This window comes from Paraliomyxa miuraensis, assembly GCF_026337845.1.
In the GTDB taxonomy this organism is placed as follows: domain Bacteria; phylum Myxococcota_A; class Polyangia; order Nannocystales; family Nannocystaceae; genus Paraliomyxa; species Paraliomyxa miuraensis.
Map to the genome: position 1 here is coordinate 1 of NZ_JAOVZF010000138.1, position 57,671 is coordinate 57,671.

A 57,671-nucleotide genomic window follows, 5' to 3' on the forward strand; every position below is an offset into this window, starting at 1 on the left:
CAGCGCCTCAAGGGCCTGGGTTACGAGGTCGAGCTCCGCCCGGCCGCTTGACCGAGCCTCCGACATCCGGTTTCTTGCTAGCCCGGCGGGATGTAGTTGTCGCAGGCGACGTCGATGATGCCCACCGCCTCGTCGAAGATCGGCCCGTAGTCGGGCAGGCAGATCTCCGCCATGAAGCCGTTGTCGCCGAACATGGTGGTGAAGTCGGCGATCCCGTTGGCGGGATCGAAGGTGTTGCAGGCGCTGCCCGGCACGTTGATGAGCGACACCACCACGATGTTCTCGGGGATGTCCAGCTTGGCTGCGACGATGTCGTCGTACCAGGTCATCGAGGTGCCTACGGAGTTGATGTCGGACTCGTCGGTGATGATCACGATCACCAGCAGGGCGTCGTCGCGAATAAAGCCCTCGTTGCACTGGCCGACGCCGCCCTGGACCCGGGTGACCGCCTCGACGGCCGCCTGCATGGGGCGCTCGGAGGCCGAGCCCGAGGTGCCGATCTGCGCGGCACAGCTGAACTCCACGACCAAGTCGTCCATGTCGGTCATGAAGTTGTAGCCCTCGGCATAGGGGCCACACGCCTGGTTGCTGGAGTTGGAGCCGCCGGTCTGCACCACCAGCGACGAGAGCTGCTGGCAGCCCGCGATGTTGTACGTATAGGTGTCGGTGGTGACCACGCCGACCTGGATCGTCTCGACGTTCTCGAGCGTGGCCTGGATGCCGTTGATGAAGGCCGGGAAGTTGGCCACGAGGTTGGCCTGCTCGTCGCCCATGCTGCCCGAGTTGTCGATGACGAACAGGAAGTCGACCTTGCCGCACTCCTCTTCGATCGGCATGAAGTCGGGCAAGCCGCCGTAGTCGAACTTGGGGGGGTCCACGCCGTCGTCGTCCGCGGTGGTCGAGTCGCCCTCGCCGGTCGAGGTCATCATCGGAGGCGGACCGCTGGTGGTCGTCTCGGGCTCACCGGTCGTCGTCGTGGTCGTGGTGGTGGGCATCGTGGTGGCAGGCGGAATGCCCGTCGTCGTGGAATCCTCGGCCCCCATGGGATCGAGCGGCTCTCCGCAGCCGAGGACGAGAGGACAGAGCGCGAGCGCGAGGATTGGCAACCGAGACGCGTGGTGCATGGCGAGTCGACCTTGTAGCTCAGCAATACCGAACGGCAGCAGTATTGGCGAACTCTACCGCAAGTCGAGCACCGATGGTTGGTTGCCGAGCGGCTGGTCGAGTGCAGGCGGGAGCCCCGGCACGGTGGTAGACGCAGGGGGAGGCCTTGGTAGAGCCAAGATCTCGGTGGAATCGCGTCTAGTGCGCAAGCCTCGACGCCGCTTCGGGGTGGTTGCCACGAGTGCGAAGCACCGCCTGCCAGTGCCGCCCGCGCCTGGTTTGCGTGCAGGCCGCCCTCGGAGCGACGAGCGTCATCGGGTGTGAGCCCGGTCGCGTGCCCACGAGCCCGCCGCTACCCGCTCCGCGCTAGGCTCCGCCCGATGTCTCGCGAGATCCGGGCCCCCCGGGGGCAGCAGCTCTCCTGCAAGGGGTGGCCGCAAGAGGCCGCCCTGCGCATGCTGATGAACAACCTCGACCCCGATGTGGCCGAGCGCCCCCAGGACCTGGTGGTCTACGGCGGTACCGGCAAGGCGGCGCGGTCCTGGCAGGACTTCGACACCATCGTGGCGTCGCTCCGCGATCTCGAGGCCGACGAGACCTTGCTGGTCCAGAGCGGCCGAGCGCAGGGAATCTTCAAGACCCACGAGGACGCTCCGCGGGTGCTGCTGGCCAACAGCCTGCTGGTCCCCAAGTGGGCGACCTGGGACGAGTTCAACCGGCTCGAGGCGCTGGGGCTGACCATGTTCGGCCAGATGACCGCGGGGAGCTGGATCTACATCGGTACCCAGGGAATCTTGCAGGGTACCTACGAGACCTTTGCCGCGTGCGCGCGCGAGCACTTTGGCGGCGACCTGCGCGGGCGCCTCGTGGTCACGGGGGGCTTGGGGGGCATGGGGGGAGCCCAGCCGCTGGCCGCGACCATGAACGGGGGCGCCATCCTCTGCGTCGAGGTCGACCCGCACCGGATCCGGCGGAGGCTGGAGACCGGGTACCTGATGCGCTCGACCGAGAGCCTCGACGAGGCGCTGCGGCTGCTCGACGAGGCGCGGAGCAAGGGCGAGGCACTCTCGGTGGGTCTCGTGGGCAACTGCGCGCAGGTGCTGCCCGAGCTGGTCCGGCGCGGGGTGATCCCAGACGTGGTGACGGATCAGACCAGTGCCCACGACGAGCTCAATGGGTACGTACCCGACGGCATGACGCTGGAGGAGGCGCTGCGGCTGCGGGTCGACGACCCCGGGCAGTACGTGCGGCGCAGCGTCGAGGCCATGGGCCGGCACGTGGCCGCGATGCGGGCGATGCAGGATCGAGGGGCGATCGCGTTCGACTACGGCAACAACATCCGCGCCCAGGCGGTGACGGCCGGCGTGGAGGATGCGTTCGAGATCAAGGGCTTCATCCCGCTCTACATCCGCCCGCTGTTCTGCGAGGGGCAAGGGCCCTTTCGCTGGGCTGCGCTGTCCGGGGATCCCGAGGACATCCGCAAGACCGACGATGCGATCCTCGAGCTGTTCCCCGAGAAGGCGGCGCTGCGGCGGTGGATCGAGCTGGCACGCGAGCAGGTGGAGTTCCAGGGGCTGCCGTGCCGGATCTGCTGGCTGGGCTACGGCGAGCGTCACTTGGCGGGGCTGCGCTTCAACGAGATGGTGAAGCGGGGAGAGCTGAAGGCCCCGATCGTGATCGGCCGCGACCACCTCGACTGCGGCAGCGTGGCTTCACCCAATCGGGAGACCGAGGGCATGAAGGACGGCTCGGATGCGATCGCGGACTGGCCGGTACTCAACGCGTTGCTCAACACGGCGGCCGGAGCCACGTGGGTCTCGGTGCACCACGGAGGCGGCGTGGGCATTGGGTATGCGCTGCACGCCGGAATGGTGGTGGTGGCCGACGGCAGCGACGGCGCGGAGCGGCGGCTGCGGCGGGTGCTGACCACCGATCCGGGCATGGGCGTGGTGCGGCACGTGGATGCCGGCTACGGGCAAGCCCAGGCGTTTGCCGAGCAGCACGGGGTGCGGGTGCCGGGGCGGACGACGCTGCGGGGCGAGTGAGAGGGGCGCTCGAGTTCCCGTTTGCTGGGCTCGGCGCGAGTCGCCCATCAAGGGGTCATGGTTCGGGCGCGCGGAAGATCTCGTCGACGGATCCCGCCGTGAGCGCCCGTCGAAACCAACGCTCGAGCTGCTGCGGATCGGCCGTGGAGAGAACGCGCTCGCGCAACGCGGTGGAAGGGCGGAGGGCTCGACTCTCGAGCACGTCGAGCAAGGCACGCGCTCGCGCCTCCACGAAGCCCTGCGTACGGCCGTCCGCGAAACCCTGCGTACGGCCGTCCACGAAGCCTTGCGTACGGCCGTCCACGAAGCCTTGCGTACGGCCGTCCACGAAGCCTTGCGTACGGCCGTCCTGAAACCACTGGTTGTTGATCATCTCGAGCATCTCTCGGCTCCTTGGGCTGATGGTGTCGCGAATCGCCTGGAAGATGGACGATTCGATTCCATACGCAGCTACGATATAGGACCAAATCGTCTTCGCGTCATCTGAGTCATTGGGGTCCGGTAAGTCATCGAACAGTCGAGCGAGCTCCTCGACGCGTTGCTCGATGCGGGCCTGGGGATTGGCGTAGGCGTGGAGCAGCACGCGGGCAAGCTCGACGAACGCCCTCGTGGGTTGGCTCGCATCTGGATCGTCGAGGACCGATCCACTGAGATCATCGACCAGCAGCCGGAGCTCGAGCGGAGGTCCGAAGACGGCAAGTGCCTCGGAAGGTAGGTCGAGGATCTCGGAGAAACGGGTGGGGGTCGAGCGTGCCCGGTGCTGCAGCAAGACGATCGGCACGATCAGCGGCAGTCGCTTGACCGACCTTGGCGCTTCATCGAGGTGCTCCCGCCAGATGTCGACGAGGTACACCAGCTCGCGCCAGGGCATCAGGGCCTCGGGCTCGGACTGATGCTCGAGGGCGAGGTAGATCCCGATGCGGCGCCCGGTTCCGCGAAGTGCCACCGAGAACAGACGATCGGAGTATCGCGTGCCAAGCTCCGGATCGACGTGAGCGGATGGCTCGAGGCGCAACGTCGTGAGGTCGAGGAGCTCGAGGCAGGGCGTGGGCAGGAGGCGACGTAGCAAGATGGCCACCGTCTCCTTGCGAGAGAACACACGGCGAGCGAACGCGTCGTGATGATTTCGCGGGGCTCTACAGCTACGCATCCCCACTGCCCATGCGATTTCGATACCGGGAGGCCGGTCGAAGGATCACGAACACTTGGCGTGTCGATGCGCCGAACGTGGCCCGCCCGTTGGCCGGGTCTTGGCCAATGGGTTGGCCATGTTGGCCCAAAGATGACGAATTCGGGGGTCCATCGAAGGATGCTCACGAGTTCGTTGCCCCTTGCTACAACCCCACCCATGCCCAAGCGCACCCTGCTCCACCGCGCCCGCACCGTCGTCACCTTGCAGGGTCCTGCGGGCCCGCGTGCCGGCAAGGCGATGGACGAGCTGGCGATCGTCGAGGACGGGAGCGTGGCCATCGACGACCACGGGCGCATCGCGTGGGTGGGACCGAGCGACGCGGTTCCCACTGCGCATCGCGAGGACGCCGAGGTGTTCGATTGCCGCGGGCGTACGATCACCCCGGCCTTGGTCGATCCGCACACCCATGCGGTGTGGGCCGGCAATCGGCTCGACGAGCTCGAGCTGCGCCTGGGTGGAGCCGACTACGAGGAGATCTTCGCCAAGGGCGGAGGCATCCTCTCGAGCGTGCGTCAGACCCGAGGCGCCGCCGAGGACGACCTCTACGCCCAGAGCCTGGCTCGCCTGCGACGCATGCGGGCGGCGGGCACGACCACGTTCGAGATCAAGAGCGGCTATGGCCTCGATCTACCCACCGAGCTTCGCCAGCTCCGCGTGGCGAGGCGGCTGCGGGCCGCAGGCTTTCGCGTCAAGACCACGTGCCTGGCCGCGCACGCGATTCCACAGGAGGCCCGCGAGGCACCGGGCGGTCGCGAGGCGTTCGTCGAGCACGTGTGCGAGGAGATCCTGCCCGCGGTGGTCGCCCAGCGCCTGGCCGACTACGCCGACGTGTTCTGCGATCGCGGCGCGTTCACCCCCGAGGAGTCGCGCCGCGTGCTGCTGCGGGCCAAGGGCCTCGGGCTGGGCCTGCGGGTGCACGCCAACGAGCTCGGGAGCACGGGCGGCGCCAAGCTGGCGGCCGAGCTTGGCGCGTCCTCGGCCGATCACCTGCTCTACCTCGACGATGACGAGCGCCGAGCCCTGCGCGAGGCCGGGGTGGTGGCCACGCTGCTCCCCGGCACCTCGCTCGTGCTCGGCAAGCCCTACGCCGATGGCCGCGCGCTGATGGCCGCGGGCGTGGCCGTGGCCGTGGCCACCGACTGCAATCCAGGCAGCTGTGCGCTCGAGAACCTGGCCATGGTGCTGGGCCTTGCGTGCTACGGCAACCGCCTGTCTCCGGCGCAAGCGCTCTGTGCCACCACCCACAACGCGGCCGCCTCGCTCGGGCTCGACCACGAGGTGGGCTCGATCACCCCGGGCAAGAGCGCGGATCTGTTGGTGCTCGACACCGAGGACTACCGTGATCTCGTCTACCACGCCGGCTCGCCATTGGTCGGCGCGGTGTGGCAGACGGGCGAGCTGGTGGCGTGAGCGCCTTCGGCGACGCGGCTTCGGAGTCGGAGCTCACCCCGCGGGCGGGCAGGTCACCGTGCCCAGCGCCTTGCCGGTCATGTCCGAGTACGTATAGGGGTGATCGAGCCCATTGTAGAAATCGATCACCACCCCCGTGTCGGGATCGATCTTGAACGCCACCCCGCCCTCGGGGGTGGGGTCCTCGTCGTCGAGCCAGGTCACCACCCACAGGTCGCTCATCGCGTCGAAGCCCACGCCCTTGACGGTCTCGTTGGTCACGAACACGTGATCGGTGGCGAGCGTGACGAGGTCCACCGAGTACACGCCCCCGCCGGCGGAGACGTACATGCGATCGTCGGGGCCCTCGGCCAGGCCGCTGCCGCCCCAAAAGCCCTGGATCACGTCCCAGGTGGCGGTGTCGGGGTGGAAGCGGGCTGCGCCCGAGCCCAGCGTGCTCGAGATCCACGGGTTGCCGTCGTGATCGACGGTGATGCCATAGCTCGACACCCCCTGGGGAATCGGCCAGGTATCGACGCCCAGGTCGTCCTTGCGCACGCGCACCAGCACGCCGGGAGAGAACGTCCCCAGGCCCACGAAGTAGAGGTTGCCCGCCGCATCGACCGCGCCGCCGTAGGCACCGAACTGTGCGCCGCTGAACACCTCGGCCGGGATGTCGACCTGCTCGACGATCGCCCCCACGTCGCCGTCGACGAGGGTGGCGGTCACGCCCCCCGGCCCGCCCAGACCGGGGAAGAGGCCCGCCACGGTGCTCGACACCGTCCACACCTGTGCGTCGCTGGCGTCGCAGTCGTTGGGCCCGGCCGTGCCGCCGGTCCACGCCACCGGGCGCTGGTTGCTGGTGGGGAAGGGCAGGTACCAGGCCCGGCACTCCTCCATGTCCCACGACAGCACGTCGGTCGGCCCGGTGGAGGTCTGGATGCCCGGCATGCCGTTGCTCTCCACGCAATCGGAGACCTCGGCGTAGAACTTGACCAGGCCACCGAAGCGATTGGCCACCGCCACGTCGCCCGCCAGGTTCACCGAGGTTCGCGAGGGGTCGCCGCTGCCATCGGGGCGCGTGATGTAGCGTCCCTCCTCGACCATGGTCTCGGTGTTGATCTTCGAGACGGTCCCGGCGGGCGAGTTGGCCACCCAGATGTACGAGAGCTCGCAGCCGCAGCCACCTCCACCGCCGCCCGGCGGGCCCACGTCGAGCTTGGTGCCGTCGTCGCTGCTGGTCCCGTCGGCAGCCTCGGTGGTGCCGCTGCTGGTCATCACCGCGGTGCCCGCGGTGTCGTCGGCCGAGGCCTCGGCCGCACCCGTACTGGGCACCGGGCTGGTGCCCGAGTTCCACACGTCGCCATCGTCGCCGGCCCCGTTGCACGCGACCAGCAAGAGCGACCCGACCAGGCTCCATCGCACGTCCTTCACCATTTTGCCAATCCGCTCCGCCTGGGCACCCTAGCATGGCGGCCCGGCGACCGATCGCCGGTTTGCTCACGATCCCCGGGTGATCGACGATGGGGCGTGTCCCTGCGTGGCTCGTGGTCGCGGCAACTGGCGCTCCTGCTCGGCGGAGGGCTCGGGCTCGGGTGCCCGCACGATGATCGCGAGGCCGTGCCGCACCCGGTGGCCATGGCCTTCGCCGCGGGACCCGTGGCCACCGTAATCCACGAAGCGCGCATGGCCTGCCTCACCCAACCAGCATGGGACGAGGACGGTGGGGCCGTCACCTGCGAGCCCTCCGGCGCAGCGCGGCTCGGCGAGGAGCTCTGGGTCGCCAACGACAAGCCTCTGCCGGGTCGTTCGCCGATGATGATGCTGAGCGTCGAGCTCGACGACTCCACCGGCGGGGGCCTCGGACCCACGCCGCTCTTCCCGACGCACTTCGCGAGCGAGCCAGCCTGGCTCGTGCCGCGCAAGCTCGAGGGCCTCACCGCGCGGCTCGACGGGCAGGGCCTATTGGCGATCACGGCCTTCGACCGCGTCGACGCCCGCTCGGGGGCACTCGACCCCTACGACATGCTGCTGTCGTGGGTCCCCGGGGAAGTGCCCGAGATCGTGGAGCCCAGCACGCGCGATGGCGTGACCAGCTCGGTGGGGCTGCGCGACCAGATCCGCCGGGCCCTCGCGACCACGGAGGCTCCACTCGGACCCCCGCACGTCAAGATCGAGGGCCTGGCCCTGCTCCCCGACGGCCGCTTGCTCCTGGGCGTGCGCGAGGAGGGTGAGCACTGGCACTCCCCGCACTACGTGGTGAAGATCCTGGAGACGCGCTGGTCGCCGGAGCACCCGCAGCGGCTCGGGGCTCCGATCGAGCTGCGCTGGTCGTGGACGCCGGCCGAGCCCGACCCGGCGCGGCCGCTGGGGCTCTCCGGGCTCGAGTGGGATCCAGAGCGCGAGCGCCTGTTGCTGCTGACGAGCGTGGAGGTGGGCGAGCGGCCCGAGGATCTCGACGCCTACGCATGGGTCCTGCCGCTGCCCGACTACGAAGCCGGGCGACCCCCCACCCCGATACGAGCGGCCGACGGCTCTCGACTTCGCTTCGCGCACAAGGCCGAGGCCATCGTCCCCCTGGGCGACGGGCAGGTGTTGGTGATCCACGACGACGACCGCGTGCTCACGGGCGCCCCCCAGCCGCGAGCGCTCCACGAAGCCGCGCTCACCGTGCTGCGGCTCGACGGCTGATATCCTGCCGAGTGGATCGTCCATGGCGGACAACGACAGGCTCGACGCCCTCCGGCAGACCGCGGACGACGACGAGCCGAACGAAGCGCTCTGCAGCGCGTCGGACGAGACCCTCGCCGATGGAGATCCCCGCGCGCGCGAGTCGCCCGACGACGTGGTTCCCGAGCGCATCGGCCGCTATGTGGTGATCCGTCGACTCGGCGCCGGAACCATGGGCATGGTCTACGAGGCCCATGACGAGCTGGTCGATCGTCGCGTCGCGCTCAAGCTGCTCGGACGCCGCCAGGGCCGCAACCAGCGGCTCCGTCTGGTGCGCGAGGGTCAAGCGCTGGCCCAGCTCAGCCATCCCAACGTGGTCAACGTGTTCGAGGTGGGGACCGTGGACGAGCACGCCTACCTGGTGATGGAGCTGGTCGAGGGCCAGAGCCTCGACCATTGGCTCCGGGAGGAACCCCGCAGCGTGCCTCGGATCCTCGACGCGTTCGTGCAGGCCGGCCGAGGCCTGGCCGCGGCCCACGAGGCCGGGTTCGTGCACCGCGACTTCAAGCCGAGCAACGTCCTCGTGGGTACCGACGGCCGGATGCGCGTGCTCGACTTCGGCCTGGCGCGAGCCAGCGCCGAGCTGCTCTCGGGCGAGCAAACGGCCGCTCCGACTTCGGCTACCGGTGAGGTGCTGTCCCGTGTGTGGGCCCACGACCTGACCCATGCGGGCGCGATGATGGGCACACCTGCCTTCATGTCGCCCGAACAGCTGGGAACCGAGCCGGTCACGGCCAAGAGCGATCAATTTGGCTTCTGCGTCGCGCTCTACGCGGCGCTCTACCACCAGCACCCGTTCGTGGACGAGCTACGGATGGAAGAGCTGGTGCACAACATCCTGTTCGGTCGGGCCCGTCAGCCACCCGAGCGCCCCGACGTTCCGGCCCGGGTGCGCGCGGCCGTGCTGCGTGGGCTGGCCACCGATCCAGCGGCGCGGTGGCCCTCGATGGACGCATTGCTGAGAGAGCTGCGGGACACCGGGCCACCGATGCGGTGGCGACGATGGATCGCCGTGAGCACGGCCGCCGGTCTGGCGCTCATGGCCAGCGCATGGGTGCTGCTCGAACCGTCGAGGCAGGAGCCGTCGCTCGCATGCTCGGGCGCGGAGGCCAAGCTGGCCGAGGTCTGGGGGCCGTCGCAGCGCACGGTCGTGCAACAGGCGTTCGCGGCCACGGGGCGGAGCTACGCCGCCCAGACGTGGGAGCGCGTGGAGCCGGCTCTGGATGACCATGCGGCGCGCTGGGCCGCGGCCTTCGCCACGGCGTGCGAGGCGGGACACGAGGACGCACAGTTGCTCGACCAACGCATGGCGTGCCTCGATCGCTTGCACGGTGCACTGGGAACACAGGTGGAGATCTTCTCCCGGGCCGACGCAGGAGTGGTCGAGCAAGCGGTGGAGGCGGTCACCGAACTGCGGCCGGCCGAGGCGTGCCTCGAGACGGACCTCGACCCTGCGCTGATCAGGCCGTCCAGATTCGCGGAGCGACGGCTCGCCTCCCGGTACGACGCGCTCGTACGAGTCGTCGAGCGCATCGATGCGCTCGTACGATCGGGCCGCTACGACGATGCGCTGGCCGAGGCGGAACGAGCCGTCGATGCCGCGCGAGCGCTGGATCATGCGCCACTGCTGGCTCGCGCGCTGATCTCCCTGGGGAAGATCCAGGAGGAACGCGGTGCCTCGGAGCTGGCCCAGCAGCTGATGGAGCAGGCGTACTTCCTGGCGCAGGAGAGCGGCTCCCACGAGCTGGCCCAGGGAGCGGCCATTCGCCTGATGAAGATCGTGGGTGTCGATCGACAGAACCATGACGGAGGCCTGGACTGGGCCAGGCACGCCGAAGCCGAGCTCGGACCGGACACGACCCCCGCGATCCGCAACGCCTATCACAACAGCCTGGGCCTGGTCTTGCTGGAGCGTGGGAAGTACGAGGAGGCGCTGGGCGAACTCGAGCGCGCGCTCGCGGCGCTCGAGCCCGAGGTCGACGCACACGAGCTTCGGAGCGCCAACACGCTCGGCAACATCGGCATCGCCCTGCGCAAGCTGGACCGGATCGACGAATCCATCGAGGTCCAGGAGCGTGGGCTGGCGAAGGTCGAGAGTGCCCTGGGCTCGAGCCACCCGTACGTGGCGCAAGCGCTTCGCAACCTCTCGACCGCGCTCTACTTCCAAGGCCCCCACCGAGACCGAGCGATCGCCATGGCGCAACGCTCGCTGGCCATCCTGGAGGCTGCGTTCGGGCCCGAGCACGTGTCCCTCAGCAATGGCCTCTCCAATCTCTCGGTCATGCTGGCGGAGAGCGACCGTCTGGGGGAGGCCGAGGTGGCCGCACGACGAGCCCTGGAAATCCTCGAGCAGCTCGACGTCCAGCCGCTCAATCGATGCCGTGCGCTCATCAACCTCGCCTACGTCGAGCAACGAGCCGACGAGCTCGAGCACGCGGCGCAGCACTTGACCAGGGCGGTGCACGAGCTCGAGGTGCTCGACCTCGGCACGCATCCCGAGACGACGAAGGCGCTCATCGACCTCGGAGACCTGCTCCGACGGCTGGAGCGCTTCGAGGAGAGCGACGCGAGCCTGCGGAAGGCGCTCTCCACCCTGCACGCCCTGCCCGACGCACCCGCAGCACGGATCGTCCGAGTACACGAGCTACTGGCCGAGGTGGCGCTCGCGCAAGGGCGCCCCGACGAAGCGAGCAACCACGCGCTGCGAGCGCTGGAGAGCCTGCCCGAGGGCCAAGGCCAGACCTTCCGTACCGCCTCGCTGCGCTTCGTGCTCGCGCGAGCGCAGTGGACCAAGGGCCGCCGGGCCCGCAACCATGCCCTGGCCAACGCGCGCGAGGCGGCTCGCCTGGCGGCCACGCTGGGCGACGCCGACCACGAGCGAGAGCTCCGCGAACGGATCCTGGCCTGGCGCGCGGGCCGAGAGCCCACCACCGCTCGCGGACCCACCCGGGGAACGACCGCCCCGTAGCACCCGCTCGTGCCTTCGGCCCGAGCAGGCACCCTTCCGGTGGGTGACCCATGCGATGCTCTCGTGGCTGCGGCGATGTCCGAGCCCTCCCATCCCGACGCGCCCACCATCCATGGGTTCACGCTCGACCGGGCCTGGGACGTGGAGCCCTCGGCCGCGATGCCCCGTGCGATCGGACCCTACGTCCCGCTCGAGCGCCTCGGCGAGGGGGGTATGGGTGTGGTCTACCGTGCCCACGATCCGCGCCTCGATCGCGCAGTGGCGCTCAAGCTGCTGCGAGCCGACGTGAGCCGATCGCCGACCGAGCGCGGCCGCCAGCGCATGATCCGAGAGGCGCGGGCGATGGCCAACGTGGTGCATCCCAACGTGGTCGAGGTGTTCGACGTGGGCGAGGTGGACTCACAGGTGTTCGTGGCCATGGAGCTGGTGGAGGGCCGCACCCTCGCCCGCTGGCTCCGCGAGCAGTCGCGCACCACCGCGGAGATCCTCGGCGTGTTCGTGCAAGCGGGCCGGGGCCTGCGAGCCGCGCACGACAAGGGCCTGGTCCACCGCGACTTCAAGCCCGACAACGTGCTGGTGGGCAACGACGGTCGCGTACGCGTGACCGACTTCGGGCTCGCGCGCGCAGTGGAGGGCCAGGGCCAGGGGCCGCACGCCGAGTCGCTCGATCCCCACGGAACCGGGCCCAGCGACGCAGGGCACGGACCGTCGCCGCACACCCTCGACGGCGAGCCCCAGCTCGTCACCCAAGACGATGACCTGGGACCGATCACCCGCACCGGGATCGTGCTGGGCACGCCGGCCTACATGGCGCTCGAGCAACACATGGGCGGCAGCACGGATGCGCGCACCGATCAGTTTGCGTTCTGCGTGGCGTTGTTCGAGGCGCTGGCCGGTCACCGGCCGTTCTCGGGCACGACCAGCGTGGAGCTGGGTCGGGCCAAGCATGCGATGCGGATCCGAGAGCTGCCCTCGCGCAAGGGACTGCGCCCCGCGGTACGCCGGGCGATCCTCCGGGGACTGCAGGCCGATCCGAGCGAACGCTGGCCCAGCATGGCCGCGTTGCTGGGCCAGCTCGATCCGCCCGCTCGCGTACCGCAGTGGGCGTGGTTGGGGCTGGCCAGCGCGGTCGTGCTCGCCGGAGGTCTCGCGGTGGTGGAGCGCTCGGGAGGCACGGGCGATCGGTGCCAGAGCGGCGAGGCCCGGCTCGCGCGCCTGTGGAGCACCGAGCGCCAGGACGCGCTGGCCCGGGCCTTCTCCGCCACCGGGCGAAGCTACGCCGAGGACACCTGGCGTCGTACGCACACGAAGATCGACGACTACGCGGAGGAATGGAGGGCGACCCATCGGACGCTCTGCGAGGATCACCGCCCCCCCGACGAGGGGGCCGATGGACGCATGGCGTGCCTCGATCGTCGGCTCGCTCGCCTCGAGGGCCTGATCGCCACCCTCGAGGAGGCCGACCCGACGCTGGTCGATCGAGCGGTCTCCCTGGCCTCGTCGCTGCGCTCGCCTCTGGCGTGCCTCGACCCGGCCACGGCCGCGGGCGACGAACCAACACCGCCCAGCCCCGAGCTCGCCGCGGCATGGGAGCGCCAGGAGCAAGCGGTGGTTCGAGTCGATCTGTTGCTGGAGGTGGGCCGCGAGCGTAGGGCACTCGAGCAGGCCCGCGCGGTGATGGCCGAAGCCGACGCCGCCGACTGGCCGCCGCTGCGCGCGGTGGCACTGCGGGCCCTGGGCACCGCGCTCGAGTCGACCGACGAGCTCGAGGAGGCCGAGCGCATACTGACGGAGGGCTATTGGTTGGCCCACGAGCACGAGCTCGATGCGCTCGCGGCCCAGATCGCCGCCCAGCTCGTGTGGCTGGCGGGCTCGCGGCAGCTCGACGAGGCCAAGGCCCTGCAGTGGGCTCGGCACTCGCGAACCAGCATCGAGCGACGCGGGGGCGAGCCCTTCGCCGAGGCGGCGATCGAGACCGCCCTGGGTGCGATGTACCTGGGCCTCGGCCGACCGGAGCCCGCGCAGGAGTCCTATCGCCGCGCGCTGGCGCTGTTTCGCGAGCACATGAGCGACGCGCAGCCCTCGATCGCGCTGGCGCTGTCGAACCTCGGGGCCGCGCTGGCGGCCGCGGGCGACTACGAGGGCTCGCTCGAGCACCAGCGCGCCGCGCTCGAGCTCTGGACGCGGGCGCTGGGCGAGGAGCATCCTTCCCGGGCCGACGCGATCGACAACATCGCGCTCGCCGAGGCGCGGCTGGGTCGCTTCGAACAAGCGATCGTGTGGCAGGAGCAAGCGCTCGCCCTGCGCCGGCGGACGTTCGATCCCGACGATCTGCGGATCGCGACCTCGCTCAACAATCTCGGGGCCTTCGAAGAAGCGCGGGGCGACCACGCGAAGGCCGAGGCCCACCACCGCGAGGCGCTGACGCTCTACCAGGCTGCGCTGGACGAGCACGACGTTCGAGTCATCGCCGCGCTGGTCAACCTGGGCCTGGTGGTGCTGCGAAGGGGCCAGCACGAGGACGCGCGCGCCCTGGCCCAGCGAGCGGTCGCGCTGCTCGACTCCCATGCGCCCGAGCACCCGTACCTGGGGCATGCCCTGGTGCTGCTGGGGTCGGCGTCTCGCCGTGCCGGCGACCCGGGCGCCGCCGCGGCCGCCAGCGAGCGGGCGCTGGCTCTGTGCGAGGGCCACGCAGTGGCGGTCGAGCCCAACGTATGCCTCGAGGCCACGTACGAGCTGGCCCGTGCGCTGTGGCCCGGCGACCGCGCGCTGGCGCTCGCCCAACGGCTCCGAGACCAGGTCCGCGACGCGGTCGGGCTGGAGCCCGCGCTCGAGCAGGAGCTCTCGCAGTGGCTCGCCGAGGTCGCCCCGGCCCCACCCTGAGCGTATGCTGTCGACACCATGCACGCCCACTGCGAGCGGTGTCAGGCGGACGTCGAGGCGACCCACCGCAACCCCAAGGCACGCAAGCTCGTGAGGCTCTACCCGCTGCTCATCGTCCCGTTCATCCCCGCGCTGCCGATCATCGCGTCGGACTTCGCAGTGATGCTGCCCTTGCTCATGATCTACATGCTCGGCGCGGGCCCGGTGATCGGGATCTTGCGCGAGCCGCCGCTGTGCAACGAGTGCGGAGCGATGACGCGACCGCTGAGGCCGGCGCGGTCATGAGTACGATGCGCTCGTGCTCACCCACCTTGCAGATACCCCACCCATAGCCGGGTCACCTCCGTCTCGAACACGTCGGGCTCGATGCCCTCGTCATCCTCCACGTAGCGATGCACCAGCGCATCGGTCCCCTGCGTGACCACGCGACCGGCCACCGTCACATCGGGTACCCGCACCTCGGGGTGTGCCCGCAGCCACGCCACGATCGGCTCGCGCATGCGGCCCTCGGCCTCGAGCAGCCGACGCTGCACCGCGGGCATCCCCATCGCCCATCCCACCAGCGTCCGGTGGAGCCCCGGCCGGTCCGCATGCAGCTCGAGCATCAGCGCCACCAAGCGCCGCACGCCTTGGTCGAGCGGCGTGCTCTGGGGAGGATGCGCCCGCAGCTCTCGCTGCAGCCGCGCCACCGCGTCGGCCACGTGCCGGTCGACCAGCGACTCGAGGATCGCGTCCTTGTTGGGGAAGTACTCGTAGAGCGATCCGATCGAGACCCCGGCCAGCCGCGCGATGGCGTTGGTGGTGGCGCTGCCGCGCTCGAAGATCCGAGCCGCCGCCTCGAGGATGGCGGCGACCGTCTGCTGCGATCGCGCCTGAACGGGCTTGCGACGGCGCGTGGGGGACTTTTGGGCGTCGGCCACGGGAGCGGGAATCCGAGTCGTCGGGTCGGGCGGTCGCGGTCACGCTTCAGACCATGAGCACCGACATCTCATCGAGCGTAGCACTCGGCGCCCTGGCCCTGTACGCCGTCGTCGCCTTCGTCGGCCGCAGCGTCCTCCAGTGGCATCGCACCGGATCCACCGGCTGGCGTGGCCTGCATGGCCGGCCCGGTAGCGCATCGTGGTGGGCGGGCGTGCTGGTGGCGATCGGCGGTCTCGGCCTCGTGATCGCCCCGGTGGGCGCGCTGCTGCTGCCCGCTGCTCCTGTTGGTCACGTGCGCATGGGCCTGGGCGGCATGCTGTTCCTCATCGGGTTCGCGATCACCGTGATCGCCCAGCTCGCGATGGGTGATGCATGGAGAATCGGAGTTCGAGACGGCGAGCGCACCGAGCTGCGTACCCACGGTCCGTTCGCGTGGTGCCGCAACCCGATCTTCACGGGCATGTTGGTCGCCGCGCTCGGCCTCGTCGCCTGGATTCCTCTGGCCGCGCCCGCCTGGCTCGCGCTGTGGCTCGGCCTAGAGCTGCAGGTGCGCGTAGTGGAGGAACCGCACCTGTCGAAGATCCACGGCTCGCGCTACCTCGCCTACGCGACCCGCACGGGTCGGTTCCTCCCCTGGCTGGGCCAAGGCCTTGGTCCCATCCACTGAACGTTCGACGCCCTCTGCGAATTTCTTTTCCGTTTCCTGCAACGCGAGCCGTCGGTGGTCGAGATCATCATCGTGGTCGCAACCTCGTCCCTCTCCCACCCCGCTCTCCCCGTCCCCCACCCCGCCCCGTTCCTCACGCCCATCTGCCCCCTCGCCCCCACCGATCCCGCCCCGCGCCTCCGCCTCGGCGACTACGAGCTGCTCGAGCGCGTGGGCCGGGGCGGAATGGCCGAGGTCTGGATGGCCCGCCGCGTCGTGTTTCCCGGCGGTCTCAAGGCCTGCGCCCTCAAGATCATCCACGGGCGCATCGCCGCTCAGCCTCGCTACCGTCGCATGTTCCTGCAGGAGGCCCGGCTCGCGCTCAAGCTCCGCCACGCCAACCTCGTGTCCGTGTTCGACGTGGGCGAGGCCGAAGGACGCTTGTTCATGGCGCTCGAGTGGGTCGACGGCGTGCACCTGCGCGACTTCGCCCAGGCGGTGTGCGATCGCGAAGGAGGCCTGAGCGTGCCGCTGGTGTGTCACCTGGTCAGCGAGCTGCTCCAGGGCCTGCGCCACGCCCACTCCCTGCGCGTGGGCGGGCGCTCGCTCGGGGTCGTCCACCGCGACATCGCCCCGCACAACGTGCTGGTGAGCGCCGCCGGCGAGCTCAAGCTCGCCGACTTCGGCATCGCCCGCGTGCAAGGCGAGCTCAGCTCCGGCATGCACATCAAGGGCCGCGCCCGCTACATGGCCCCCGAGCAGCTCCACGGCGAGCCCACGCAGGGATCCGATCTCTTCGCGGTGGGGGCCATCCTGCACGAGCTGCTCGACGGCCGCCGGTTTCGCGACGATCTCGAGCGTAGCTCCGACTGGCACCGCGTGGTCTCCGAGGCGCAGCTGCCCCCGCTGTCTCGCCGCGACGTACCCGCGCCGCTCGAGGCCCTGCGCGTGGGCCTGCTCCAGCCCGATCCCAGGCGTCGCATCGCCAGCGCCGACGAAGCACTGGCATGGCTGTTGCGCTGCCCACCGTGGAGGCCGGGCGCCACCGCCCTGCGCGGGCTCTACGAGCGCTGCGTCGGCACCGTGCGCCGCACGGGCCTCACCGATCCCGAGCTCGTGCGCGCGGCCGTGGCCCCGTGGGCCGGCGTCGTCTCACCGCCCGCCGCCGTCGCCCCATGGAATGGTTTGATCCCGCCGCCCGCCGCCCTACCCCTCGCATTGCCGTCCGCGGCCACCCCTGCCCCGTCGGGCCCGATCGCCCTTGCTTCCAGCCCGCCCATCGCCTTCGCAACCGCCCCTTCGGGGCCCGTTCCGGCCGCGTGCCACCGCCCCAACCCGACGGCCACGCTTCGCCTTCGCAGCCACGCTCCATCATGGACGCCCACGCCGTCACCCTCCCACGGGACCGAGCCCATGGGCCCGGACCTGCATGCGGTGGATGCGGCGGTCGTGCACCGGCGCTGCGGACCGCCGGCCCGTCGGGGGCGTGCCACGCGACCGGCCCGGGGCCTGCGCTGGCTCGGTCACGGCTTGTGGCTACTGGCCGGTCTGTTGGCGTTGACCGCGGTCTTCCTGGCCTTCGGGCTGCCGCCCCGACGCGGGCCAGCCTGCATTCAGGAGCCCCCAGCGCCCGCGCCTGGCCGCGCCTGGCTGCGTCTGCGCGGCGATGGCCAGCCGCACGGTCAGGTGAGGATCGACATGCAGACCCTGAGCGTGGCCGCCCGCGGGGAGTGCTGGGTCTCCCCCGGAGTCCACGAGCTGGCGTGGCGGGGCTCGCCCGAGGAACCGTGGCATCACGTTGGATCGCACACGCTCGTTTCCGCCAAGGAGCACCTGGTCCGGGTGGGACACGACGGATTGGCGATTACCGCGTACGATCCCTGACTCGAGCGCATGTCCAACCCGGCCGACCCGAATCGCTCCACGCGGATGTACCGCGCGGTCACTCCCCTGAGCGAGGAAGACATCCACCCCGGCGCCATCATCGGCGATGGCCGCTTCAAGATCTTCGGCATCATCGGCCGCGGCAAGATGGCGTCGGTGTTCCGCGCCCGCGACCTGCGACGCAACACCGACATCGCCCTCAAGGTCCTCGCACGCACGCTCGTGGGGCAGCACGAACCCGAGCGACGCTTCGACAACGAGGTACGCCTCGCCGGGCGTCTTCAGGGGCACCGCAACGTCGTGGCGCCGATCGAGTCGGGCCGCCTCGACGACTGCGGCGGCCGCATGTTCCTCGCCATGGAGCTGGTGCGGGGGCCGACGCTCGCCGACCTCGTCAGCATGCACGGTCCGCTGCCCGTCGAGGAGGCCTGCATGTACATGCGAGACATCGCCCGGGCCCTCCGCGACCTGCACCAGAGCGGGGTGGTGCATCGCGACGTCAAGCCCGAGAACGTGATCGTGGTCGAGCACAAGGGCGAGCGCGTGGCCAAGCTGCTCGACTTCGGCCTGGCCGCCGACACGGGCGCCGGAGCCGATGCCCGCATGACGCGGATGGGCGAGCGTCCCGGTACGCGCCACTACATGTCACCCGAGCAGGCATGGGATGCCCCCGCGCACCCCGTGTTCGACGTCTATGCCCTGGGGGTCACCTTCTACGAGATCCTCACCGGGCACCCGCCGTTCTTCGAGCTCGACGAGGCCGAGGTGATCGCCCGCAAGTGCGACGTCTCGCAGCCGGCACCCAGCATCAAGGGCCGCCGCAACGACATGCCCGAGAAGCTCGAGGTCCTGGTCGACTCCTGCCTCGAGCCGATCGCCAAGAAGCGCCTGCCCACCATCAACGCGTTCCTCAAGCGGCTCGATGCCGCCACCTCCGAGTCCTTTGGGGGCCAGGACGGAGCCATGAGCGCCCGCACCCGCCAGCAAACCAGCATGGTGGGGCAGGCCCGAACCATCGCGCAGCCCAAGCAGCGCAAGAGCAAGCTTCCCGAGCTCATGGCCCAGGCGGCTGCCCGCAAGCAGCAGCCCCACGCGCCCGAGCCATCGGCCTCGCCCGAGGCGCCCACCCCGGACCCCGATCGCATCGTCACCCGGCGTGCCGTCAACCGGGCCGTGGAGGGCTTGGCCCAGTCGGCCACCGCGCTCGGAGGGCAGCCGGCCACCGTGCCGCACCTGCAGCCCACCGAGCCGCATCGTCAAGCGTACCCGCCCGGACCGGCGGCCGCGGGCCACGGAGCCCCCCCCTCGGCGGCGCGCGGTCACACGGCCCCCGCCCCCACGGCCAGGCCCATGCATGGCCACACGGCCCCCGCCCCCACGCCCACCCCACGCGGCCACGCGGGGAGCCCTGCCTCTCCAATGGGCACACCGACCCCCGCGCCGCGCAAGCGCCCGCCCAAGCGGCGCACCAACGCGGGTCAGCGCGCCATCCTCGTGGGTCTCATCTTTGGCGCCGTGCTCAGCGCGCTGCTGGTCGTCGGCCTGTGGATGTGGATCTCCATCCGGAGGGGCGGGTAGGCACCGTGCGGGCCGAGAGCTAGCCTCCCGGCGGGTGCCAACGACCATGACCTCCCACGACGGACGAGCCCAAGCCCGCAGCCACGCGCTCTTCGAAGCCGCCAGACGCACGATCCCCGGCGGGGTCAACAGCCCCGTGCGCGCCTTCGCCTCGGTGGGCGGCGCCCCGCCGTTCATCACCCGCGCCAAGGGTCCGTTCCTCTACACCGAGGACGGGGCCGAGCTCATCGACTACGTCGGCACCTGGGGGCCCGCGCTCATCGGGCATGCGCACCCCGAGGTGGTCGAGGCGGTGTGCAAGGCCGCCGCCGATGGCCTGAGCTTCGGCGCCGCCACCCGGGCCGAGGTCGACTTCGCCGAGCTCGTGTGTGCGATGGTGCCCAGCCTGCGCGACGGCATGGTGCGCCTGACCTGCTCGGGCACCGAGGCCACCATGAGCGCGCTGCGAGTCGCCCGGGGCTTCACCGGCCGCCACAAGATCGTCAAGATGGACGGCGCCTACCACGGTCACGCCGATGTCTTGCTGGTGGCGGCCGGCTCGGGTGCAGCCACCCTCGGCATTCCCGGCTCGGCTGGCGTACCCCCCAAGGTCGTCGAGGACACGCTGCTGCTGCCCCACAACGACTTGGCCGCCGCGCAGGCCCTGTGCGCCGAGCAGGGCGACCAGATCGCCGCCATCATCGTCGAGCCCGTCGCCGGCAACATGGGCTGCGTACCGCCGGCCCCCGGATACCTCGAGGGCCTGCGCGCGCTGTGCTCGACCCACGGCATCGTGCTCGTGTTCGACGAGGTGATGACGGGATTTCGGGTGGCCCGCGGTGGCGCCCAGGAGCGCTACGGGGTCACCCCCGATCTCACGTGCCTGGGCAAGATCGTGGGAGGCGGCATGCCGCTGGCCGCCTACGGCGGTCGCCGAGACATCATGCAGTCGGTGGCTCCGCTGGGGCCCGTGTACCAGGCGGGCACGCTCAGCGGAAACCCGCTGTCGGTCGCGGCCGGGCTCGCCACCCTGCGGATCATCGAGCGCGATCCTCCTTATGCACGACTCGAAGCGCTGGCGGCCCGGCTCGGCGATGGGCTGGTCCGGCGAGCCGCCGCCGCGGGGATCCCGTTGACCGGCAACCGCGTGGGCTCGATGCTCACCGGCTTCTTCCGCGCAGGCGCGGTGACCAACTACGACGACGCCAAGGGCAGCGACACGGCGCGCTTCGCCCGCTTCCACCAGCAGATGCTGGCGCAGGGGATCTACCTCGCGCCCTCCCAGTTCGAGGCGGCCTTCGTCTCGGCCGCGCACGACGAGGCGCTCGTCGACCGCACCCTCGATGCGGCGGCCGGGGCATTCGCCGCGATCGCGGGAGCGTGACGCATGACCGACGACCCCGACGAGCCGTCGGGCTCGCAGAGCTCCGAGCGCGTTCCACCCAAGCGCGCCAAGTGGTTCCTCTACACCGACGCCTCCTCGCTCGGGATCGAGATCGCCGTCGCGATCACGGCCGGCGCCCTCGGTGGCTACTACATCGAGCGCTATCTCACCCACTGGTCGCCGTGGACCATGCTGCTGGGCTTCGGGTTCGGTATCGTCGTCGCCGTGCGGGCCGTGCTACGCACCGCCCGGGCCTACCAGGCCTCCCTTCGGCGCGACGCGCAAGAGGCCCGTCGCGCTGCGGCCGAGCACGAGCCGAGCGCTCCCAAGCAGTGAGAAAGGCAATGACCACTCCCGACTCCACCCCGTTGCTCCGCCGCGCCGCCGCGTGGACGGCCGCTCTGGCGGGGCTCGCCGGAGCGATCTCCCTGCCCCTCTTCGGGCGCGACATGAGCTTGGGCATCGCGCTCGGAGCGCTGGTCGGTTGGGTCAACCTGTGGCTGCTTGCCAGGGCCCTGCGCGTCATGCTTCGCGACCCTCACCAGCACCGCCCGGCGGCCCACCAAACGTGGATCTTGCCCGGTGTCCTGCTGCTCAAGTGGCCATTCATCCTCCTTGCGCTGGCCGGCATCCTTTGGTACATGCCCGCGCGACCGGAAGGGGTGGCCGTGGGAGCCCTCCTTGCCCTCGTAGGGGCCTCCATCGGGGCTCTGGCCAAGAATCGGGTCACGCCGTCACCTTCCTGACCGCCACCATGGGCGACCACGACACCTGGTACACACTGCTGCCCTTCTGGCACGACCTCGAGCACTCGTTCGAAGAGGGCCTGCGGCGTGACTGGAAGTTCCTGATGTTCCAGGACACGCACTTCACCATGGTGCACGTGGTGGGTGCGTTGATCGCCGCGCTGATCATCTTGGTGGCGACGTTCCGCTACCGCAGCTACGCGGCCTCGGCCGAGAGCAAGAACGGCCTCATCCCCAGCCGTCGCTTCACCCTAGCCGCCATGATGGACGGCTTCGTGGGCGCGGTCTACCGGCTCTCGGTCGACGTGATGGGCGAGAAGGACGCCAAGCGCTTCCTTCCCCTCACCGGCACGCTCGGCCTGTTCATCTTCTGCTGCAACCTGCAGGGCCTCATCCCGGGCCTGCTGCCGCCCACCGACACGCTCAAGACCAACCTGGCGCTGTCGCTGTTCGTGTTCGTCGTCTACAACGCGATGGGCCTGTACCGCAACGGGATGAGCTACCTGGCCCACTTCCTGGGCCCCAAGCTCGGCGGGTTCCCCTGGCTGTTCCCCATCTTCCTGCCGGTCGAGATCGCCTCGCACCTCGGGCGTCCGGTCTCGCTGTCGCTGCGCTTGATGGGCAACATCCTCGCCGACCACAAGGTCGTGCTCGCCATCGCCGGCCTCATCGCCGTGCTGGCCCCGGTTCCCTTCCTCCTCCTCGGGGTGCTGGTCGTGATCGTCCAGACCCTGATCTTCACCCTCCTCACGATCATCTACATCGGCTCCGCCATCGAGCACCTCGAGGGGCACTAGTCTTGCCCCCCGCCGCGGACCGACGCCCAGCCCAAGCTGCCAAGGACACTCACCATGAACCGCCGCATCTCTTCCTTCGTCGCCTTCGTGACCTGCTTCCTCGCGCCGATGGTCGCGATGGCCGCCCCCGCTGGTGGCGGTGGTCCCAACGACGGCATCTTCGCCATCGCCATGGGCTTTGGCATGGGCCTGGCCGCCCTCGGCTGTGGCATGGGCCAGGGCCGCGCGGCTGCGGCTGCCCTCGAGGGCATCTGCCGCAACCCCAACGCCGCCGAGAAGGTCAACACCCCCATGCTGCTGGGCCTGGCCTTCATCGAGTCGCTGACCATCTTCACGCTGGTCACCGCGTTCCTGATCTTCGGCAAGTTCGGCTCCTGAGGCAGGAGACCGGGCGAGACCCCCGCGCCACGACGTAGAGCGGCGCGTTCGACGAGAGCCGATCGTCCCTTCACGGGAGGATCGGCTCCTTGCGTTCGAACGCGGGCTCCCCGCCCGCGAGGACGCCCGTGAGGAGGTCGCCGATGCGATGGCCGAAGGCCACGTCACCCGCGTCGCCTTCGACGAGCGCGGCCCGGTCGGGTGGGGCTCGTGCCTCCGCCGCCTCCCCGGGATGCGCGACGGATCTAGGAATTATCGGCGATTGCGGCTGCTCACCCCGAGCAGCCTCGAGGGCCAGCGGCGGCCCCAGGGTTCGGTGCCCAGTCCAAGGGCGGCTTTCGCCCGAGGAATTCTCACGCTGGCAGCAGATCACGGTGCAGCTGGCCAACCCCGGTACAAGGGCTGCGCCGTGGCCGGCATGCTACAGCATGGTGGCCGCGCCGGTCAGAGGCTGCTGCTTGGGTGGAGCGTGCCAGCGCCCCCGGAGAGGGATGAAGCATGACGAGCGCTTGCATACGGCCGGGACCGGGAATCATCAAGGCCCGACCGTGCCGCCGCAGCCTATCCTTCGTCCGATGAGCCCAGCAGCGTAACGTGAAGCCTGTCGGCCAACGCGAAGCCGGCTTCGACCTGGGTGCCGAAGTCATCGTCAGGGATTCCGGCGGCGAGGCCTGCTAGCGCGATACAGGGAGGAACCAGGGATGTCCGGTCGGGTCTAGTACCACCGAATAGCGCCCAGGATGGCTCCAATCTCTCGGCGAGTGACACCAGCGCGGCGGGAATGGTCTCGACGCGGCCGCCAGGCATGGTCACACGTACGGCCTGCAATTCCTCGTCGTTTACGACAGCCTCGGTGATCTTTGCGCTCGCGAACACGCGAACGTTTGGCCATCGGGCAAACTCATCTCGTAAGAAGGCAGGTTCAAGTCGGGGGCCGGCGCATACGATCGAGACATCAGCACCTGCGGCGCTCAAGTGTATTGCTTCACTAGTGGCGCGCCATCCGGCACCGACGACGACGACGGCGCGTCCTTGATAGAATGGCGCTTCGGGAGCAGAGTCGGTCACGACGTGTCTTCGGTCTACGGCGTCAACGAGGTGCCACGAGGACGTTGCGCCAGCAGGGGAGAAGATGACGGCGCGCGAGTGGGCGAGAGGTTCGGAGCCGAGCGGTTCGAAGAGGGTGACGGCAGCTGTGCCAAGCTGAACCCGTTCGACAATGCCGATATCTTCGACCCCAAGATCACACAATTCCGAAGTTAGTTCACCGACGAAATCACTTCCCCTCGTGGCCTCCTGGTTCAACCTGGTCGGCGGGATCACCCACGGGCTCGCCGGGAAGTAGTCGTCTCCGATATAGGACGCGCGACGGACTTCGTGGCCCCGCTTTGCTAGTTCGAGGGAGGCGACGAGCCCAGTGATGCCGTCACCGACGGCCGTGCACGATCGGATGGTCGTGGTCATGGTTTCCTGGCCTTGAAGATCTTGCCACCGCCCGTTATCGTCACGTCCACGAACCCAGCCGCGCGATAGGCTGACTCCATCCCAGCGAATGATCCGTTCCGGGTGAAGAGCGTGATGGTTCCACCCGGTTTGAGAGTGCGGAAGAGCTCTATCATGACTTTTTCGTTCGATATCAGCTGATGGAGGAACCCGGTGGCGAAGTGCTCGTCGAAGAAGTCGTCCGGGAATGGCAGGTTACGCATGTCTGCGACGACATCCACCTTGGGGTGTGGAGTAATGTCAATGTTCGTGAAACCGGCCCTCCCCGATGTTCCACTGCCGAGGTTGGACTTGACCGGCCCCCCGCCGGCAATGGATTCTGCGATCTGTTTCGCCTTTGACGGAGGGGTGAACTCCGTACCCACAGCCGCGGGAAAGGCCTGGTCGATCTGTTCATCCGATCTGCCGGTTGCTGTATCAGGTGCTCCGCTCTGAGCTTCCCCCTCTGCAGCCTCTGGGATCGCCTTCTCTGCGTCAGCCTCGGCTTGCTTGTCGACGTTGCCCTTCTCCGGTGGGCAGAGGCCCGTCTTGTCGCCCACCTTCTTGATCGAGTGTCGGACGAAGCAGCTCCCCACGCTACTTTCCCGCTTGTAGCTGTGGACGGCATCGTCGAAGAGCGTGATCTCCTTGGCATTGGGGTCGAGTGCTGCCTCACGGTACAGCAGCTTGAGCTCGGCCGCGAGCTCATCCCGAGTGGGCAGTCCAGGTCGCTTGCTGCTGGCCCTTGCGATGCTGTTGGTCGCGCTCACCCGTCGCTTGCCGTACACGTCGATCTCGTGCTTCAGCTTTGCTTCGGCCTTGTCGAGCCGTTGGGTCGCGCGGAACCACTCGGTGGGATCGGGGTCGGGGGCATGGGGGTCGGCCAGGCGTTTGACCTCCTCGAGCGCTTCCTCGACCTCGATCGCCGCGTCGACCACCCTCCGCTCCGTGCGTTCGACTCGATCGAGCTGGCGAGTGGTGCGGGTGAGCTTGCCGTCGCTGGTCAGCCGCGGCAGTAGATCGGTGACGTCCTCCAGGGCATCGGTGACCCGAGCGGTCGCTTTCGCCGCTTGTTTCCCGAGATCGACCAGCTTCTCCGCGAATGCCTTGGCGATCGTGCTCTTGGCGAGCAGCTGACCAAAGGCGGCGAGTGCCTTCAGCCTTGCAAACTTGGCGGTCATGGTGATGACCTTCAGCGCCCCCGCCGAGACGACTGCGCCGAAGATCTCGAACACGAGACCTCCGACCAGCTTGCCCATGGTCTTGGCTTGACCAGCCGGATCCGAGGCGTTGAATTCGCCGACCTCCGTGTACATCGCCTCTGCCATCGCAGCCCCGGCCGCGCGACGGACCTTCCGATCCTTGAACATTTGCTCGATGTGCTCGACGAGTTTGGCGCGCTTGGTCTCATCGGCGAGGGTCTGGACGAGCTTGACGATCTGGACGAAGCCGTCGCTGAACCCCCACAGCAGGCCCTCGAAGAAGGCCTCCCCGGTCTCGAGCTCGGTCCATGTGTCCGTGCTGAAGCGGATGCCCAGAGGCGATGCGGTCTCGAGCTCGAGGGCCTTGGTCGCGAACCCGGCCACGAAGTCCTGGCCGCTCGAGTCGAGCTCGGCCAGACCGGCGCCTTTGGCCTGCTCACCCCGGCCCAGATACGCGGCGCGATGGAGCAGCGCGTTGACCAGCAATCCCTCGGCCATCACGCGATCGTACTGCGCGCGGGTTTCGGGATCGTCCCTGAGCCACTCGAGCGCCTTCGCGATCTCGCTCAGCGAAATGTCGTGAGAGAGTAGCTCGCTCGCGGTCACGTCTGCCAATGCCCCCGCCCCTGCGTTGGAGAGGGACGACTGCGACGTGCTCGCGCGCTCGAGGATCTCATGTGCCTTGGCGACCTTCGCTTCGCTACGCTCACGCCCTTCGCGGACCTCGGCCCGCTTGCCCCCGAGGCGGATGAAGGGGGAATCCTGGAGCCAAGAGGCTTCACCGAACAGATCTCTTCGAGCGTCTTGCCATGATTCCCAGGCTTGCTGCGCATCCTCGTTGCGGGGGTAGCTCGGGATGTGATCATAGGCTTGAAGCAACTCGATGCCGCGAGCCAGCATGAGCGCCTGATTGGCAGCGTCGTAGTCGTCGTCGCGCTCGGCGCGACCGACAGCCTGCCGGTAGCGCTTCTTGGCCTCCTTGATTGCGTCGAGCGCGTCCCGGTCCGCGGTCCCGGTCATGATCTCCCTGAGGCGCTCGACGGTCTTGTTGCTCTCCTCCTCGCGTAGAAGCTCCTTGATCCCTTCGTGGAGTCGTTCGAGCTGCGACGCGAGCTCGGGATGGTCCTCGATCCGCTCCGAGAGAGTGGCCGAGAGGCCGAGCTCGTCGCCGACCTTCGCGCGCATGGCGGTGGCCTCGGCGATCCCCCGCTGCTCGCGCACGCGTCGAATCAGGCGATCGATCCGCACCTTCTGCTTACCCTCGGCCCACTCGAACTGGTACTCGAGCTCGCGCAACAGGAAGCTCAGCTCGCGATCGTCGTAGATATGGGAGATCCGCCATCCGGCTCTCTCCATCGTCTCGTCTCCGATCAGGTCACGTACCTGACTGCGGTAGGGGTTGACGTCTACGAGGACGGTCGTCTCTCGGAATTCACCGCTGTCGTCGTGGAAGAACGTCCGAGGGTCTGGCTCGTCGCTCTTCGTCTTGGCGAAGCGAAACGAGAACGTCTCGATTGGAGCTGGCTCCTCTTTCGAGGGCTTCTTGCCGGTCGTGGCAGGCTCAAGATCATCGTCTGACGCTTGCGCCGTGGGTGAGCTGTCGGCAGGTACGGCATCCGATGACTCGTGCGTAACGCCCTCGGGCTCGCCTAGGTCGATGAAGAAGTCCGAGAGGTCATCGACCAGGTGCTTCCCTTCGAGCTTCCTCGTCGCAACGTCCTCTTGTACCTTCGCCTCGGGGTATCGACCCGTGGGGGCAATGCACTGTTCGAGCCCGTATCGATGAATGCGCCCGTCGACATGGAAGTCGATCGTTCCCTTTCTTCCACGGCCCTTGCCACCTCGGTTGCAGATGATGACGATCTTGTCGACTCTACCGTGGGGCTCGTCGGTCTCGGTGTCGTCCACGCCATCGAGCGGAGATCGCTGGATCCGGGGCCGAGTACCCCGATCTCGTACCGCCCCCTGCTGTAGTGTGTGGGTGAGTTCGTGCGCCAGTAAGCGCCGCCCGGAATGTGTGTGTGGCTGGTATTGTCCCGGTCCGAACACCACGTCACGCGCGAGGGTGAATGCCTTGGCTCCAATGCTCCGGGCGAGCAAGCCGGCCCGCTCGTCGGTGTGTATGCGAATGTCCTTGAAGCTGTAGCCGAACCGCGATTCCATGAATTTGCGCGTGTCTACGGACAGCGGCGCTCCGCCGTGAAGCCGCAGGGCATGCAGCCGCGGGGTGAAGGTGGCATCGGGAGCAGGGGTGGAGATCACCGCGGAGTCGCGCTGGAGCGTCTGCTCGAGCTCCACATCGCATTCGGCACACACTCGCTGGAGCCTGCCGTCGCCGTCGAGATCATCGTCGTGCTGCTGCTGGAGCCGTCCATCGTGCTCGTCGTCGACCTCTCGCTGCAGTCGTTCCTCGGGCTCTGCTCCGCACGCGCTACACGCCCGCTGGACCCGTCCGACCGACGTGATCCCGAGGGCGGCTCGCTTCGAGCCATCGTCCGTCGATCCATCCGCCGATCCACACGCCATGCACTCGGTATCGGCCTTGGCGTCGGTTTCATCGTCGGGTGACTCTCCCTCTGACTCCGCCCTGCCACCCTCCCCCATCGGCTTCGCCGTGATCGACGTGGCTCGATCACCGAGCCCCCCGGGCAACGGCGAGAACCGGAGCGGCGCAGACGAGCCCACCACGTTCGACATTCGCATCACACGGTCGGCCGTGGCATCCGCCTCGCGCTCGTAGCCATCGTTGGGCGCTCCGATCTCCAACTTGGCCTGGACGGACATTGGGACGACCGGGACGCGAGGCGACCGCTTGCGATGCTGCGGTGCGGTGGCCTTGGGCGATGACACCGTTGGCTTGGTTGGATGGGCGTATGTCGCCATGGGATCTCCACTATCCGGCAATTCGTCCCGAGACGTCGCCGAGCTCGAGTCTAACGTATGGCGAGTTTTTGGACGTGCTCGATATTGTCACCGCTCGGCCAGACCAAGCACGAGTGGAATCGCCCCGTGCTGCATCGCGCGGATAAGAAACATGCGCCGCAAATTCGGGGTGGATTCCATCCCTCATGCTGACCTTCGAACCTGCTCGAGACGCGTTGCTTTCCTCCAAGACGCGCGCTTCGCAGCTTGACGGATCTATGATTTGGACCAAGCACGAGTGGAATCGCCCCGTGCTGCATCGCGCGGATAGATGGCATGGTGACTTGCGAGGAGGTCGATCACCGGCTGGACACCGCTGGCGGGGACTCGAGCCGCGTATGCCGCATCGCAACGCCATGGATGCACCGTGGGGATCTGCCAGGCGACCGATCGCGGGCACTCCCACGAGCACGGCAGGCCATCAAGGGCATGCTCGCTGCGCTCGTCGCCTGCGGCGCCCCTTGACTGCCCGCCGAGCTCGTGGGGAAGAGCAAGGAGTTTCATCACCGCTGGCCTCAACCGCTGGCGAGAGCCGGAGCGAATTTCCCGTCGAACCCGTGGACGCATCTTCACGGGGCCGATCTCGTGAAACAGCGAGGCTCGAGCGCAGCCAGGAGCTGCGTCGAACGTTGATATGGCTGTGCAAGCGCGATCGACCCGCCCACCCGCTTGCTGATCTAGCTGCGCTGGGCCGGTCCGCCCGCCTTCCCGCACACTGATCTAGCTGCGCCAAGCCGGTCTACCCGCCCTTCCGCACGCTGATCGGACTGCGCTGGGCCGGTCCACCCGCCCTTCCGCACGCTGATCTGGCTGTGCAGGCCCGGTCCACCCGCCTTCCCGAACCCTGATCTGGCTGCGCAGGGTCGGTCCACCCGCCTTTCCGAACCCTGATCCAGCTACACAGCCCCGATCGCGCCGCTCTAGCCCACCACCCGCACCCCTTCGAGGAAGCCGTCCTCCTCCAGCGCGCCGCACGACTCGAACACGATGCGGATCTGATAGCCCTCGCCGCGCAGGAACACGGCGTCGACCTCCTGCTGCTGCCCTTCGAACATCGAGGTGGTGATCACCTCGGTCGCCTTGCCGTCGACGGTGACCGCACGCCGCGAGGCCTCCACCATCGGCCCTCCGGGATCGGGCGGCATCGGTCGCCACCAGCGAGCGTCGACCATGCACCCGCTGCCCGGCGGCGACGAGAACCGCAGGTGGCCCGACGCAGCCTCGCTCGACTCCTCGACCTGCACGAAGCCGTGGGTCGCCTCGATCGTAAGCGGTGCTCCGTTCGTGGGCACGATCGTGGTGGGAGACACGGGCGGCTCGGGCGTCGGCTCGGGCTTCGGTTCCAACGTCGGTTCCGGCTTCGGCTCCGACGTCGGCTCGGGCTTCGGCTCCGGCGTCGGCTCGGCCTGCGACGGAGCCTGCGACACAACCGGCTGCTGAGGCGCGACGACCGGGTGCTCCTCCGCGGGTGAGCCCTGGTGCTGCGCCCCCGTGCACGCACCGAGGCCCAGCGAGAGGGCCAACGAGAAGTTCAGCGAGAGGGCGAGGATCGAGCGCAGTACCACGCGCAAGAGCGTAGCCCGAATGACCCCCCGCCTGGGCCCCGCCTTCGTTACCCTCGATTCATGCACATACGCCTTGGCCTTTCGCTCGCCCTCCCGCTCGCCCTCGGCGCGCTTCCCCTGCTCGGCGCCTGCGGGAGCGATCCCCCCGGCACCGAGACCGAGGACGGCACCCAGGGCTCGAGCGCCGACGCTTCCGACACCACCACGGTCGGCACCACCACCAGCACCACCGACACCGACACCACGGTCGGCACCACCAGCACCACCGATCCCGACACCACGGTCGGCACCACCACCAGCACCACCGACACCGCCACGACCGATACCGAGACCACCGACACCGGCGAGGCCTGCCTGGCCGCCGAGCCCAGTACCTTCGTCACCTACCTCGGCGGCGACGACTTCGAACACGGTCGCGACGTGGCCTTCGATTGCGAGGGCAACCTCTACGTGACCGGCGGCACGCGCTCGGCTGGGTTCCCGGCCACCCTCGGCGGCGCCGCGGGCAACGTGGACGTGTTCGTGACCAAGTACGACGCCACCGGCACGCTGCTGTGGTCGCACCGCTTCGGCGGCCCCAACTACGATCGAGCCTACGCACTCGAGCTCGATGCCAACGGCGACGTGGTGGTGGCCGGCCGGGCGGGTGATGGGCTGCCCACCACCCCGGGTGCGCTGCAGCCCTCGTTCGGGGGCGACCAGGACGCCTCGGGGCTCTACGGGCCCGAAGATGGCTTCGTCGCCAAGCTCACCTCCGACGGCGAGCTGACGTGGCTGACCTACTTCGGCGGCCCTGGACGCGACTTCATCCGCGACGTGGCGGTGGATGGGATGGGCGACGTCTACGTGGCCGCCTCCCAGGTGACCCGAGACCACCCCCACGTGACGGCGGGCTCGTTCGACACCACCCGCTCGAGCATGGACTGCGTGGCGGCCCGGATCTCCAGCGACGGCACTGCGGTGGTGTGGGGCGGCTATCTCGGCGGCACCGGCGACGATTGCCCCGAGCCCAGCATTCGCGTCGACCCGGTGGAGCAGGCACCCGTGATGATCATCGGCACCAATGCAGCAGACCTGCCCGACACCCCCGGCGCGCTGCAAGCCGGCCCCGGGGGCGGGTACGACGTCTTCATCGCCAAGGTGGCGGCCGACGGCGCATCGCTCGACTTCGGCACCTACTTCGGCGGCTCGAGCGGAGACGGCCTGGAGACCCACAATCTCGCGCTCGGACCCGATGGCCGCGTGTACCTGGGGATCGTCACCACCTCGAACGATCTGCCGACCACGCCCGGCGCGTTCCAGCCCACCTACGGGGGCACGGGTGGCGGCAGCACGGGACAGAACACCAACTACCCCGGCGATGGCTTCGTGGCGGTGCTCTCGGCCGACGGCACCACCCTCGAGCACGCCACCTATCTGGGGGGCATGGTGGGCGACGCGGTCGAGGGCATCCTGGTCGCCGACGACGGCCGCGTGTACGTGAGCGGGGGGACGTTCTCCGCCAACTTCCCCACGGCGGGCGTGCCCTACCAGGCGACGGCCGCGGGCGATCTCGACGCGTTCGTCGGCATCCTCGCGCCCGATCTCGGGACGCTCGAGCATGCGACCTTCGTGGGTGGATCCAACTGGGACGTGGCCCGTGCCGTCGCCATCGGACCTGGCGGACGGATCGCCGCCACCGGTGAGACCCGCTCGGGCGACCTCAACGTGACGCCGGGGGCCGACGACGACACCTTCGGCGGCGGCTCGCAATTCGACACGATCGTGGTGCAGTGGGTGCCGTAGCGGCTGGGGCCACCAGCCCCCGCGCATGCGTTTGGCGAGCTCGGGCGCCCGATCTACTCTCTTGCGACCCATGACGTCGCTCCGCTCGATCATGCTGTGCTCCGCGCTGCTGGCTGCTTGCACCCAAGACGCGCCGAAGGCTGCGAACGCCGGGGGGCCCGCGAACGCCGAGGCGACCCCGGCCAAGCCCCCGGGCAGCGTGCCGAGCACGGCGCGGCCACCCAACGATCCCCACGCGGCCCCGGCTCCCGGCGACGAGGACGAGAAGGGGCCCATGGTGCCCTCGGCCTCCGGCTCGTTCGACGTGACCCTCGAGGGCAAGCTCGTGCACTTCCTGCGGCTGCCCGTGGCCCAGAACCGAGCCGTGGCGATCCCCGAGACCGGAGTCACCCGGCTGTCCATCGGCGCGCTCGAGGGCGAGGAAGGGGGACCCGGCTTTCGCATCCTGGTCGAGGGCCTGCGTCCGGACCAGATCGAGTACCCGCTGACGATTCCCACCCCGGGGGCCACCGCCAAGACCAACGGTCCCTACACGATGACCATGCGCTACGAGGTCCACGAGCGGCGCGTGTACGTGCTCGACCCCGACAAGGGCGCCACCGTGGACCTCACGCTCGAGAGCTACGAGGGCAAGACCCTGCGCGGGCGCTTCGAAGGCAAGCTCGCCCCCACCGCAGCGGGCCTCGGTGACCCGATCCCGGTCTCGGGCAAGTTCGCGGTCGAGCTGTTCCTGCGCGGCGTGGAGCCCGGAGCCGCCGCCAACCCCGAGGGCACCCCGGCCCCAGGCTAGGGCTGCTTGAAGTAGAAGCGCTCCCGGACGATCTTGCCGTCCCTCCAGGTGCGCACCGCGACCTCTTCCATCTTGATGCGCGTGCCGTCCTTGAGGGTGGCCTCGAAGAACTGCTCGCAGAAGCTCACGTTGCCATGGACCGCGGTGGCGCCGATGCCCGCGGAGTGAACCTCGGCGATGTTGCCGAACAGCTCCTGCTCGCGCCGCCGGTTGACCTCCTTGCCCTCGAACGCCTGGTCGTTCTCGATCATCACCACGTCGTCGGCGTAGTACTCCTCGAAGGCCTCCAGGGCCTTGCCATGGCGGATGAGGTCGTTGAGAGCGGCGTCGAGCCGAGCGACATCGTGCATCGGTGTCCTCCTTGGGGGCGCCGGGCACCCCGTTCGTGTCGCAAGGGTAACGTCGTTCCCCTGCCGACGGTCAGCCCTCCGGGTGGATTGGCCGTGAACCGCTTCCGGGCATGCTTGGTTCGATCGAATCGAGGTTCCGGCCTGGCCGCGCCCGTTCTCGGTCAGTCCTCCTCGAGCACTCGGGTGCGCAGCGCGTGCACGTCGAACCTACGCGCCTGGCGGCGGGTCTGCGGGGTGAGCTGCCGCTGCAGGCGCTCGAGCACGTCGAGCAGCAGGGCCTCGGTCTCGGGTGACAGGGGATCGAATTCGACCCCCATCCCGAGACCGTCCTCGAGGTGGCGAACCACGGTGCCGCTGTGCACGAACAACACGGGATCCTCGGGACACGCCACGAAGCGCACCTCGATGTGCGAGCCCACCGGGTGCGTGGCTTCGCCCACCACCATCACGCCCGTGTACGAGAGGTTGGCCACCGGCGTGCTCGTGCGAGGATCGGCCTCCGAGAAGCCGACGCTCACCGGCACGCGCTTGGCACGTCGCCGATCTTCCTCAGCGGACACGGTCCCCTAGCATAGAACGGCTCCCCGCCTCCCGGGAACGCCGACCTCGACGATTCGCCCGATCCTCGGCTCGACCCGACCACCACGACCGCGGTACGCTGTCGAACGCCATGGTTCGTTCGATTGGTCGCCTCGCCCTCGCGTCGATTACGTCCGCTGCGCTCGTGGCCTGCGGCCCCGGCGGAGAGGAGCAGACGACCAGCACCGACACCTCGGGCATCACGCTCTCCGTCGGCCCCAGCACCAACGAGTCGGCCGAGGGCACGGGCACGACCGGCTCGGCCACCGGCAGCGCCAGCCAGACCACGGCCCCCACCACCAGTCCCACCACTTTGGACGACACGGCCGACTCGGCCGACACCATCTCGGTCACCTTCGACGTGGGTCAGATTCCCGATGGCGGCGGCAGTGGCTGCGGCGGTGGTATGGGCGGTGACGTCGACTTCAGCTACATCTGGGTCGCCAACTCGTCGCAGAACGCCGTCAGCAAGATCAACACCCAGACCCTGGTCGAGGAGGGCCGCTACCTGGTCCACCCCGGCAACGGCAATCCATCGCGCACCTCGGTGAGCCTGTCGGGCGACGTGGCCATCGCCAACCGCAACGGCGGCATCACCAAGATCCACGCCAACCACGACGACTGTGTCGAGAGCAACGGCATGGCGGGGCTTCAGACCAGCAACGGCGGGGCCAACGTGCTGGGCTGGGACGTCGAGGAGTGTCGCGCCTGGTACACGCCCATGGCCTATTCCACCCAGCGCCCGGTGGCGTGGTCGCCTGGCACGTTCAACCCGGCCGCCTGCGAGTGGGAGGGGCAGATGGTGTGGACGGCCTCGGCGCAATCGGGAGCATCGGGCACGGTGATGGTCACCGTGCTCGACGGCGACACCGGAGTGATCGACTCCGAGATCCCCATTCCCGAGCTCGCCATCGGCTACTTCGGGCCCTACGGGGCCGCGTTCGACACCAACGGCGACTTCTGGTTCGTCGACTCGGGCAACGACGGACCCAGCCAGGAGCTGGTGCGCGTGGACGCGGTCACGCACGACTACGACATCTGGATGACGCCCTCCATCAACCCCTACGGCTTCACCGTGGACACCCTGGGACGGCCGTGGATCGCCGGCTATGCGGGCGGGGTGGCGCGCTTCGATCCCGTCACCGAGACCTTCGACGTCAACAACTCGATCACCGGGCTGGGGATCCAGGAGGACGCCAACGGAATCATGTGGATGGCCCACTATCCGTGGAGCTACGAGGGCGTGATCGCGATCGACCGCGACAGCATGAACGTGGTCGACCAGATCGATCTGCCGTCGAGCCTCGCCAAGGGCGTGAGCATCGACTTCTATGGCTACGTGTGGGTGGTGGATCAGGGGACGTCGGCGTTCCGCATCGACCCGGTCACCAAGGCGTTCGACACCTTCACCGGGCTCACGGGTCCCTATACCTACAGCGACATGACCGGCTGGGGGCTGTCCAGCGTGAGCAACCCGGAGGGATGAGATGAGCGACGTACGACGAGCGTGGTCGACGGCGGCCCTCTTGGCGATGGGCCTCGCGATCGGGTGCAAGGGCGACGGAGGCGAGGATGCCAGCGACACCAGCACGTCGGTCGGGCCCACGTCGGCCGACGGCAGCAGCACGGCATCGACCGGCGATACCGTCAGCGGCGGGAGCATGTCGGCCGACGGCACGGCCAGCACCACCTCCACCACCGCGCCCACGACCACCACCGTGGACGACACCGGGACCGACACGGGGCAGGTGGTGTGCGGCGAGCAGTTCTTCCCCGACGGCTCGCCCTGGTACACCGACTACTCGACGGCCGCGGTGCACCCCAACTCCGAGGCGATCGTGACCTGGCTCGAGGGCGCGGGCTGGGGTGGCGGCGACCAGATGCGGATCGACTTCTCGATCGAGGTGCTGGAGGCCGATGCCTCGACCCCGCGCCTGGAGTTCGAGGCCACCGGTGACTTCTACACCCCCGACTGCGACTGGGTACCGGTGCCCGTGCCCGACGGCGGCGCGCTCGAGGGCGAGGACGGCTACGAGTGCACCACCGATGGTGACTGCCACCTCATCGTCTACGACTGCGAGGAGCAGCGGCTCTACGAGATGTGGCGCGCCAACATCACGGGCGGGACCTTCTACGGCGGCTGCCTGGCGGTGTGGGACATGGGCATGGTCTATCCCGACATCGGGCGCGGCGATGGCTGCACCAGCGCCGACGCGGCGGGCTTTCCCATCGCCCCGCTGCTGTTCTCGGCCGACGAGGTCGCCGCGGGGGAGATCGACCACGCGATCCGCTTCATCCTGCCCAACGCCAACATTCGGCACTTCATCTACACGCGACCGGCCACCCACAGCACCGGGCCCACCAGCGCCCCCGATCCGGCGCCGCCCTATGGCGTGCACCTGCGGCTGCGAGCCGACTTCGACCTCGACTCGCTGCCGAGCAACGGGGCGCGGGTGGTCGCGCGAGCGCTGCAGCGCCACGGCATGTTCCTGGCCGACGGCGGGCAGATCACGCTGACCGCCCGCAGCGACCGCTTCACCACCGCCAAGTGGGAAGGGCTGCTCGATCCGTATGACCTGTCGTCGATTCGACCGAGCGACTTCGAGGTGATCGACTGGGGTCCCGACCTCGACTGGGGCGAGGTCGATTGCACCCGCGAGCCGCTGGGAACTCCGCCCTGAGCGGCAGCCCGCGCACGGCGGGCCACACGGCTCGTCCCGCAGCGGAGGGGCGGCGGCGGCGCGAGGAGCATCAAAGGGCCGGCTCGCGCTTGCCTCGACGCACGGGCTGGCTAGGCCACCGCCTGGAGCCGTCATGCGATACCGACAGTCCGCCGTCTGGATCTACGACATGCCGCCTGCGACGCGTTGGACGCGACGCCTGATGCTGTTGTCGGGCGTCGTCGGGGTGTTCGTGCTCGTGGGCCTCTTGGCCCTCGCATGGTTCGGAATCATCGTGCAGCGGCTCTGACTGCCAAGGAAGGACAACAACCACATGAAAGTCATCGTCGCCCTCTTCGACCATTCCGATGCGGCCGAGCAGGCCGTCTACGAGCTCCTCGACCACGGCATCGCCGTGGACCACATCAATGCCGTGTGCCACCTCGATCCCGACGAGGATCCCCGGCGGGGCCCGGCCCACCACACGGGCCTGGGCTGCGTGCTGGTGGACGCCGGATTCCTCGACGGGCCCGAGCTGGGCACGGTGCTCGCGGTCGGCCCCCGCCTGGGGCCGCTGGCGTTCCCGGGCGAGCCCCGCGGAGCGGGCCTCGGGGTGCTGACTCGGCGCCTGCACCGAATCGGAGTCCCGATGGTCGATGCGGAGGGCTACGTGGAGGCGGTGGAGCGTGGAGCCGCCCTGGTGGTGCTGACCGTCTACGACGCCTACGTGGACGATGCGGCCGAGATCCTGATGCGACACGAGCCGATCGAGCCCGACGAGACGCCGCTGCCCGCCACGCTTCCCTCGGCCCACGTGCCTCCATCGCCCGGTGCGGCGATGGGCTCACGGCCCTGAGGAACCAGCGGTCCGCGGCTCCGGCCCCGCCTCGTGGCGATCGAGTCCCGGCAGCCCCGGGATGTGGTCGTGGTCGTGCGCGTGGTGGTGCCGACCCGAGGGATCGTGATCATGCGCATGGCCCTCGTAGCCTTCGTGCCCCGGATGCTCGGGCCGATGGTGCTCGTGCCCATGCCCGTGCCCGTGGCTGCCCGCATCGAGGATCTCGAACCACGGGTGCGTGCCCCAGCGCCACAGCTGCCGCAGGAGCATCACGGCCAGCACCGCCATCGAGCCCAGCGCCGCCACGGAAGGCTCGCCCTCGTGGCCCCACGCGTCGGACGATCGCACGGGGACCTCGAGCAGATTGACCAGCGCCCCGGTGGCGACGGCGAGCAGCAGCACCGCCGCCAGTCCCAGCGCCACCGCTCGCCCCCCGTAGCCGCGACGGAGCATGCCGATGGTGGCCAGGTTGGTCGCCGGCCCCACCAAGAGCCCCACCAGCACCGCACCCGGCGAGATGCCCTCGAGCAGCAGCACCGCCGCCAGCGGGGTGGCCGAGGCCGCGCACACATACGAGGGCACGGCCATCAGCGCGATCACCAGCAGGTCGCCCCCCGTGTCGGCCAGCCCGACGAGCGAGCCCGCCGGGATCACGGTCTTGACGTAGGTCGCGGCCACGATCCACACGAAGGCCCACGGCGCGATGTGCAGCAGCAGCTCGTCGAACAGCGCGAGCGTGGTCGACCATCGCACGGGCCGGGGCGACGGAGCGCCGGCGAGCACCGAGTGCACGGGCTCGGATGGCTCGTCGTCGTCGCCCCCCGGCCACGTGCGGGCGAGCCGTGAGAACAGCATGGCCGCCACGAACGCCACGCCCGCCGCCGCCGCGATCCTCACCCACACGAAGGTCGTGCCGAGGAACCAGTAGGTGAGGGTGACGGTGGCGGGACCGAGCTCGGGCGTGCTCACCACGAACGCGACCACCAGGGCCGGGCCCGCCCCTCGCTTGCGCAGCGTCTCGGCCAGCGACGGGACTCCGTAGGCACAAAGCGGCAGGCGGGCTCCGATCGCGATGCCTCGCAGCCCCTGGCGCACGACGCCACCCGCCGACGACGGCCAGCTCGCGACCCGCGAGCCCAGTTGCTGGAGTGCGACGCCGAGCACCAACCCCAGCAGCAGCATGGGTGCGGTGCCGGCCCACAGCTGCCCGAACGTCTCGCCGAGCTGCGCCCGCAGCAGCGCCTCGTGTCCCTCGTGCGGCGCGTGACGGTGCATGCCCACGGCCAACAGCGGCAGCGCCACCCCGCACAGGCCCCCCACCACGTCGAGCGCCCCCGCCAGCGGGGCCCGGCGCACCGAGAGCCCCTCGTCGTGCAGGAGGATGTGACACAGGAACCCGGCGACCGCGGCCGACAGCCATGGAAGGATCCCCGCCACCGCCGAGGCGCTGATCGTCCCCGCCGCCGCGAACCCGAGCGCGGTGGCCAGCAGCAGGGCTCCCGTCCCCCGCAATGCCGAGCGACGCCCGCGGGCCGAGAGCGTCGCCGCCACGAACACCGCGGTCAGCGGGATCGTGTGCGCGGCCATGCCCAGCACCAGGTCGCCGTGGCCATGCCCATCGCCCACGAAGGTGCCCAGCGCCAGGCCCTCGGCCCACTGGTGCAGCAGGAACCCGTAGAAGCCCAGCTCTGCACCCACGCCCCGCACCGAGAGCCCGGCGCTGCGCAGCACCATCCGCCCCAGGATCGCCACGAAGCGCGGCAGCACCAGCGCCCCCGCGAACACCCCCAGCGCCACCGCCCCCAGCTCCTGCACCGCCTCGGGCAGCAGCTGCACGAGCACCGCCGTCACCACCGCCAGCGCCGCGAACGTCCGCAGCGCGCCCAGGACCACGTGACCGCGCGCGGTGGCCAGGGCCAGCATGGCACCCACGGCCACGGCCCCCAGGGTCACCATCATCGGACCGAACACGCCTGCGCTCCTGCTGCCCGCCCGGGGCGGCGGCGTTGTAACACGGCTCGCCGGTCCTCACGTGCAAGGGGGCGAGGCCACGGACCGAATTGGCCGCTACTCGCCGCCGGCGACGGCGCGTCCGGGTGATCGGGCTCTTCGCCTCACGGGCCGGTCAGCACCAGCCCTTCGGCGGGCTCGCAGCGGTGCTCCACGCATGGCCTCGTGCACCAGGGCTCGCAGCAGCCGGCACCCCTCGTCGTCGCTCGTGCGGCGGTGCCACAGCAACCGGACCACCAGCGGAGCGAGCTCGACGGGCGGCTCGAGGATCCGCAGGGCCGCGCGCGGCTCGTGGGCTCGCGCCACGCACTCCATCACCGTCGCCACGCGGTCGCTCCCGGCCACCAGCAGCGGCAGCGTGGTGATGTGCGGAACCATGACCTGCACGTGACGACGAAGACCGTGGGTGGCCAGCGCTCGGTCCACGCGGTCTTCGGGCTCGCCGAACAGCGCGAGCTCGGCGTGGGGCAATCGGGCGTAGGTCTCGAGCCGCAAGCTCCGGCCCACCTCGGGGTGATCGGCACGGACGATCGCGACCATGCGATCCTCGAACAGATCCTCGGCCTCGCACCCGGCGGGTACGTCGGGGGGAATCCCGACCAGCAGGTCGATGTCGGCGCGCTCGAGGCCGCCCTGGGTCATGAGCCGATCGAGGGTGACCGAGCGCAGCGTGGCCCTGGGGAACCGCGCCTCGAATCGAGGCAGCAGCCGGGGGAACACCACGGCCCCCACCGCATCGGCGCATGCGATGGTGAAGCATCGCGTGGTGGTCTCGGGTCGTGACGAGGCGTCGTTGCCCACGAGGCTCCTGACCTCCTCCAGCACCCCTCGCAGGCGAGGCAGCAGGGCCTCGGCCCGCGGGGTGAGCACGAAGCCGCGACCGTTGCGGATCACGAGCGGATCCTCGAACACCGCCCGCGCCCGCCCGAGCGCATTGCTCACGGCCGACTGCGTCAGGTGCAGGCGTGCCGCCGCGAGCGTGGCGCTGCGCTCCTCGAGCACGGCCTCGAGCACCACCAGCAGGTTCAGGTCGAGGTTGGATAGATTCACGAGCTCAATATCTCATATGAGTAGATATCACTGGAATTCGAGGATGCTGACCGTCACGCTCGACCGTGGATGACGGGCATTCGTGGCATCTCACACCTCACCCTTCCCGTGACCGACCTCGAGCTCGCGGAGCGCTTCTACATCGGCGCGCTGGGGCTCGCGCTCGAGCGTCGCTTCGATCGCGAGACGTTCCTGCGCCTGCGACCGGACCGAGCCGCCGAGCTCGACGTCGACGATGGACCGCTGCACCTGCAATTGGGCTGCGGCGGCGTGCAGCTCGACCTGTTCTTGCAGCGCGAGCCGCTGCGTGGGCCGCTGCCGCCTCATCCCCATCTCGCCTTCGACGTGAGCCCCGACGACCTCGGCCCGCTCGCGGCCCGGGTCGGCGCGTTCGGGGTGCCGCTCGACGGCCCGCGTCGCCTGGGGCCGCCCGGGCACGCATCCATCTACTTCACCGATCCCTTCGGCAACCTGCTCGAGCTGGCGGCGATGGGCTACGAGGGCGGCGAGCTGGCCGTGGGGCCGCCCGATCTGGTGGTGCTCGGTCGGCTACGGCAGTAGCGCCGCGATGGGCCGCCCCTACCGATCGGGCTCGCCCTCGGGCGCCGCCAGGTCCAGGTCTCGCTCGCGCTCGATCACCCCGTAGCGCTCCGCCGTCTGCAGCAGGCGCTCCACGATGGCGCGATGCTGGGCGCGGCGCTCGGGCGACAGCGGCATCGGGATGCCCACGGCCTCCATCAGCTCGGGCTGGCTGGTGGTGTCGCCGACCCGGGCCAGGAGCTCGGAGTCGCGGACGCGCAGCATGGGGAGCACGATCGGCGGCTGGGGATCGTCGACGAACGCGGGCTCGATGCAGCTCGAGACATCGGCCGCCGCCGCAGCCCGGGCGTTGAGCGGAGGCAGCCCGAAGCGCACCGCGACCGTGGCCAGGAACGAGGGATGCTCGAAGACGGTGTGGTCGATGGCGCCGGCCCGCACGTGAGGGCCGATGACCAGCGTGGGCACGCGAAAGCCCATCTGTGCAAACTCCGGGCCGTTGTCGTCCACCGTCGTCGGCGGGGGCACGTGGTCGTAGAACCCCCCGTGCTCGTCGTAGGTGATGATGAGCAGGCTTCGCTCCCAGTACTGGGAATTGGCCAGCGCGGCGTAGATCGTGCCGATGAGCGTCTGTCCGAACTGGATGTTGTGCGCAGGGTGGTCGTCGTTGGTCAAGAAGTCGGGGTCGATGATCACCACCGACTCGAGGCCGCCGACTTGCAGCTTGTCGAAGAACTCCTCGAGCCCGGCCGTGCCCGAGAATCCCATCAGCGGCATCGCGCCCCAGCGCCATGCCGCCAAGCCGTCGAAGTAGTTCATGTTGCTGATGTCGTGGTCGTCGCACACGTCCTGGATCGACGTCGCGCTCGAGAACAGGGGAGTGTTGTCGTCCTTGCCGAAGCTGTCGGCGCAGTGCAGATACCAGCGGTTGGGCCATGTGGGGCCGAGCACCGAGCAGAACCATGCGTCGCACACCGTGTAGGCATCGGCCAGCGCGTAGGTCACCGGCAGGTGCTCGCGGACGTGATAGCCCATCGCCTCGTGCTTGACGGCGTCGCCGTTGGAGTTGAAGTGCTCGACCACGAAGCCATCGTTGGCGCCCCCGTTCCACTGGGCGTGGCAAGCCCCCCAGCCGTGGGGCGGATCGACCGGCTCGAAGTTGTCCATCTCGAACACGCCCACCGGCGTGCCGTTCTGGTCGGGGTTGGTCTCGGTGCCGTCGAGACCGTCGACGTCCTTCACCCCCTCCTCGAGCTGCAGCGCGCCGAGGTAGTGGTCGAACGAGCGGTTCTCCATGCACAGCACGATGATGTGATCGATGTTGGCCAGCAGCTCCTCGGGGGTCGTGGGCAGCTGGCCGGGGCCCGTGCTGCTGTCTTCCGAGGACGACGAGCCCTCGTCGGTGGAGGTTCCGTCGAGCCCGCTGGTGCCGGACCACGAGGTCGTGGTGCCGTCGTCTGGGGGATCGATCGTTCCGGTGCTGCCCGAGCCCTCGCCCGAAGAGCCGTCTCCGCTGCCATCGCCCGTCATCGGGCCCTCGTCGCCACAAGCGACGGTGGTGGAGAGCAGCGCGCCGGCGCCCTGCAGGGTGCGGCGGCGGGTCAACAACCGGCGGTTCTCGGGATCGTCTTGGGTCATGGCGCGGTCTTCCGGCCAGCAAGCCTAACGCCACGCGAGCCGGTCGCGGGCTTGCTCGTACTTGCCTCGTGAATTCGCCACACGGTCCAAGTCGTCGAGCGACTGGGCCGTGTGGCGGTTGGCGCTCGCTCGCGCCCTGCCGCCCAAAGCGGTCGTAACGCGGCTCGCAGGCCGCCAAGCGGGGTCCCGCCTCCGTCCCAGCCCCCCGGTTTACGCCCCCCGTCCCGCCGCGCTAGCCTCGCCCTCGCTTCAGCGAAAGGCTCGCCGTGATCTTCAAGAAGTTCTGGTCATCGATCCGAGCGCAGCTCAACAAGCTCGCCAACGTGTTCTGGGAGGCCGATCCCATCGCCCAGATGCGCTACGAGTACGACAAGGCGGTCGAGGAGCTCAAGGAAGGTCGTACGGGCCTCGAGCAGTACCGCGGCCTGGTCGAGAAGGTCACGCGGCAGGTTCGCCAGGGCGAGCAGCACCTCGCCCGGCTGCAGGCGCAGGCCAAGGCCTACCTCAAGGCAGGCGACCGCGAGACCGCCGCCAAGTTCGCGCTCGAGGTGCAAAAGGCCAAGGCCCAGCTCGAGCAGAACGAAGAACAGCTGGCCACGCACGAGAAGGCCTACAACAACAGCCTCAAGAAGATCAAACACGCCAACAAGACCCTCGCGGAGGTCCGCGAGAAGATCGAGAAGTACGACGCCGAGCTCAAGATGTCGGAGGCCGAGGCCGAGATCGCCAAGCTCAGCGAGAGCTTCGACGTGAACGTGACCACCGACTTCGGCGAGCTCGAGAACGTCATCCAGGGCAAGATCGACAAGAACCGCGGCAAGGTGCGCGTGGCGGCCGACCTCAGCGAGCGTGGCATCGCCGAGATCGACGCCCAGGAGGCGATGGAGAAGTCGCTGGCCGAGGACGCCCTGCGCGAGATGGAGATCGAGATGGGCCTCCTGACCCCGGCCACCGTCGACGCCCCCGAGGTCGAGAAGCAGCTCGGGCCCACCGAAGAGCAGACCCACTAGCCTTCACCGGGGCCCCCTCGGGCCCGCCGGCCCCGCTGGCCCGCACCCGGTCCAGGCTGGGCCCCCATTGGGCGCCTGCCGTCCCAGCACCCCAAGACCGACAGCAGAGGATTCCTAGACCATGGCCAACAAGCCGAAACCAGCATTCTACGTCGCCATCTTCGCGGTCGTCATCGCGCTCGTCGGGCTCGCCATCTGGCGCTTCGGCGGCAGCGACGACGGCGGAGACAAGGCCGGTGGTGACAAGGGCAACACGCCCACCCTCTCCCAGGAGGAGATGGAGCAGATCAAGCAGCTCGCCGAGGCCGACAACCCCGAGGGCATCACCACCGTCAAGGAGTACACGTTCGTTCCCGCCGAGCGGCTGCCCGAGGTCAAGGGCGTCTCCGACTACAAGCCCATGGAGAACGACGTGCTCAAGTTCTCCATCAACGTGTGGGCCGGCTGGGCGCCCATCATCCACGCCAACGAGGGCTTCAAGCCCGGCAAGGTGTGGAAGACGCCCGAGGGCAAGGAGTTCAAGGTCGAGCTCGTGCTCATCGACGATCCGGTGGCCATGCGCGATGCGTTCGCGGCCGGCGACATCCACGTGGGCTGGGCCACCGTGGACATGCTGCCGCTCTTGCTCGAGGGCCTCAAGAAGGACTCGCGGGCCATGCCGCGCATCTTCCAGCAGATCGACTGGTCCAACGGCGGCGACGGCATCGTGGTGCGCGACTCGGTCAAGACCATGGCCGACCTACGCGGCCAGACCGTGGTGCTGGCCCAGAACTCGCCCTCGCAGTTCTTCATCCTCAACGCCCTCATCAACGCGGGCGTGCAGCCGGCCGAGGTCAACTTCAAGTACACCTCCGACGCGTTCGAGGCGGCCGCGGCCTACAACGCCGACAAGACGATCGCGGGCGTGGTGAGCTGGGCGCCCGACATCTACAACCTGAGCGACGTTCCGGGCAACAAGCTCATCGTGAGCACCCAGACCGCCAACAAGCTCATCGCCGACGTGTGGTACGCGCGGGCCGACTTCGCCAAGGACCACCACGACATCTGCGCGGGCCTCACGCGGGGGATCTTCGACTCCATGGTGAAGCTCAAGGAGCAGGACGCCAAGGTCCAGGTCTCCAAGTGGATGGCCGAGGGCTACTCGATCCCCGAGAGCGAGACCCTGGGCATGCTCGGCGACGCCCACTGGACCAACTACGCGGAGAACCGCGAGTTCTTCCTGAACCAGAACAACCCCACCAACTTCGAGCGCACCTACGACACCGCGTTCTTCCTCTACAAGAAGATCCGCGTGGTCGACAGCAAGGTGCCGTTCGACCAGATCGTCGACTTCTCGATCCTGCAGTCGCTGGCCACCGAGACGGCCTACGCCAGCCAGACGAACGAGTACGAGGTTCGCTTTGCGCCCACCACGGCGGCGGCCATCCAGGCCGAGAGCGAGGAGATCCTCACCAAGACGGTGGTGATCCACTTCTACCCGAACTCGTGGGACCTCCAGAAGATGGTGATCAAGAACGAGAACGGCCAGGACAAGGAGGTCCGCTACGATCCCAACGCCGACTTCGTGATCGAGGAGGTGGGCAAGCTCGCCGGCCAGTACGGAGCCGCGCGCGTGGTGATCGAGGGTCACACCGACTCGTCGATGAAGGGCCGCACCCCCGCCGACGTGGTCAAGGAGCTGTCGACCAACCGTGCCAACTCGGTCAAGGAGGCGCTGGTCAAGGCGTTCCCGTCGCTGCAGCCGAACCAATTCACGGCCAGCGGCGTGGGCTGGGATCGCCCGGCCGACGCGGCCGACCCCCAAAACCACGCCAAGAACCGCCGGGTGGAGATCAAGGTGTATCCGGCCGAGGCGACGCCCGCCCAGTGAGCCCGGGGCCTGCGGTGACCTTCGTCGCCGCAGGCGCCCTCGAGGGCCGACGAGCCAGTGAGCCAACCATGAGCCAAGAGAGGTCCGCGTGAGCTGGTTCGCCCTGCGCAAGGAGCCGCCGCTTTGGGGTCAGATCGCCCTGGGCGGCGGTCTGTTGCTCGTGCTCCTCTTGCTGTGGACCATGGCCACCTCCGGCGATGCCGTCGAGACGCGGATGGTCCCGCCCACGATCCTGCCCAGCCCCAGCGAGGTGCTCGGCGGACTCGACTCGCTGGTCAACGAGCGGGCGCTCCTCAAGAGCGTGTTCGCCACGCTTCGGCGGGTGTTCCTGGGGTTCGGGCTCGCGGTGCTGGTGGGCGTGCCGCTGGGCATGGCGGCGGGTGCCTGGCGACCGCTGTCGTCGACGCTGGCGCCCATCATCATGTTCGGGCGCAACATCCCGATCGCGGCCCTGATCCCGCTGACGATGGTGTGGTTCGGGCTCGAGGAGGGCCAGAAGGTGATGTTCATCTTCCTGGCCACGTTCCCGTTCATGTTCTCCGATGCGGCCTCCGAGGTCACCGGGATCCACGAGCGCTACGTGGAGACGGGGCAGACCCTGGGGGCGAGCTCCTGGCAGATCTTCATCAAGATCCTGGTGCCGCTTTCGCTACCCAACATCTTCACCAAGCTGCGGCACCTGTTCGGGCTGGCGTTCGGCTACATCATGCTGGCCGAGCTCATCAACACCGACAGCGGCCTGGGGTTCCTGCTGCGCATGAGCCAGCGTCGCGGCCAGACCGAGCACATCTTCCTCATCCTGTTCATCATCACGCTGCTCGCGGTCGTGATCGATCGCGGCCTGGCCTGGTTCCAGCGCGGGCTGTTCCCGTACCGGAAGGATCTGTAGCGATGGGGAACGACGCCGAGCGAGAACAGGCGGAGGAGACGGCGGAGGCGGGGGCCGCAGCGACGGCCGAAGCCGAAGCGACGGCTGAAGCCGAAGCCGAAGCGCCGCCCGAGACCGAGGCCACGGCTGAAGCCGAAGCGAAGCCCGAGGCCGAAGCGCCGCCCGAGGCCGAGGCCGAGGCGACGGCTGAGGCCGAAGCGAAGCCCGAACCCGAGGCGAAGCCCGAACCCGAAGCGTCGCCCGAAGCCTCGGCTACGGCCGAACCCGAGGCTACGGCCGTAGCCGAGGCTACGGCCGAACCCGAGGCGAAGCCCGAACCCGAAGCGAAGCCCGAGGCGAAGTCCCAGCCCGAGGCAAAGCCCGAGCCCAAGGTCGAGGTCGCCGCGCCCAAGGCCAAGCCCAAGCGCGAGCTGCTGCTGGTCCCGGTCGTCGAGTTCAAGAACGTCACCAAGACCTACGGCGAGGGGCCCGACTCGTTCACCGCGATCAAGGACATCAGCTTCACGGTCGAGGATCGTCCCGACCACGGGGAGTTCGTGGCGATCCTGGGACCGTCGGGCTGCGGCAAGTCCACCGTGCTTCGCATGATCGCGGGCCTCCCCCCGCAGCACCCTCCCACCAGCGGCGAGGTGCTGGTGGCGGGCAAGCCGGTGCTGGGGCCGGGGGCCGATCGCGGGATGGTGTTCCAGGACTACACCTCGTTCGATCACCGCACGGTGCTGGAGAACGTGGCGTTCGGGCTCGAGTGCCGCGGCATGCCTCGGAAGGAACGCGAGGATCAAGCGCGCGAGTGGATCGGCAAGGTCGGGCTCGACGTGGCCAAGGACGCGAGCAAGTATCCGCACGAGCTGTCGGGCGGCATGCGGCAGCGCGTGGCCATCGCGCGCACCCTGGCCCTGCACCCGCGCATCATCTTGATGGACGAGCCGTTCGGCGCGCTCGATCCCTCGACCCGCATGCACATGCAGAACCTGTTGGTGGACCTGTGGCGCGAGCTCGAGGCCACCGTGTTCTTCATCACCCACTCCATCGAGGAGGCGGTGTTCCTGGGCGACCGCATCTACCTGCTGTCGTCGTCTCCCGGCACCCTGCTGCGGGAGATCACGGTCCCCCTCCCCGACCGTCCGGCCAAGGACATGCAGCGCGACCCCGAGTTCCTCGATCACGTGTTCGACATCCGCGACACGATCGAGAAGCTCGAGGCCTCCACCCGGGCAGGTGACGACTAGTGGCACGGCCGCGCAACAATCGGGGGCCGGCCCGGCTGGGACCTCCGCCCGCTCCGCCCAGCATCCGCAACGGAGGCTCGGTCGCCACCAGCGACGACGGCCCGAGCTGGATGGACTACGTCAAGAAGGCGTTCACCTGGCGCTGGAACCTGCTGGTGTTCGGCGGCGGGGTGGTGGCCGCCCTGCTCAGCGGTGCGCCCGACGTGGCCCTGCCGCTGGTGGCCGCGGCGGAGCTCGTCTACCTGGGGGGCCTGACGGCCGCCCCCAGGTTCCGCGCGGCGGTGGATGCCGAGCTGCATGCAGCCAAGGCTCCCGCCGAGAACGCGGCCAAGGCCCAAAAGAGCCTGGGACAGATGCTGTCGGGGCTCGCCCCCGCGCGAGCCAAGCGCTTCCAGGCGCTGCTCACCCGATGCCTCGAGATGAAGCGGATCGCGGCTGGCGTGCGCGGCCACAGCGGGGCCGCGGGGCGCGAGTCGGTGCCCACTCCGGCGCTCGACCGCATGCTGTGGGCGTTCGTGCGGCTCCTGTGGTCGCAGCAGGCGCTGGGCCGCTTCCTCGAGTCCACCGACGAGGCGGGCATGCAGGCCAAGATCGGCGAGCTCGAGGCGAAGATCGAGGAGGCGAAGGCCAGGGACGACGAGAAGATCATGCGCGCCCTCGTCGACAGCCTCGCCACCGCCCAGCTCCGCCTCGACAACTTCCAAAAGGCCGCCCGCAACGCCGAGTTCGTGGAGATCGAGCTCGACCGCATCGAGGGCAAGATCCAGGCCCTGGTGGAGATGGCGGTGAGCCACGAGGATCCCGACTTCATCAGCACGCAGGTCGACTCGGTGGCCGAGAGCATCACCCACACCGAGCAAGCCATCCGCGAGATGACGTTCATCACCGGCCTCGGCTCCGAGGTCGACGAGACGGCACCGTCGATCCTCGGCGGCGTCGAGCAACTCACGCACTGAGCAGACCATGGCCGACGAGCACGCAGGCACTGCCAAGACCGTCGCGGTCACCTCCGGAGGCGAGGCCGCCACCGGATCGTCGGGCCTGCCCGGGTGGTTCCCGGACTGGGGCCGCCGCCTGGCCGAGCTCTACTTCTCGGGCACGACCAGCATGTTCGTGCTGCACGGCAACACCGACGACCTGGTGCGCTCGGCCGAGTCGGGGGGGCAGCCGCGGTTCGTGCCGCTCACGGAGCTGGTGGCCACCCAGCTGTTCGGGCGCTGGGACCTGGTGCTCTACTACGATCTGTCCACCGGCCTGCGCGTGGTGGCGGGTCCCGACGCCGCACGCCAAAAGGACATGGCCACGCTGGCCCAGCGCAGGATCGGTGCGCTCGAGACCCTGCCCAAGGACCCGACCGCGGTCCTGCACGTGCTCGACCGCTTCATCCACAAGAACGTGATGGCCGAGACCAAGGACCGGCTGTCGGTGGCCATCGTGCTGGGCCATGCCTCGTACGTGGCTCCCCGCGGCGACAAGAGCCTCAAGAGCTCGACCCACGTGGTCACGCTGCTCAACTGGGCGGCGAGCCCCTACGTCAAGCGCCTCAACACCGCGTTCGTGCTGATCGACGGGGTGATCTCGGAGCTCTCCGAGCGGCTCGCGGGCAGCCCCCACGTGGCCACGCTCGACGTTCCGCTGCCCGACTCCGAGGCGCGGCTCTCGTTCTTGAAGACGCTCACGGCCGACCGCGACCCCACGAGCTTCTCCGACTATGGCCTGCCCGAGCTGGCCGAGCTCACCGCCGGGATCTCGCTGACCGACCTGCGCGTGCTGGTCACCTCGACCATCGAGGCCGGCCGCCGGCTCGACGCCGAGCGCTTCCGCGAGCTCAAGAAGACCCTCATCGAGCGCCAGGCCGGCGGCCTGCTCGAGTTCATCGAGCCGCGCTGGGGCCTGGACATGGTCATCGGCCACGACGCCGCCAAGAAGCGCCTGCAAGACGACGCGGCGCTCTTGCACCGCGGGGCGGTGGGCAGCGTGCCCATGGGGTACCTGCTGTGCGGGCCAGTGGGCACGGGCAAGAGCTTCCTGGCCCAGTGCGCCGCGGGCACCCTGGGGATCCCCTGCGTGGAGCTCAAGAGCTTCCGCAGCAAGTACGTGGGCGAGAGCGAGGGCAACCTGGCGCGGGTGCTGGGCGTGCTGCGCAGCATGGGCCCGGTGATGGTGATCGTGGACGAGGCCGACGCGATGCTGGGCGACAGACAGTCCGGCGGCGACTCGGGGGTCGGCAGCCGCATCTTCGGGATGATCGCGCGGCAGATGGGCGACACGCGCTACCGCGGCAAGATCCTGTGGATGCTGCTCACCACGCGGCCCGACTTCCTGCCCATCGACCTCAAGCGCCAGGGGCGGGCCGAGGTGCACATCCCGCTGTTCTATCCCACCGACGAGCAGGAGATCCGCAAGACCTTCGTGGTGCTGGCGCGCAAGGTCGGCGCCAAGCTGGCCGAGGCCGACGTGCCCCCGGTGGGCGAGGACAAGCGCGGGCAGCTCTCGGGGGCGGACATCGAGGGCATCGTGGGCCGGGCGTGGCGCAACGCGCTCATCGCCGGCCACGATCACATCACGGCCGAGGGCCTGGCCGCGGTGCTCGACGGCTTCATCCCCATGGCCCAGAGCCTCGAGCGCGAGCTGCAGACGCTGGCCGCGATCATCGAGTGCACCGACAAGGAATTCCTACCGCCGGCCATCGAGGCCAAGACCGCCGCCCTGGGCGGGCGCGCCAAGGTGCAGGAGCGGCTCAATCAAATCAAGGCCGTCGTGGACGGCTCGTGACCCGAGGGAGACTGACGACATGGCGAGGATCAACTGGCTGGACGAGGACACCGATCTGCCCGCGCTCGACGAGCACGTGCAGAAGCTCGAGCACTTCACCAATTCGCTCGCCGACGGGGTGATCGATGCGGCGGAGCTGGCCGAGCAGAACGAGGCGGTGGTGGCGGCGATGAAGGCCGTGCAGGACGAGCTCTCCGACGAGCAGCACGCCAAGGTCACCACGCTGCTGGTCGAGCTGACCGCGCTCAACATCATGGCCACGCTCCACGAGCTGACGGCCGAGCGGGTGAAGAAGGTGGTCGGCGGGTGAGCCCACCGACTTCATCGAGCCGACCGAGCGATGAACGGCTGCGCACGGTGTTCGACACCGTCGAGCCCTACATCGAGCGACGCTACGGGATCCCGGTACGGATACGCGACGTGCCCAACCCGTTCACGGGCGATCTCGATGGAGCAGAGATCCACGTCGATCACGATCTCGACGTGGCCGAGGCGGTGTTCATCATCGCGCACCTGTTCGGGCACACGGTGCAGTGGAACACCTGCGAGAAGGCGCGCGAGATCGGCTACCGGCTGTTCGAGAACCCCACCGAGGAGCAGCTGCGGGAGCTGGTCGAGTACGAGGTGCTCGCGTGCCGCTACAGCCTGCAGCTGTTCCACGACGCGGGGGTGCACGACCTCGACCAGTGGCTCTCGGACTTCTCGGCGTGCGACCTGGCCTACCTGCTGCACTTCTATCGCACGGGCGAGAAGCGCTCGCCGATGTCGTTTTGGCAGGACGGAACGCCCGTGCTCGAGCCGATGCCGATTCCCGAGTTCACACCCACCCAGTGGGTGGCACGGTGGGAAGGGATCGTGGTCTGAGGCGCGAGCTCGATCTCTGCCGCCTGGACCTCGCCGACTCGCCTCTCCGAGCTCATCGACCTCCCGCCCGAGATCCTTGCCGCCTTCGACACTCCCGTGGAGTTGAAGATGATCGCCGACGATCTCGGCCGCTCCGTGCTCGACGATCCGCACCCCGATCGCTCCACCGTTGCCTTCGTCGAGCTCGCCCGCGCCCTGCTGCACGCACACCGCAACCCACCGATGCAAACGAGAGAACGAGCCGCGAGCCTCGTCCCCCTGATCGAGACCCTCATGCTGGACCCAAAGAGCTCAGATGACGTCATCACGATTTGGGCCTATACCAACGGAGCATTCAAGAAGGGCTCACCGATCCGTGCCGCCCTTCACCGCGCCATCGAACCCCGGAGCCTACCGATGACCGACGAAGACATCCTGATGAAGCCATGGATCGACAAGGGCATGCGCAAGGGCCTACGCAAGGGTCGTGCCGAGGGCATGCAGAAGGGACGTGCCGAGGGCCTCACCGAGGGCCTCGCCAAGGGACGCGCCCGCTCGCTGCTCGACGTGCTCGAGCTGCGAGCCCTTCCGCTGCCTCCCGCTGCGCGCCGGCGCATCCTCTCCACCAAGGACGAGCAGGTCCTCGAGCGCTGGTTCCGGCGGGCGCTCGCCGCGGCGTCGGTCGAGGAGATCTTCGCGCCCGACGAACGACCCAACTCGGGCATGAGCACCGCAGGGTGAGGCCCCGAGGCGCTCAACCTTCCGCGGGTACCGTGATCCCGAGCCGCCGCAGGCCCTCGGAGCCCACGCTGGCGACGTAGTGGTGCCAGCACACGGGCTGGTAGTCCTCGTCGCCCAGGCTGACCTGCGCGCCCTCGGTCACGGGCCGGCCGCCGACGGTGCGCAGGTTGAACACCGCCTTGCGACCGCACTGCTGGCAGGTGACCTTGACCTCCTCGATGCTGTCGGCGACCTCCATCAGGCGAATGGAGCCGGGGAAGCCATGGGTCTGGAAGTCGGTGCGCAGGCCGTAGCAGATCACGGGCACGTCCAGGCGCAGGGTGATCATGCGGAGCTGGTCGACCACGGCCGGCGAGAGGAACTGGGCCTCGTCGACGAGGATGCAGTCGACGTCGCGAAACGCAGCGAGCGAGAGCGTGGTGTGGGGCTCGAGCAGCAGATCGGCCTGCTCGCGCAGGCCCGCGCGCGAGGCGACGTGGCGATCGCCGAAGCGATCGTCGAGCGCGGGCTTGGCCAGCACGACGCGCTTGCCCTGCTTGCGGTAGTTGTGAGCCACGGCCAGGAGGTTGAGCGTCTTGGCGCTGTCCATGGCACCGTAGCGAAAGTAGAGCTTGGCCATTGGGCCCGGGGACCCTCGCAGGGGAAGGCCCCGGCGTCAAATCGCCCCTGCCCCGCGGTGCGACCGACGCCGGAAAGGTGACTTCGGCTGCATTCCGGGCGAAGCTCTGGTCATGAGGCACGCGATTGGATTGATCGGCATGGCGCTGGCGACCCTGGGGCTTGCGGGGTGCCCGGGCGACGACGCGACGATGGATACCGGGGTGATCACCACGACCACCGACGGCACCACCACCACCACGGGCCCCAACGTCACGACGTTCGATCCCACGACCGGGGGACCCTTCACCATGCCCGACGACAGCTCGAGCACGACGAGCACGGGGGCCGACGAGACCAGCTCCGGCGGCGCCTCCGAGAGCAGCAGCGGTGGCGGACCGGCGTGCGAGCCCCCGGTGGTCGGCGAGTGGAACGCCTGCATCGACGACATGGGCGACATCGACAACACGCTGTGCAACTGGCTCGGCAACCCCGACGGCACCGGCTTCCTCACCTGCATCACCGCCCCCCCTGCCACCCTCGATGGCGGCAACTTCTGTTCCATTCGAGGCTGCCGCGACACCTGCGACTGCTTCGATCCCCCGACGACGGGCACCGCCCCCGTGATCTGCGAGACGATCCTCGCCGGGGGCGAGACCGCCTGCGGCCTCGACTGCAGCGCGGGTCAAACCTGCCCCGACGGCATGGAGTGCGCCAGCGGCCTGTGCTTCTGGCCGTCCGCCTCGGGCTAGACGCTACCCCCGCCCACGCGCTGGCGCAGCTCGTCGCGCAGCGCCTCGGCCTGCCGCAGGGTGACCGCCACGATCGTCAGCGTGGGGTTGGCCGAGCCGACGGTGGGGAACAGGCCCGAGCCGGTCAGCCACAGGTTGGGATGGTCCCAGCTCCGGCCGAAGTCGTTGGTCACCGATTGGCTCGGCGAGTCACCCATGCGCAGCGTACCCATGACGTGGCCGGCCCCGAAGAAGCCGTCCACCAGATCGGCCTTGGTCTGCTTGCCGCCGCTCATGCGCGTGATGATGGCATCGCTGAGCTCTTCGAACGCCTTGGCGCCCGCGAGCGTGTAGTCGTCGAGCACGAAGTCCAGCCGTGGGCGCGGCACTCCGAATGCGTCGGTCACCACGTTGCCCTGGTCGTCACGGGCGATGGTGACGCGGCTGTTGGGGTTGGGGTCGGGCTCGAACAGCGCGTCGAGCTGCACCCCCGTGCTCACGTTCCAGGCCACGTCGCGGCGCAGCGACGCGCCGATCTCGTTGCGCATCAGCGCCGAGGCCACCTCGCCGAACGGGGTGTTGAGCGCCCAGTTGGTGCCGATCGCCTCGATCTCCACGCGGAACGCCGCGCGGTTGCGACGGAACTGGCCGTCGCGCAGCGACTCGATGCCCGAGGTGCTCAGCGGGCCCCGGAAGGGGTAGAGCGGCACGTCGGCGCGGCCGTACGAGATCTTGACGTGGTGGTCCATCAAGTGGCGGCCGACCATGCCGCTGCGGTTGGCGACGCCGTCGGCGAGCCCGTTCTGATCGCTTCCGCTCCACAAGAGCACCTTGGGCGTCTCGATCGCGTGCATCGCCAGCACGTAGGCGTGGGCGGTGACCGTGTACTCGCGGCCGTTCTCGCCGTCCTTCCATCGTAGCCCGCTGATGCGTCCGTCGCCGCCCACGTCCACCTTGGTGACCACCGCCTTCCACTGGTGCTGGACCGGGCGGCTGCCGGGGCGGTTCTTGGGATCGAGCGAGGGATTGAGCGCTCGCTTGAGATGGACGGTGGCGTCGTACTTGGCCTGGATCGGACAGATCGGCACGCAGTTGGTGCTGCCAGCGCAGGGTGGGCGGCCCTGGAACGGGATGCTGTTGCGGCCTTGGGGGGTGGACTGCACCAGCACCGGCATACCGTCGAACTCGAGGCCGTCGAGCCGATCCTTCATCACGCGGTCGGTGTACGAGGGCAGGATCTGCGGCATCGGATACGGCTTGCCGTGGCGCGGCGCACCGCCGAGATCCAGCGAGCCGTCGCCCGAGACTCCGATCTCGTGCTCGGCGGCGAGGTACCACGGCTCGAGCACGTCGTAGGTGATCGGCCAGTCCACCGCGCGCCCGTAGGTCGTGCGCTCGCGGAACGTGCTGGGCACGTAGCGCAGCATCGTACCCAGCCAGTGATAGGTGGTGCCGCCGACGATGCGGGTGTAGGTCGACTTGAACGGGGTATAGCTGCCGTGGCCCGGATCCTCCGGCTCGGCCGGCGGAGGTAGCGGGGGCTGGGTCTGGTACTGCGGTCCGTAGTAGTAGGCCGAGAGGCTGGTGACGAACGGCATCGGCGCCCACGGCAGGTTGCGATACGGCGAGTTGGGCACCCGCGCGTCGGCCTCGAAGTAGCGATCGAGCAGCGACTGGCGCTGGTCGGCACCCGTGGCCGGGTCGAACAGCGCCTCTTCGCCCGCGTCGAGGATGAGCACCCGAAAGCCCGCCTGACCCAGCTTGTTGGCAAGGATCGCACCGGACACGCCGGCCCCCGCGATGACGACGTCGTACTGTGGGGCGGACATCTCAGGCTTCCTCCTTGCTGGCCACCTTGTTGGGCTCTGTGGCAATGGGCCTGATCGGCACCGTTCCCGGGTACGACCAGTTGCCGTAGTAGGGTCCCGGGATGCCCATGGGGTTGCCACCGAAGGCCTGCCACACGAGCGCGGTGGGGTAGGTCTGCTTGGGCGCGGTGACGGTGATGAAGCCCTGGGGGCTGGTCAGATCGAGGAGCGCGGCGCAGTACCACAGCGTCGCAATCGAGCGTGTCACCACCGCGACCTGGCCGCCGGGCTCGAGCATCTGCTCCTTGATCGCCGCGGTCGGGTCGGGCGGATTCCGGTCGAGGATCTCCGCGGAGGTCTCGAGCGTGATGAGGATGTCGGCGATCGAGTACGCGGGACGGGCCTTGCCCTCGCGGTCGGCGGATCCACGCACCAGCGTGAAGAGGTACGCTTGGCCGATCCAGTCCTCGAGCTCGTCTCGGTCGACCAGGATCCTCGACAGCGCCATGAACCGCGGCAGCTCGGTCTCGAGCTCGGCCGGCAACACCCACTCATGCGTATGTCGAGCGCTCATCGGTCACCTCCTTGCGCGGGCATCCGTGCCCCGAAGTACTCCGCGATCCCCCGCAGCGTGGTGGCGGCATCGTGCAGGTAGGGAATGGCCACCGCGTGCTCGGGAGCGTGGGCCTGCGGCGACGAGGCCAGGGCCTCGGTCTTGGCGGTCAGCTCGAGCAGCCGCTCGTGGATGAAGATCCACGCCGAAGCCTGGTGCGGCATGAGCTGGATCGAGCGATTGATCTCGAAGCTGGGGCCCGCCCGGGTCGGCCGCGGCTTGCCTCGCTTGGACGGCTGGTCGCCCATCGGCAGCCGGGTCAGCGCCTCACCCAGCGGCTTGACCACGGTGGTCATGATCCGCAGGAACGTCCAGGCCAGCACGCGCTGCTGGGTTGCGTCGTCGTCGAGCGTGGCGAAGAAGCGATAGAGCGCGAGCACCATCACCTCGTAGATCTCGGAGGTCAGGTCGTTGACCGCGCGCGTGAACGAGTCGTCGATGAGGCGCCAGCCCGGATAGGTGTTGTCGACGTGCAGGCGCGACAGCGGGTTGGGGTGCACGTCGCGAGCCGGATCGAACGTGCGCCCCTCGGCCTTGGCCTTGTCGGCCAGCATCTGGTACTCGCGCAGGATGCCCACGAACACGCCGAAGTGGCTGTCGACGGGATCGGCGCGGGTGCCTTCGCCCTGCTGGACGATGAGCTCGATTCCCGCGGCCGCCTGCACCTGAGTGAAGACCTGGTAGACCTGCGGAAAGTCGACCAGCCGCCCGTCGATCTGGGCGTTGCGCGAGCCGATGATCACGCTGCCCGCGGGGGGCTCGAGGGTCGCGAATGCGCGCTCGATCGCCTCGTAGAGCTCTCCGATCGTCTCCATCGGCACCGCGCGCGGGCGCAGGCGACCGTAGCGCGTCGGCAGCTCCTGCCAGCGCCGCTTGCTCCTCCAGGATGCCGGCGTCTCGGCGAACAACGCGGCCTCCTGCTCCGGGGTGAGCTGGTCGCCGCCGAGCAGCCGCAGCACGTCGTCGGGGATCACGGCCGGCCGCTCGTAGAGCGCCCACAGGCGAATGCCGTCCCACGAGAACGGAAACAGCCCCCACGGCAGCCCCGTGGGGTAGTAGCGGCGGCTCTGCGGGAAGTTGGGGCGCCGCAGCTGCACCGTGCCGCCGACCGAAGCCAGCAGGTTGGCCGCCTGTGTCAGGTGCAGCATCTCCTGGGCCGCGACCAGGAAGATGTTGGCCTTCCACTTGCGGACGTAGTTGAGCTCTTCGAGCGTCAGCCCCTCGCTCACGTCGTCCTTGAGGCTGAACGCGGTGAACAGGTACGACAGGCACAGGCCTTGCTCGAGCTCGCAAGCAACCGCCAGGGCTTCGACGAGCTGGCTACGGTCGTGGATGGTCGCGTCGGACATGGGCATCACTCTGGTTCGCACGATCGATCACGAAGACCACATCGTCGCCATCATACGGGAGTCCAGCGACGATCTCCACGCTCGAATCGCACGCTGGCAACTCTGGGCCCGCAACCCCTCGAACGATGATTCGACCGCGATCGTGACATTCGGGCACGTGCCCGACACCTGGGTGATAGCCTCGCGCCATGAGCCGCCCCGGTCAGCCGCTACCGTCCATCCCCGATGGGTTCACGCTTCCGTTCTACTACGCCTCGCTCGTCAACCTGGGCGTGTACTACGAGGTCGACCCGGCCGTGGTCGCCCCCTACCTCCAGGGCACGGGCCTGGTCGCCGCGGTGTTCGAGGGCAAGGCCTGCGTCACCTTCAACTATCAGCTCTACACGGGGCACTATGACTTCGGGGCCGGGGTGACCTCGGAGATCGAGCTCAACATCGTCGCGTATCCCGAGAACCGCGCCGACCTGGTCGCACAGGTCGACTTTCGCGGCTACATCAGCGGACAGGACCAGAGCAAGCAGCTCGGCAACCACCGCGTCTGGGTGCCGTGCGACAACGACGCGGCGATTGCCGCGGGCATGCAGCTGTTCGGCGAGCCCAAGTTCAAGACCTCGTTCACCGTGGGGCTGCCCGTGCTCAATTCGCCCAGCGTGCGCACGTGGTCCGTACGGTGCAACGATCCCGAGGATCCCGAGGATGCCAAGGTCTTCATCTTCGAGGTGGGGGTCGACACCAAGGATCTCGACCCCCACCCGGTGGTGATGAGCCCGATCACCGAGTACGGCAAGCACGACGGCAAGCTGATCGGCTGCCGCTGGAACCTGCTGGGTCCCGTGACCAACTACTACCTCACCCGTGCGTCGGCCGGTCGAGTGACGCTCGGGTACGGCGACAGCACGCACCCGATGGTTCGCGACATGAAGACCCTCATCGGGGACACGCCGGCATCGGCGATCCGGACCTACCTCAGCGCGCCTTCTGCGATCCAGGCGCGCGCTTACTTTCCGTAGCGGGGGCCGTAGCGGGCGCCTTGGCGGAGGCCCCGAGCGGTGGCGGTCAGGAGATCGAGCCGAGGGTCATGACGAGCGGGCCGCCGACCTCGGGCTGTGCCAGCAGGATCAGCTGGTCGTCGACGGTCGCCATGCCGAGGGCTCCGCCCGCGGCGATCCACATGTGGTCGATCG

Annotated in this window: 49 protein-coding genes (1 of these 49 running past the window's edge); 32 read left to right on the forward strand and 17 right to left on the reverse strand. The window is 69.1% G+C overall.

All coding sequences use genetic code 11. From position 1 onward, the window contains the following. Positions 1-77: 77 nt before the first annotated feature. A complete protein-coding gene (locus OEB96_RS06940) occupies positions 78-1,124 on the reverse strand; it encodes a vWA domain-containing protein (protein WP_266214665.1) in 1,047 nt (348 codons plus the stop codon). Positions 1,125-1,484: 360 nt separating this feature from the next. On the opposite strand from OEB96_RS06940, the gene hutU reads away from it, so the two are divergent. Further along, positions 1,485-3,149 carry a urocanate hydratase gene (hutU, locus tag OEB96_RS06945; RefSeq protein WP_266214666.1) on the forward strand — a complete coding sequence of 555 codons (1,665 nt, stop codon included), beginning with the start codon at positions 1,485-1,487 and terminating at the stop codon, positions 3,147-3,149. A 55-nt stretch (positions 3,150-3,204) separates the two neighbouring features. Here the strand turns inward: hutU and OEB96_RS06950 are convergent, their stop codons facing one another. After that, positions 3,205-4,299, reverse strand: a complete 1,095-nt coding sequence (locus OEB96_RS06950) for an Rpn family recombination-promoting nuclease/putative transposase (RefSeq protein WP_266214667.1) — start codon at positions 4,297-4,299, stop codon at positions 3,205-3,207. 198 nt (positions 4,300-4,497) lie between these two features. On the opposite strand from OEB96_RS06950, the gene hutI reads away from it, so the two are divergent. Then, positions 4,498-5,751: an imidazolonepropionase gene (gene hutI / locus OEB96_RS06955; protein ID WP_266214668.1), complete on the forward strand. Its 1,254-nt coding sequence runs from the start codon at positions 4,498-4,500 to the stop codon at positions 5,749-5,751. 33 nt (positions 5,752-5,784) lie between these two features. On the opposite strand, the gene OEB96_RS06960 is transcribed toward hutI, so the two are convergent. After that, entirely contained in the window at positions 5,785-7,155 is a 1,371-nt protein-coding gene (locus OEB96_RS06960) for an NHL repeat-containing protein (protein ID WP_266214669.1), read from the reverse strand. A gap of 105 nt (positions 7,156-7,260) precedes the next feature. Between OEB96_RS06960 and OEB96_RS06965 the strand changes: the two genes are divergently transcribed. The 4 genes from OEB96_RS06965 (at position 7,261) to OEB96_RS06980 (ending at position 14,596) form a co-directional block, all read left to right on the forward strand. Further along, positions 7,261-8,421 carry a hypothetical protein gene (locus OEB96_RS06965; RefSeq protein WP_266214670.1) on the forward strand — a complete coding sequence of 387 codons (1,161 nt, stop codon included), beginning with the start codon at positions 7,261-7,263 and terminating at the stop codon, positions 8,419-8,421. Between the two features lie 22 nt (positions 8,422-8,443). Then, the gene (locus OEB96_RS06970; protein WP_266214671.1) at positions 8,444-11,428 is read left to right on the forward strand and encodes a tetratricopeptide repeat-containing serine/threonine-protein kinase; all 2,985 of its coding nucleotides are present in this window, start codon (positions 8,444-8,446) and stop codon (positions 11,426-11,428) included. Between the two features lie 75 nt (positions 11,429-11,503). Then, positions 11,504-14,311, forward strand: coding sequence for a serine/threonine-protein kinase (locus OEB96_RS06975; RefSeq protein WP_266214672.1), 2,808 nt, complete (start codon positions 11,504-11,506; stop codon positions 14,309-14,311). A gap of 18 nt (positions 14,312-14,329) precedes the next feature. After that, entirely contained in the window at positions 14,330-14,596 is a 267-nt protein-coding gene (locus OEB96_RS06980; protein ID WP_266214673.1) for a hypothetical protein, read from the forward strand. A 17-nt stretch (positions 14,597-14,613) separates the two neighbouring features. Here OEB96_RS06980 and OEB96_RS06985 read toward each other — a convergent pair whose 3' ends face one another. Beyond that, positions 14,614-15,231 (reverse strand): TetR/AcrR family transcriptional regulator, encoded by a 618-nt coding sequence (locus tag OEB96_RS06985; RefSeq protein ID WP_266214674.1) that lies wholly within the window; start codon positions 15,229-15,231, stop codon positions 14,614-14,616. Positions 15,232-15,284: 53 nt separating this feature from the next. Between OEB96_RS06985 and OEB96_RS06990 the strand changes: the two genes are divergently transcribed. Genes OEB96_RS06990 through OEB96_RS07025 form a run of 8 tightly spaced genes read left to right on the forward strand, consistent with a single transcriptional unit; the run spans position 15,285 to position 22,624 of the window. After that, a complete protein-coding gene (locus OEB96_RS06990) occupies positions 15,285-15,899 on the forward strand; it encodes a methyltransferase family protein (RefSeq protein WP_266214675.1) in 615 nt (204 codons plus the stop codon). Between the two features lie 54 nt (positions 15,900-15,953). After that, positions 15,954-17,762 carry a serine/threonine-protein kinase gene (locus tag OEB96_RS06995; RefSeq protein WP_266214676.1) on the forward strand — a complete coding sequence of 603 codons (1,809 nt, stop codon included), beginning with the start codon at positions 15,954-15,956 and terminating at the stop codon, positions 17,760-17,762. Between the two features lie 9 nt (positions 17,763-17,771). Continuing rightward, complete coding sequence (locus tag OEB96_RS07000) at positions 17,772-19,340, forward strand: serine/threonine-protein kinase (RefSeq protein ID WP_266214677.1); 1,569 nt, start codon at positions 17,772-17,774, stop codon at positions 19,338-19,340. A gap of 46 nt (positions 19,341-19,386) precedes the next feature. Further along, entirely contained in the window at positions 19,387-20,703 is a 1,317-nt protein-coding gene (gene hemL / locus OEB96_RS07005) for a glutamate-1-semialdehyde 2,1-aminomutase (RefSeq protein WP_266214678.1), read from the forward strand. Between the two features lie 3 nt (positions 20,704-20,706). Beyond that, entirely contained in the window at positions 20,707-21,039 is a 333-nt protein-coding gene (locus OEB96_RS07010) for an AtpZ/AtpI family protein (protein ID WP_266214679.1), read from the forward strand. Between the two features lie 8 nt (positions 21,040-21,047). Then, entirely contained in the window at positions 21,048-21,449 is a 402-nt protein-coding gene (locus OEB96_RS07015) for a hypothetical protein (RefSeq protein WP_266214680.1), read from the forward strand. An 8-nt stretch (positions 21,450-21,457) separates the two neighbouring features. Then, entirely contained in the window at positions 21,458-22,246 is a 789-nt protein-coding gene (gene atpB, locus OEB96_RS07020; protein ID WP_266214681.1) for a F0F1 ATP synthase subunit A, read from the forward strand. A gap of 54 nt (positions 22,247-22,300) precedes the next feature. Next, positions 22,301-22,624, forward strand: a complete 324-nt coding sequence (locus OEB96_RS07025) for an ATP synthase F0 subunit C (protein ID WP_266214682.1) — start codon at positions 22,301-22,303, stop codon at positions 22,622-22,624. A 561-nt stretch (positions 22,625-23,185) separates the two neighbouring features. On the opposite strand, the gene OEB96_RS07030 is transcribed toward OEB96_RS07025, so the two are convergent. The 3 genes from OEB96_RS07030 to OEB96_RS07040 form a co-directional block, all read right to left on the reverse strand. Continuing rightward, positions 23,186-24,088 carry an NAD(P)/FAD-dependent oxidoreductase gene (locus OEB96_RS07030; protein ID WP_266214683.1) on the reverse strand — a complete coding sequence of 301 codons (903 nt, stop codon included), beginning with the start codon at positions 24,086-24,088 and terminating at the stop codon, positions 23,186-23,188. Next, positions 24,085-28,092, reverse strand: coding sequence for an eCIS core domain-containing protein (locus OEB96_RS07035; protein WP_266214684.1), 4,008 nt, complete (start codon positions 28,090-28,092; stop codon positions 24,085-24,087). Before OEB96_RS07035 ends, OEB96_RS07030 begins: the two co-directional genes overlap by 4 nt. A gap of 1,058 nt (positions 28,093-29,150) precedes the next feature. Continuing rightward, the gene (locus OEB96_RS07040) at positions 29,151-29,795 is read right to left on the reverse strand and encodes a hypothetical protein (RefSeq protein WP_266214685.1); all 645 of its coding nucleotides are present in this window, start codon (positions 29,793-29,795) and stop codon (positions 29,151-29,153) included. Between the two features lie 60 nt (positions 29,796-29,855). Here OEB96_RS07040 and OEB96_RS07045 point away from each other — a divergent pair, with 60 nt between their 5' ends. Together OEB96_RS07045 and OEB96_RS07050 are read left to right on the forward strand one after the other, a co-directional pair. Further along, entirely contained in the window at positions 29,856-31,580 is a 1,725-nt protein-coding gene (locus tag OEB96_RS07045; RefSeq protein WP_266214686.1) for an SBBP repeat-containing protein, read from the forward strand. 70 nt (positions 31,581-31,650) lie between these two features. Continuing rightward, on the forward strand, positions 31,651-32,370 hold the full coding sequence (locus tag OEB96_RS07050) for a hypothetical protein (RefSeq protein WP_266214687.1): 720 nt from the start codon (positions 31,651-31,653) through the stop codon (positions 32,368-32,370). Here the strand turns inward: OEB96_RS07050 and OEB96_RS07055 are convergent. After that, entirely contained in the window at positions 32,367-32,720 is a 354-nt protein-coding gene (locus OEB96_RS07055) for a nuclear transport factor 2 family protein (RefSeq protein ID WP_266214688.1), read from the reverse strand. The two genes, OEB96_RS07050 and OEB96_RS07055, sit on opposite strands and share 4 nt — an antisense overlap. A gap of 161 nt (positions 32,721-32,881) precedes the next feature. Next, positions 32,882-33,280, reverse strand: a complete 399-nt coding sequence (locus OEB96_RS07060; RefSeq protein WP_266214689.1) for a PilZ domain-containing protein — start codon at positions 33,278-33,280, stop codon at positions 32,882-32,884. A gap of 110 nt (positions 33,281-33,390) precedes the next feature. Here OEB96_RS07060 and OEB96_RS07065 point away from each other — a divergent pair, with 110 nt between their 5' ends. From OEB96_RS07065 to OEB96_RS07080, 4 genes are all read left to right on the forward strand, one after another. Then, positions 33,391-34,785, forward strand: coding sequence for a Vgb family protein (locus OEB96_RS07065; RefSeq protein WP_266214690.1), 1,395 nt, complete (start codon positions 33,391-33,393; stop codon positions 34,783-34,785). Between the two features lies 1 nt (position 34,786). After that, positions 34,787-35,980 carry a hypothetical protein gene (locus OEB96_RS07070; protein ID WP_266214691.1) on the forward strand — a complete coding sequence of 398 codons (1,194 nt, stop codon included), beginning with the start codon at positions 34,787-34,789 and terminating at the stop codon, positions 35,978-35,980. 133 nt (positions 35,981-36,113) lie between these two features. Then, entirely contained in the window at positions 36,114-36,269 is a 156-nt protein-coding gene (locus tag OEB96_RS07075; protein ID WP_266214692.1) for a hypothetical protein, read from the forward strand. A gap of 24 nt (positions 36,270-36,293) precedes the next feature. Next, positions 36,294-36,815, forward strand: a complete 522-nt coding sequence (locus OEB96_RS07080; RefSeq protein WP_266214693.1) for a hypothetical protein — start codon at positions 36,294-36,296, stop codon at positions 36,813-36,815. Here OEB96_RS07080 and OEB96_RS07085 read toward each other — a convergent pair. Then, positions 36,804-38,768 (reverse strand): permease, encoded by a 1,965-nt coding sequence (locus OEB96_RS07085; RefSeq protein WP_266214694.1) that lies wholly within the window; start codon positions 38,766-38,768, stop codon positions 36,804-36,806. The genes OEB96_RS07080 and OEB96_RS07085 overlap by 12 nt on opposite strands. A 96-nt stretch (positions 38,769-38,864) precedes the next feature. Beyond that, positions 38,865-39,857 carry a LysR family transcriptional regulator gene (locus OEB96_RS07090; protein WP_266214695.1) on the reverse strand — a complete coding sequence of 331 codons (993 nt, stop codon included), beginning with the start codon at positions 39,855-39,857 and terminating at the stop codon, positions 38,865-38,867. A gap of 69 nt (positions 39,858-39,926) precedes the next feature. Between OEB96_RS07090 and OEB96_RS07095 the strand changes: the two genes are divergently transcribed. Continuing rightward, on the forward strand, positions 39,927-40,418 hold the full coding sequence (locus OEB96_RS07095; protein ID WP_266214696.1) for a VOC family protein: 492 nt from the start codon (positions 39,927-39,929) through the stop codon (positions 40,416-40,418). Between the two features lie 18 nt (positions 40,419-40,436). Here the strand turns inward: OEB96_RS07095 and OEB96_RS07100 are convergent, their stop codons facing one another. Next, complete coding sequence (locus OEB96_RS07100) at positions 40,437-42,032, reverse strand: alkaline phosphatase family protein (protein WP_266214697.1); 1,596 nt, start codon at positions 42,030-42,032, stop codon at positions 40,437-40,439. A gap of 266 nt (positions 42,033-42,298) precedes the next feature. On the opposite strand from OEB96_RS07100, the gene OEB96_RS07105 reads away from it, so the two are divergent. The 9 genes from OEB96_RS07105 to OEB96_RS07145 all read left to right on the forward strand — a co-directional run bounded on the left by OEB96_RS07105 (position 42,299) and on the right by OEB96_RS07145 (position 51,389). Continuing rightward, positions 42,299-43,042: a PspA/IM30 family protein gene (locus OEB96_RS07105; protein ID WP_266214698.1), complete on the forward strand. Its 744-nt coding sequence runs from the start codon at positions 42,299-42,301 to the stop codon at positions 43,040-43,042. 121 nt (positions 43,043-43,163) lie between these two features. Next, on the forward strand, positions 43,164-44,912 hold the full coding sequence (locus OEB96_RS07110) for a phosphate ABC transporter substrate-binding/OmpA family protein (RefSeq protein WP_266214699.1): 1,749 nt from the start codon (positions 43,164-43,166) through the stop codon (positions 44,910-44,912). An 88-nt stretch (positions 44,913-45,000) separates the two neighbouring features. Further along, on the forward strand, positions 45,001-45,801 hold the full coding sequence (locus tag OEB96_RS07115; protein WP_266214700.1) for an ABC transporter permease: 801 nt from the start codon (positions 45,001-45,003) through the stop codon (positions 45,799-45,801). A gap of 2 nt (positions 45,802-45,803) precedes the next feature. Continuing rightward, positions 45,804-47,030 carry an ABC transporter ATP-binding protein gene (locus tag OEB96_RS07120; RefSeq protein ID WP_266214701.1) on the forward strand — a complete coding sequence of 409 codons (1,227 nt, stop codon included), beginning with the start codon at positions 45,804-45,806 and terminating at the stop codon, positions 47,028-47,030. After that, a complete protein-coding gene (locus tag OEB96_RS07125; RefSeq protein WP_266214702.1) occupies positions 47,030-47,986 on the forward strand; it encodes a hypothetical protein in 957 nt (318 codons plus the stop codon). Before OEB96_RS07120 ends, OEB96_RS07125 begins: the two co-directional genes overlap by 1 nt. 7 nt (positions 47,987-47,993) lie before the next feature. Beyond that, entirely contained in the window at positions 47,994-49,805 is a 1,812-nt protein-coding gene (locus tag OEB96_RS07130) for an ATP-binding protein (protein WP_266214703.1), read from the forward strand. A gap of 19 nt (positions 49,806-49,824) precedes the next feature. Beyond that, positions 49,825-50,115: a hypothetical protein gene (locus tag OEB96_RS07135; RefSeq protein WP_266214704.1), complete on the forward strand. Its 291-nt coding sequence runs from the start codon at positions 49,825-49,827 to the stop codon at positions 50,113-50,115. Beyond that, the gene (locus tag OEB96_RS07140; protein ID WP_266214705.1) at positions 50,112-50,669 is read left to right on the forward strand and encodes a hypothetical protein; all 558 of its coding nucleotides are present in this window, start codon (positions 50,112-50,114) and stop codon (positions 50,667-50,669) included. The genes OEB96_RS07135 and OEB96_RS07140 overlap by 4 nt, the downstream gene beginning before the upstream one ends. Positions 50,670-51,065: 396 nt before the next feature. Next, the gene (locus tag OEB96_RS07145) at positions 51,066-51,389 is read left to right on the forward strand and encodes an RpnC/YadD family protein (RefSeq protein WP_266214706.1); all 324 of its coding nucleotides are present in this window, start codon (positions 51,066-51,068) and stop codon (positions 51,387-51,389) included. A 13-nt stretch (positions 51,390-51,402) separates the two neighbouring features. On the opposite strand, the gene OEB96_RS07150 is transcribed toward OEB96_RS07145, so the two are convergent. Next, positions 51,403-52,008 (reverse strand): thymidine kinase, encoded by a 606-nt coding sequence (locus tag OEB96_RS07150; RefSeq protein ID WP_266214707.1) that lies wholly within the window; start codon positions 52,006-52,008, stop codon positions 51,403-51,405. A gap of 112 nt (positions 52,009-52,120) precedes the next feature. Here OEB96_RS07150 and OEB96_RS07155 point away from each other — a divergent pair, with 112 nt between their 5' ends. After that, the gene (locus OEB96_RS07155; RefSeq protein ID WP_266214708.1) at positions 52,121-52,738 is read left to right on the forward strand and encodes a hypothetical protein; all 618 of its coding nucleotides are present in this window, start codon (positions 52,121-52,123) and stop codon (positions 52,736-52,738) included. Here the strand turns inward: OEB96_RS07155 and OEB96_RS07160 are convergent. Genes OEB96_RS07160 through OEB96_RS07170 form a run of 3 tightly spaced genes read right to left on the reverse strand, consistent with a single transcriptional unit; the run spans position 52,735 to position 56,487 of the window. After that, positions 52,735-54,546, reverse strand: coding sequence for a GMC oxidoreductase (locus OEB96_RS07160; RefSeq protein ID WP_266214709.1), 1,812 nt, complete (start codon positions 54,544-54,546; stop codon positions 52,735-52,737). The two genes, OEB96_RS07155 and OEB96_RS07160, sit on opposite strands and share 4 nt — an antisense overlap. Position 54,547: 1 nt before the next feature. After that, positions 54,548-55,099, reverse strand: coding sequence for a hypothetical protein (locus OEB96_RS07165; RefSeq protein ID WP_266214710.1), 552 nt, complete (start codon positions 55,097-55,099; stop codon positions 54,548-54,550). Further along, positions 55,096-56,487: a ferritin-like domain-containing protein gene (locus OEB96_RS07170; protein ID WP_266214711.1), complete on the reverse strand. Its 1,392-nt coding sequence runs from the start codon at positions 56,485-56,487 to the stop codon at positions 55,096-55,098. Before OEB96_RS07170 ends, OEB96_RS07165 begins: the two co-directional genes overlap by 4 nt. Before the next feature lie 188 nt (positions 56,488-56,675). On the opposite strand from OEB96_RS07170, the gene OEB96_RS07175 reads away from it, so the two are divergent. Then, positions 56,676-57,497 carry a hypothetical protein gene (locus OEB96_RS07175; protein ID WP_266214712.1) on the forward strand — a complete coding sequence of 274 codons (822 nt, stop codon included), beginning with the start codon at positions 56,676-56,678 and terminating at the stop codon, positions 57,495-57,497. Positions 57,498-57,543: 46 nt separating this feature from the next. On the opposite strand, the gene OEB96_RS07180 is transcribed toward OEB96_RS07175, so the two are convergent. Next, a protein-coding gene (locus OEB96_RS07180; protein WP_266214713.1) for an alkaline phosphatase family protein crosses the window boundary here: on the reverse strand, positions 57,544-57,671 show its end. 1,789 nt of this gene lie beyond the right edge of the window; only the last 128 of its 1,917 coding nucleotides appear in the window; its start codon lies beyond the right edge, outside the window; its stop codon occupies positions 57,544-57,546.

What these genes read in the sequence shown, in the direction of transcription:
- OEB96_RS06940 (WP_266214665.1), bottom strand. Translation starts at nt 1,124, where the DNA reads ATGCACCACGCGTCTCGGTTGCCAATCCTCGCGCTCGCGCTCTGTCCT.
- hutU (WP_266214666.1), top strand. Translation starts at nt 1,485, where the DNA reads ATGTCTCGCGAGATCCGGGCCCCCCGGGGGCAGCAGCTCTCCTGCAAG.
- OEB96_RS06950 (WP_266214667.1), bottom strand. Translation starts at nt 4,299, where the DNA reads ATGCGTAGCTGTAGAGCCCCGCGAAATCATCACGACGCGTTCGCTCGC.
- hutI (WP_266214668.1), top strand. Translation starts at nt 4,498, where the DNA reads ATGCCCAAGCGCACCCTGCTCCACCGCGCCCGCACCGTCGTCACCTTG.
- OEB96_RS06970 (WP_266214671.1), top strand. Translation starts at nt 8,444, where the DNA reads ATGGCGGACAACGACAGGCTCGACGCCCTCCGGCAGACCGCGGACGAC.
- OEB96_RS06975 (WP_266214672.1), top strand. Translation starts at nt 11,504, where the DNA reads ATGTCCGAGCCCTCCCATCCCGACGCGCCCACCATCCATGGGTTCACG.
- OEB96_RS06980 (WP_266214673.1), top strand. Translation starts at nt 14,330, where the DNA reads ATGCACGCCCACTGCGAGCGGTGTCAGGCGGACGTCGAGGCGACCCAC.
- OEB96_RS06990 (WP_266214675.1), top strand. Translation starts at nt 15,285, where the DNA reads ATGAGCACCGACATCTCATCGAGCGTAGCACTCGGCGCCCTGGCCCTG.
- OEB96_RS07000 (WP_266214677.1), top strand. Translation starts at nt 17,772, where the DNA reads ATGTCCAACCCGGCCGACCCGAATCGCTCCACGCGGATGTACCGCGCG.
- hemL (WP_266214678.1), top strand. Translation starts at nt 19,387, where the DNA reads ATGACCTCCCACGACGGACGAGCCCAAGCCCGCAGCCACGCGCTCTTC.
- OEB96_RS07010 (WP_266214679.1), top strand. Translation starts at nt 20,707, where the DNA reads ATGACCGACGACCCCGACGAGCCGTCGGGCTCGCAGAGCTCCGAGCGC.
- OEB96_RS07015 (WP_266214680.1), top strand. Translation starts at nt 21,048, where the DNA reads ATGACCACTCCCGACTCCACCCCGTTGCTCCGCCGCGCCGCCGCGTGG.
- atpB (WP_266214681.1), top strand. Translation starts at nt 21,458, where the DNA reads ATGGGCGACCACGACACCTGGTACACACTGCTGCCCTTCTGGCACGAC.
- OEB96_RS07025 (WP_266214682.1), top strand. Translation starts at nt 22,301, where the DNA reads ATGAACCGCCGCATCTCTTCCTTCGTCGCCTTCGTGACCTGCTTCCTC.
- OEB96_RS07030 (WP_266214683.1), bottom strand. Translation starts at nt 24,088, where the DNA reads ATGACCACGACCATCCGATCGTGCACGGCCGTCGGTGACGGCATCACT.
- OEB96_RS07035 (WP_266214684.1), bottom strand. Translation starts at nt 28,092, where the DNA reads ATGTCCGTCCAGGCCAAGTTGGAGATCGGAGCGCCCAACGATGGCTAC.
- OEB96_RS07045 (WP_266214686.1), top strand. Translation starts at nt 29,856, where the DNA reads ATGCACATACGCCTTGGCCTTTCGCTCGCCCTCCCGCTCGCCCTCGGC.
- OEB96_RS07050 (WP_266214687.1), top strand. Translation starts at nt 31,651, where the DNA reads ATGACGTCGCTCCGCTCGATCATGCTGTGCTCCGCGCTGCTGGCTGCT.
- OEB96_RS07055 (WP_266214688.1), bottom strand. Translation starts at nt 32,720, where the DNA reads ATGCACGATGTCGCTCGGCTCGACGCCGCTCTCAACGACCTCATCCGC.
- OEB96_RS07065 (WP_266214690.1), top strand. Translation starts at nt 33,391, where the DNA reads ATGGTTCGTTCGATTGGTCGCCTCGCCCTCGCGTCGATTACGTCCGCT.
- OEB96_RS07070 (WP_266214691.1), top strand. Translation starts at nt 34,787, where the DNA reads ATGAGCGACGTACGACGAGCGTGGTCGACGGCGGCCCTCTTGGCGATG.
- OEB96_RS07075 (WP_266214692.1), top strand. Translation starts at nt 36,114, where the DNA reads ATGCGATACCGACAGTCCGCCGTCTGGATCTACGACATGCCGCCTGCG.
- OEB96_RS07080 (WP_266214693.1), top strand. Translation starts at nt 36,294, where the DNA reads ATGAAAGTCATCGTCGCCCTCTTCGACCATTCCGATGCGGCCGAGCAG.
- OEB96_RS07095 (WP_266214696.1), top strand. Translation starts at nt 39,927, where the DNA reads ATGACGGGCATTCGTGGCATCTCACACCTCACCCTTCCCGTGACCGAC.
- OEB96_RS07100 (WP_266214697.1), bottom strand. Translation starts at nt 42,032, where the DNA reads ATGACCCAAGACGATCCCGAGAACCGCCGGTTGTTGACCCGCCGCCGC.
- OEB96_RS07110 (WP_266214699.1), top strand. Translation starts at nt 43,164, where the DNA reads ATGGCCAACAAGCCGAAACCAGCATTCTACGTCGCCATCTTCGCGGTC.
- OEB96_RS07120 (WP_266214701.1), top strand. Translation starts at nt 45,804, where the DNA reads ATGGGGAACGACGCCGAGCGAGAACAGGCGGAGGAGACGGCGGAGGCG.
- OEB96_RS07130 (WP_266214703.1), top strand. Translation starts at nt 47,994, where the DNA reads ATGGCCGACGAGCACGCAGGCACTGCCAAGACCGTCGCGGTCACCTCC.
- OEB96_RS07135 (WP_266214704.1), top strand. Translation starts at nt 49,825, where the DNA reads ATGGCGAGGATCAACTGGCTGGACGAGGACACCGATCTGCCCGCGCTC.
- OEB96_RS07145 (WP_266214706.1), top strand. Translation starts at nt 51,066, where the DNA reads ATGACCGACGAAGACATCCTGATGAAGCCATGGATCGACAAGGGCATG.
- OEB96_RS07150 (WP_266214707.1), bottom strand. Translation starts at nt 52,008, where the DNA reads ATGGCCAAGCTCTACTTTCGCTACGGTGCCATGGACAGCGCCAAGACG.
- OEB96_RS07155 (WP_266214708.1), top strand. Translation starts at nt 52,121, where the DNA reads ATGAGGCACGCGATTGGATTGATCGGCATGGCGCTGGCGACCCTGGGG.
- OEB96_RS07160 (WP_266214709.1), bottom strand. Translation starts at nt 54,546, where the DNA reads ATGTCCGCCCCACAGTACGACGTCGTCATCGCGGGGGCCGGCGTGTCC.
- OEB96_RS07165 (WP_266214710.1), bottom strand. Translation starts at nt 55,099, where the DNA reads ATGAGCGCTCGACATACGCATGAGTGGGTGTTGCCGGCCGAGCTCGAG.
- OEB96_RS07170 (WP_266214711.1), bottom strand. Translation starts at nt 56,487, where the DNA reads ATGTCCGACGCGACCATCCACGACCGTAGCCAGCTCGTCGAAGCCCTG.
- OEB96_RS07175 (WP_266214712.1), top strand. Translation starts at nt 56,676, where the DNA reads ATGAGCCGCCCCGGTCAGCCGCTACCGTCCATCCCCGATGGGTTCACG.